Annotated in this window: 51 protein-coding genes (2 of these 51 cut by a window edge); 22 read left to right on the forward strand and 29 right to left on the reverse strand. The window is 43.5% G+C overall.

The features are described from left to right. The 6 genes from GKR61_RS12385 to soxR form a co-directional block, all read right to left on the reverse strand. Window positions 1–639: the start of a phytoene desaturase family protein gene (locus GKR61_RS12385; protein WP_154599652.1), read on the reverse strand. Its footprint begins 975 nt before the window's first position; the window shows 639 of its 1614 coding nt (coding positions 1–639); it begins with the start codon at window positions 637–639; its stop codon lies beyond the left edge, outside the window. A gap of 3 nt (window positions 640–642) precedes the next feature. Further along, entirely contained in the window at window positions 643–1425 is a 783-nt protein-coding gene (locus tag GKR61_RS12390; RefSeq protein WP_036955285.1) for a cyclase family protein, read from the reverse strand. Between the two features lie 14 nt (window positions 1426–1439). Next, entirely contained in the window at window positions 1440–1976 is a 537-nt protein-coding gene (locus tag GKR61_RS12395) for a flavin reductase family protein (protein ID WP_230083160.1), read from the reverse strand. Window positions 1977–1987: 11 nt separating this feature from the next. Beyond that, window positions 1988–3235, reverse strand: a complete 1248-nt coding sequence (locus tag GKR61_RS12400) for a styrene monooxygenase/indole monooxygenase family protein (protein ID WP_036955290.1) — start codon at window positions 3233–3235, stop codon at window positions 1988–1990. Between the two features lie 35 nt (window positions 3236–3270). Further along, complete coding sequence (locus tag GKR61_RS12405) at window positions 3271–4056, reverse strand: SDR family oxidoreductase (protein ID WP_036955294.1); 786 nt, start codon at window positions 4054–4056, stop codon at window positions 3271–3273. Between the two features lie 194 nt (window positions 4057–4250). Beyond that, window positions 4251–4733: a redox-sensitive transcriptional activator SoxR gene (gene soxR, locus GKR61_RS12410; protein WP_187128693.1), complete on the reverse strand. Its 483-nt coding sequence runs from the start codon at window positions 4731–4733 to the stop codon at window positions 4251–4253. A gap of 102 nt (window positions 4734–4835) precedes the next feature. Here soxR and GKR61_RS12415 point away from each other — a divergent pair, with 102 nt between their 5' ends. From GKR61_RS12415 to GKR61_RS12425, 3 genes are read left to right on the forward strand one after another with little or no spacing between them, the layout of a single operon-like run. Then, on the forward strand, window positions 4836–5933 hold the full coding sequence (locus GKR61_RS12415) for an efflux RND transporter periplasmic adaptor subunit (RefSeq protein ID WP_154599653.1): 1098 nt from the start codon (window positions 4836–4838) through the stop codon (window positions 5931–5933). 10 nt (window positions 5934–5943) lie between these two features. Beyond that, complete coding sequence (locus GKR61_RS12420; protein ID WP_132497107.1) at window positions 5944–9048, forward strand: MexW/MexI family multidrug efflux RND transporter permease subunit; 3105 nt, start codon at window positions 5944–5946, stop codon at window positions 9046–9048. Continuing rightward, window positions 9045–9251 carry a hypothetical protein gene (locus GKR61_RS12425; RefSeq protein WP_036955304.1) on the forward strand — a complete coding sequence of 69 codons (207 nt, stop codon included), beginning with the start codon at window positions 9045–9047 and terminating at the stop codon, window positions 9249–9251. The genes GKR61_RS12420 and GKR61_RS12425 overlap by 4 nt, the downstream gene beginning before the upstream one ends. A 100-nt stretch (window positions 9252–9351) precedes the next feature. On the opposite strand, the gene arnT is transcribed toward GKR61_RS12425, so the two are convergent. From arnT to GKR61_RS12455, 6 genes are all read right to left on the reverse strand, one after another. Continuing rightward, entirely contained in the window at window positions 9352–10998 is a 1647-nt protein-coding gene (arnT, locus tag GKR61_RS12430; protein ID WP_154639815.1) for a lipid IV(A) 4-amino-4-deoxy-L-arabinosyltransferase, read from the reverse strand. A gap of 434 nt (window positions 10999–11432) precedes the next feature. Next, entirely contained in the window at window positions 11433–12707 is a 1275-nt protein-coding gene (locus tag GKR61_RS12435) for a bifunctional O-acetylhomoserine aminocarboxypropyltransferase/cysteine synthase (RefSeq protein WP_154599654.1), read from the reverse strand. Window positions 12708–12941: 234 nt separating this feature from the next. Continuing rightward, entirely contained in the window at window positions 12942–14201 is a 1260-nt protein-coding gene (locus GKR61_RS12440; protein WP_036955312.1) for an aromatic amino acid transport family protein, read from the reverse strand. A gap of 315 nt (window positions 14202–14516) precedes the next feature. Beyond that, window positions 14517–15875, reverse strand: coding sequence for an anaerobic C4-dicarboxylate transporter DcuC (gene dcuC, locus GKR61_RS12445; RefSeq protein ID WP_154599655.1), 1359 nt, complete (start codon window positions 15873–15875; stop codon window positions 14517–14519). A gap of 280 nt (window positions 15876–16155) precedes the next feature. Beyond that, the gene (locus GKR61_RS12450; RefSeq protein WP_036955318.1) at window positions 16156–16614 is read right to left on the reverse strand and encodes a regulatory protein RecX; all 459 of its coding nucleotides are present in this window, start codon (window positions 16612–16614) and stop codon (window positions 16156–16158) included. 69 nt (window positions 16615–16683) lie between these two features. Continuing rightward, window positions 16684–18132: a DUF4026 domain-containing protein gene (locus GKR61_RS12455; protein WP_211887887.1), complete on the reverse strand. Its 1449-nt coding sequence runs from the start codon at window positions 18130–18132 to the stop codon at window positions 16684–16686. A 263-nt stretch (window positions 18133–18395) separates the two neighbouring features. Between GKR61_RS12455 and GKR61_RS12460 the strand changes: the two genes are divergently transcribed. From GKR61_RS12460 to GKR61_RS12495, 8 genes are all read left to right on the forward strand, one after another. Further along, window positions 18396–18578 (forward strand): hypothetical protein, encoded by a 183-nt coding sequence (locus tag GKR61_RS12460; RefSeq protein WP_006658236.1) that lies wholly within the window; start codon window positions 18396–18398, stop codon window positions 18576–18578. Between the two features lie 265 nt (window positions 18579–18843). Then, window positions 18844–19845, forward strand: a complete 1002-nt coding sequence (locus GKR61_RS12465; RefSeq protein ID WP_108479295.1) for a hypothetical protein — start codon at window positions 18844–18846, stop codon at window positions 19843–19845. After that, window positions 19845–20990: a BamA/TamA family outer membrane protein gene (locus GKR61_RS12470; RefSeq protein WP_154599656.1), complete on the forward strand. Its 1146-nt coding sequence runs from the start codon at window positions 19845–19847 to the stop codon at window positions 20988–20990. Before GKR61_RS12465 ends, GKR61_RS12470 begins: the two co-directional genes overlap by 1 nt. Continuing rightward, complete coding sequence (locus tag GKR61_RS12475; RefSeq protein ID WP_154639816.1) at window positions 20990–22141, forward strand: DUF4056 domain-containing protein; 1152 nt, start codon at window positions 20990–20992, stop codon at window positions 22139–22141. The genes GKR61_RS12470 and GKR61_RS12475 overlap by 1 nt, the downstream gene beginning before the upstream one ends. A gap of 471 nt (window positions 22142–22612) precedes the next feature. Beyond that, complete coding sequence (locus GKR61_RS12480; RefSeq protein ID WP_036955332.1) at window positions 22613–23419, forward strand: protein bax; 807 nt, start codon at window positions 22613–22615, stop codon at window positions 23417–23419. A 410-nt stretch (window positions 23420–23829) separates the two neighbouring features. Further along, on the forward strand, window positions 23830–25248 hold the full coding sequence (locus GKR61_RS12485; protein ID WP_154599658.1) for an MBOAT family O-acyltransferase: 1419 nt from the start codon (window positions 23830–23832) through the stop codon (window positions 25246–25248). Further along, a complete protein-coding gene (locus GKR61_RS12490; RefSeq protein ID WP_154599659.1) occupies window positions 25235–26419 on the forward strand; it encodes an SGNH/GDSL hydrolase family protein in 1185 nt (394 codons plus the stop codon). The genes GKR61_RS12485 and GKR61_RS12490 overlap by 14 nt, the downstream gene beginning before the upstream one ends. Then, the gene (locus tag GKR61_RS12495; protein WP_036955338.1) at window positions 26370–27596 is read left to right on the forward strand and encodes an SGNH/GDSL hydrolase family protein; all 1227 of its coding nucleotides are present in this window, start codon (window positions 26370–26372) and stop codon (window positions 27594–27596) included. The genes GKR61_RS12490 and GKR61_RS12495 overlap by 50 nt, the downstream gene beginning before the upstream one ends. A 91-nt stretch (window positions 27597–27687) precedes the next feature. Here the strand turns inward: GKR61_RS12495 and gntU are convergent, their stop codons facing one another. The 3 genes from gntU to gntR form a co-directional block, all read right to left on the reverse strand. After that, window positions 27688–29046: a gluconate transporter gene (gene gntU, locus GKR61_RS12500; protein ID WP_036955341.1), complete on the reverse strand. Its 1359-nt coding sequence runs from the start codon at window positions 29044–29046 to the stop codon at window positions 27688–27690. Continuing rightward, window positions 29043–29585, reverse strand: coding sequence for a gluconokinase (gene gntK, locus GKR61_RS12505; protein ID WP_036955343.1), 543 nt, complete (start codon window positions 29583–29585; stop codon window positions 29043–29045). The genes gntU and gntK overlap by 4 nt, the downstream gene beginning before the upstream one ends. A gap of 215 nt (window positions 29586–29800) precedes the next feature. Beyond that, window positions 29801–30796: a gluconate operon transcriptional repressor GntR gene (gene gntR, locus GKR61_RS12510; RefSeq protein ID WP_036955346.1), complete on the reverse strand. Its 996-nt coding sequence runs from the start codon at window positions 30794–30796 to the stop codon at window positions 29801–29803. Between the two features lie 194 nt (window positions 30797–30990). On the opposite strand from gntR, the gene GKR61_RS12515 reads away from it, so the two are divergent. The 8 genes from GKR61_RS12515 to GKR61_RS12550 all read left to right on the forward strand — a co-directional run bounded on the left by GKR61_RS12515 (window position 30991) and on the right by GKR61_RS12550 (window position 39520). Then, a complete protein-coding gene (locus GKR61_RS12515) occupies window positions 30991–32022 on the forward strand; it encodes an ABC transporter substrate-binding protein (RefSeq protein WP_154639817.1) in 1032 nt (343 codons plus the stop codon). Then, window positions 32019–33023: a FecCD family ABC transporter permease gene (locus GKR61_RS12520; RefSeq protein WP_036955349.1), complete on the forward strand. Its 1005-nt coding sequence runs from the start codon at window positions 32019–32021 to the stop codon at window positions 33021–33023. The genes GKR61_RS12515 and GKR61_RS12520 overlap by 4 nt, the downstream gene beginning before the upstream one ends. Continuing rightward, a complete protein-coding gene (locus GKR61_RS12525) occupies window positions 33020–33787 on the forward strand; it encodes an ABC transporter ATP-binding protein (RefSeq protein WP_036955352.1) in 768 nt (255 codons plus the stop codon). Before GKR61_RS12520 ends, GKR61_RS12525 begins: the two co-directional genes overlap by 4 nt. A gap of 11 nt (window positions 33788–33798) precedes the next feature. Beyond that, window positions 33799–34617 (forward strand): class I SAM-dependent methyltransferase, encoded by an 819-nt coding sequence (locus tag GKR61_RS12530; RefSeq protein WP_154599660.1) that lies wholly within the window; start codon window positions 33799–33801, stop codon window positions 34615–34617. Further along, window positions 34614–35459 carry a ModD protein gene (gene modD / locus GKR61_RS12535; protein WP_154599661.1) on the forward strand — a complete coding sequence of 282 codons (846 nt, stop codon included), beginning with the start codon at window positions 34614–34616 and terminating at the stop codon, window positions 35457–35459. Before GKR61_RS12530 ends, modD begins: the two co-directional genes overlap by 4 nt. Window positions 35460–35600: 141 nt before the next feature. Then, window positions 35601–37631 (forward strand): TonB-dependent receptor plug domain-containing protein, encoded by a 2031-nt coding sequence (locus tag GKR61_RS12540; protein ID WP_154599662.1) that lies wholly within the window; start codon window positions 35601–35603, stop codon window positions 37629–37631. A gap of 452 nt (window positions 37632–38083) precedes the next feature. Then, window positions 38084–39043 (forward strand): winged helix-turn-helix domain-containing protein, encoded by a 960-nt coding sequence (locus GKR61_RS12545; RefSeq protein WP_154599663.1) that lies wholly within the window; start codon window positions 38084–38086, stop codon window positions 39041–39043. After that, window positions 39044–39520, forward strand: coding sequence for a FidL-like protein (locus GKR61_RS12550; protein ID WP_036955365.1), 477 nt, complete (start codon window positions 39044–39046; stop codon window positions 39518–39520). 147 nt (window positions 39521–39667) lie between these two features. On the opposite strand, the gene GKR61_RS12555 is transcribed toward GKR61_RS12550, so the two are convergent. From GKR61_RS12555 to GKR61_RS12585, 7 genes are all read right to left on the reverse strand, one after another. Further along, window positions 39668–40522 carry an MrpH family fimbial adhesin gene (locus tag GKR61_RS12555; RefSeq protein ID WP_036955368.1) on the reverse strand — a complete coding sequence of 285 codons (855 nt, stop codon included), beginning with the start codon at window positions 40520–40522 and terminating at the stop codon, window positions 39668–39670. Window positions 40523–40587: 65 nt separating this feature from the next. Next, entirely contained in the window at window positions 40588–41139 is a 552-nt protein-coding gene (locus GKR61_RS12560; protein WP_036955373.1) for a fimbrial protein, read from the reverse strand. Then, entirely contained in the window at window positions 41139–41633 is a 495-nt protein-coding gene (locus GKR61_RS12565; RefSeq protein ID WP_036955377.1) for a fimbrial protein, read from the reverse strand. The genes GKR61_RS12560 and GKR61_RS12565 overlap by 1 nt, the downstream gene beginning before the upstream one ends. Window positions 41634–41644: 11 nt before the next feature. Continuing rightward, on the reverse strand, window positions 41645–42136 hold the full coding sequence (locus tag GKR61_RS12570; protein ID WP_036955381.1) for a fimbrial protein: 492 nt from the start codon (window positions 42134–42136) through the stop codon (window positions 41645–41647). 11 nt (window positions 42137–42147) lie between these two features. Next, a complete protein-coding gene (locus GKR61_RS12575; RefSeq protein WP_108479282.1) occupies window positions 42148–42885 on the reverse strand; it encodes a fimbria/pilus periplasmic chaperone in 738 nt (245 codons plus the stop codon). Between the two features lie 33 nt (window positions 42886–42918). Next, the gene (locus GKR61_RS12580; protein WP_230083161.1) at window positions 42919–45408 is read right to left on the reverse strand and encodes a fimbria/pilus outer membrane usher protein; all 2490 of its coding nucleotides are present in this window, start codon (window positions 45406–45408) and stop codon (window positions 42919–42921) included. A gap of 101 nt (window positions 45409–45509) precedes the next feature. Continuing rightward, the gene (locus GKR61_RS12585; RefSeq protein ID WP_036955392.1) at window positions 45510–46088 is read right to left on the reverse strand and encodes a fimbrial protein; all 579 of its coding nucleotides are present in this window, start codon (window positions 46086–46088) and stop codon (window positions 45510–45512) included. A 965-nt stretch (window positions 46089–47053) separates the two neighbouring features. On the opposite strand from GKR61_RS12585, the gene zur reads away from it, so the two are divergent. After that, the gene (zur, locus tag GKR61_RS12590) at window positions 47054–47569 is read left to right on the forward strand and encodes a zinc uptake transcriptional repressor Zur (RefSeq protein ID WP_036955395.1); all 516 of its coding nucleotides are present in this window, start codon (window positions 47054–47056) and stop codon (window positions 47567–47569) included. Between the two features lie 158 nt (window positions 47570–47727). Here the strand turns inward: zur and lexA are convergent, their stop codons facing one another. Next, the gene (gene lexA / locus GKR61_RS12595) at window positions 47728–48345 is read right to left on the reverse strand and encodes a transcriptional repressor LexA (protein ID WP_036955398.1); all 618 of its coding nucleotides are present in this window, start codon (window positions 48343–48345) and stop codon (window positions 47728–47730) included. 137 nt (window positions 48346–48482) lie between these two features. Then, window positions 48483–48857 carry a diacylglycerol kinase gene (locus tag GKR61_RS12600; protein WP_036955402.1) on the reverse strand — a complete coding sequence of 125 codons (375 nt, stop codon included), beginning with the start codon at window positions 48855–48857 and terminating at the stop codon, window positions 48483–48485. 124 nt (window positions 48858–48981) lie between these two features. On the opposite strand from GKR61_RS12600, the gene plsB reads away from it, so the two are divergent. Continuing rightward, window positions 48982–51486: a glycerol-3-phosphate 1-O-acyltransferase PlsB gene (plsB, locus tag GKR61_RS12605; protein ID WP_154599664.1), complete on the forward strand. Its 2505-nt coding sequence runs from the start codon at window positions 48982–48984 to the stop codon at window positions 51484–51486. A gap of 78 nt (window positions 51487–51564) precedes the next feature. On the opposite strand, the gene ubiA is transcribed toward plsB, so the two are convergent. From ubiA to pgi, 3 genes are all read right to left on the reverse strand, one after another. After that, window positions 51565–52419, reverse strand: coding sequence for a 4-hydroxybenzoate octaprenyltransferase (gene ubiA, locus GKR61_RS12610; RefSeq protein ID WP_036955408.1), 855 nt, complete (start codon window positions 52417–52419; stop codon window positions 51565–51567). A gap of 74 nt (window positions 52420–52493) precedes the next feature. Beyond that, window positions 52494–52997 (reverse strand): chorismate lyase, encoded by a 504-nt coding sequence (gene ubiC, locus GKR61_RS12615; protein WP_036955412.1) that lies wholly within the window; start codon window positions 52995–52997, stop codon window positions 52494–52496. 305 nt (window positions 52998–53302) lie between these two features. Beyond that, entirely contained in the window at window positions 53303–54949 is a 1647-nt protein-coding gene (gene pgi / locus GKR61_RS12620; protein WP_154599665.1) for a glucose-6-phosphate isomerase, read from the reverse strand. A 359-nt stretch (window positions 54950–55308) separates the two neighbouring features. Here pgi and lysC point away from each other — a divergent pair, with 359 nt between their 5' ends. Next, entirely contained in the window at window positions 55309–56676 is a 1368-nt protein-coding gene (gene lysC / locus GKR61_RS12625) for a lysine-sensitive aspartokinase 3 (RefSeq protein ID WP_036955418.1), read from the forward strand. Between the two features lie 90 nt (window positions 56677–56766). Here lysC and GKR61_RS12630 read toward each other — a convergent pair whose 3' ends face one another. Together GKR61_RS12630 and GKR61_RS12635 are read right to left on the reverse strand one after the other, a co-directional pair. Continuing rightward, window positions 56767–57012 (reverse strand): hypothetical protein, encoded by a 246-nt coding sequence (locus GKR61_RS12630; protein ID WP_036955421.1) that lies wholly within the window; start codon window positions 57010–57012, stop codon window positions 56767–56769. A 339-nt stretch (window positions 57013–57351) separates the two neighbouring features. Continuing rightward, window positions 57352–57671 carry the 3' portion of an SEL1-like repeat protein gene (locus GKR61_RS12635; RefSeq protein ID WP_036955425.1) on the reverse strand. 1237 nt of this gene lie beyond the right edge of the window, so 320 of the gene's 1557 nt are visible here — the last part of the coding sequence; its start codon lies beyond the right edge, outside the window — the gene reads right to left on this strand; it ends in the stop codon at window positions 57352–57354.

Below are 57671 nucleotides of genomic sequence, written 5' to 3' on the forward strand. Positions count from 1 at the left end.
GGCTTCATCAGGCCCTAACCCCGTATGCAGCACCCACGGCGCCATCAACGCACGGCTAAAATCATGCTGTAATTCCCGCTCAGACCAGCGACGAAAACTTTCCACGCCAGATTTAGCGAAATCCAGCAAGCCATCAACCCCGCGTTTGCGCCACTCGGAAAACAGCAACTTGAACATGCCGCCGCTGTAGGGATTTTGCCCTAATAGACCAAATGTCAGTGCGGCATCTTCGCTAAACAGTTTTTCTGCCATTTGGCGAAACACTAAGCCATCTCCGGGAGCGATAGCATCTAGCTGCTTAGCAGCCTGCGCAATATCTCGCTTTAATGCCACAGATTTGCCATCAGGCTGCACCAATCCAGTGGAATAGTCGCATTGCGCGAATTCCAACCCCTGTTGTTGAAGCAATGGCGCTAACTCTTGGTAGCCTGGGCTACCAACGAACAGTGAATACCAGCATGAAAGTAAGTCGTGAGTGTAGCCTTCAAATAACGCTTCGGTACGAATACAGCCGCCAAGGCGGTCGTTACGTTCTAGAACCAAAACCGATTTCCCACGCACCGCCAATAAGGCGGCGCACATCAGCGAATTCATCCCGCTGCCGACGACGATCACTTGGGGATTGGATAAGGTCGCCATACCTCACCCCACCAGCGCAAGCACGCGTAATGGGCTACCCGAACCGCCTTCAATTTTCAACGGCGCAGCGACGATCACCACTCCAGTAGCCGGTAGTTGGTCGAGGTTTTTCAAGCATTGCAGACCGTATTTATTGTTGCCGTGCATTAGCGTGTGGCACGGGTATGGCACAGGCCAGCTGTAAGATTGCCCCGCATCCGTATTGATAGTTTCAACCCCAAAACCTTTGACATCACGCTGGTGGATAAGCCATTCAACCGCTTCTTGAGAAGGACCCGGTGTGTGAGCACCATCTTCGCGCATATTCACATACGCTTCTGGGTTATCGGACTTTTTCGACCAATCTGTACGCAGTAAAACCCATGCCGCTTTTGGAATTTTGCCGTGTTTCTCTTCCCATTTTTGTAGAAAATCCACAGTTAAAACCCAATCGGGGTTTTGCGCGACTTCTTTACTTGCATCAACCACTACCGCTGGGGCAATAAAGTGGTGTAGCGGGATGGTATCAACGGTGTTTTTTGGCTGATCTTTACCACTGATCCAATGAATGGGAGCATCAAAGTGGGTGCCGGTGTGTTCACCGCAGCTAAAATTGTTCCAATACCAAGCGGGACCATTCTCATCATAACGGGAAATTTGCTCCATTTTGAATGACCACACTTGCCCAAACTCAGCGGGCAGTTGCAATGCCGGAAATGAAGGCGATAAGGTTTGTGTCAGGTCGATAATCTGAATATTGCCTTTTTGTAACTCGCTGGCAAATGACATCAAAGTTTGCTGTTCCATACTATCTCCTGCGCCTATTGCGCTTCATGTAGAGCGGTAAATGTGCCGCCGTGGAAAACTAAAGGCTTGCCTGTTTCACTGCCGATACGGCGTACATGCCCCACCATCAATAAGTGATCGCCAATATGATCTTGCTTGTGGTTTTCACACACTAAGGTGGCGATCGCGCCGTGTAAGGCGGGGATCCCTTCTGGCGTGATGTGTACGGCTACATCTTCGAATTTGTTTTCGATTCGAGGATTAGCAAAACGCATCGCTAACTCTTGGTGATCTTTGCCTAAGATATTGATCGTGAAATGTTGGCAATCACGAAATACCGCGAGATTGGGCGAATGGTTAACTAAACTCCATAGCACCAAAGGCGGGTCGAGCGACAGTGACGCAAATGAGTTGATGGTCAATCCAACGTCATGTCCATCAGGGGTGCGAGTGGTCACAACCGCTACCCCTGTGGGGTAGCAGCCTAGTAAATTGCGTAAGGTTTTCGATTCAAACTCGGTATGACCCCATTCGCTTTCGCACATAAGCGTGTCCTCTGCAATCATCGACATACTGATTTCTCCTACGAAGCGCGAACTTCTTCTTGCATCAGCGATTGAATATAGGCATCGCAGGCATGGGCATCATGCCACCATGGTGCAAGAACTGGCGGATAGTTAAAGGCGTTCGCGATGGTGTGCGCTAAGGTTGGCAGTTGTTGCGCTGCGCCTAATGCATTAAGAACATGCGGCTGTGGCGGCGCCAATAGAGCATTCGTCCACTCCACCACATGGCGACCGTATTTCCAGAATTGCTCAAACGTGTCGTTCATCCACTCCGCCGTATACGGCTTGTCACCACGGGCTAAAATAGCGTCGTAGTAGACTTTGCTGGCTTTCGTGGCGTTATTCGATCCTTGTCCAGTCAGTGGATCGTTGGTCACTAATGCATCCCCTAAACCAAAGACAATTTTGCCTGATGGCAGCGTGAGAACTGGCTTACGGACTGTTGGGGCAAAGCGCCCTGCCAGAATGCCATTTTCGTCAGTTAACTCCACATGGCGGCAGCGCTCTGCTTCCCACGGTAAATAGGTATCGATGATTTTTTTGCTGTAGGCCAAATGTTCTTGTGGTGTACGTGCTTCTCCCCACTGATCCATCGGCCCACCCGGTACACCTTCAAAAACCATGATGTGGCAGTCGCCGCTATTGGTTAGAGATGGGAACACAAAGTACTCCCCCACACCCGGTATTAGGTTGAAGGAGACTTGTGAAAATTCAGGGGTTGGCAGCATGCCGTGAACGTACGTGAGCGCTAATGCACGCTGAGGTTTATCATACGGAGAACGAATAGGGTCACGTTCTAGCAGCTTAACGATTTCCCCTTTTCCTCCCGCTAAAATCACTAAATCGTGAGTTTCAGCGAGTTTTTCTAACTCTGCTATGCCCACATCTTCAATCATCAAATTGCCACCACGAGCGGCAAATAACTCCAGCCAATAAGGCATTTTGATACGCTGATCAACGGCTTGAGCATAATTATCGATACGTGAGCGCCAGCTAATGGCTTTTTCACCTGCCTTTTCAGGATGCGGGACAGTAAAACCAATACCTTCTACTGGCGGACATTTGTCTTCCCAGAAGTTGATCCCTAAATCGCGCTCAAATTGCAGCGAAATATCGAACATACATTGGCTGGACATCACGCGACCATTTTTCACATCATCTGGAGTACGATTGGTGGCAACCGTCACGTCATAACCTTTGTCCAGCAGCCCTAATGCCAATGGCATACCCGCCTGACCACCACCTACGATTGCAATACGACGCATAGTGAATTCCTCGATAAAATTAAAATCAGGGTGTCTTATTCAGCAAGACGGGGAATGGCGGGTTTCGCCTGTTCAGGTCCCATGGCGGAGTATCCACCATCGACCGCGTAATCTGCGCCAGTGACAAAACTCGCTAGCTCAGACAGTAGGAATGCCACAACTTGAGCCACCTCTTCAGGGTCGCCAACACGTTGTAAAAGATGATAATCCGCCGCGACACGGTCGGTTTTTTGGCGATCGCCACCCGTCAATTCGTCCATCACCCGAGACCATGTCCAACCGGGGGAAACAGAATTGACGCGAATACCGTCGGGGGCATAATCCATCGCTTGGCTACGCGTCACTTCTAGCATGGCGGCTTTCGATGCGGGATAGAGCCAGCGACCTGTTTGCGCCACCGAAGAGGAGATACTGGTGAAGTTTACAATTGCACCTTTGCCCGCTTTGGCTAGATGGGGCTTGGCAAATTGCGCTGCCATCACAGCGCTCACCACATTGATATTTAATGCCGTTAGCCAGTCTTGACGTGAAGAGGCTTGACCGTCATCCAGATAGGTGGCGGCCAGATTAACCAAAAAATCGAGTTGACCATATTTTTGCGCAACGCGGTCAATACCTTGCTTTAACTGTTGGTCATCAGTGATATCTACGGGTAGAAAATCAATGTTGGGCTCCGATTGCGCCACAATTTCCCCATTGGTTTTGTCGATATCAAAAATGGTGACTTTGACCCCATAGGAACATAAGATTTTTGCCACGGTTGCGCCGATTTTGGTTGCACCACCCGTCACGATGGCAATTTTATTATTCAGACCTTTCATCACTGTGCCCTCTTTGCTCTCATTCGTTCACAAAAAATTAACATGACGAATCATTACGTAAAAAAGGCAAAAGCCTGTAGCCCATATGCGCAAAGATTATCCACACAGCGCGGCTATTTATTTAATAACATGATGATAATACAGAACAAATAGCCACATCTTGCCGTGGCTATCCAGATAGTGAAAAGTGTGATTTAAGGACGTTCGAGGATTTGGGCGCCCGAACCCTGATGACCTAAGATATCTTCAGGGTTGCGCAATGGGCAATCTTTGAGAGACAAACAACCACAACCAATACAGTGATCCAACTCATTGCGCAATCGAGTTAACTGTTTGATTCGTCTATCTAATGAACTTTTCCATTCCGTTGACATCCCTTTCCACTCTTCCGCGGTCAACTTGCTGTTTGCCGGAAACTGCCCCAGTGCATCTTGGATCTCTTTAAGGGGAATACCTGTGCTTTGTGCCACTTTGATAATGGCAATGTAGCGTAAAACCACAGGTGGAAAACGCCGTTGATTCCCTTGTGTTCGGGTACTTTGAATCAGCCCTTTCGCCTCATAGAAATGTACGGTAGAAACCGGAACGCCTGCGCGCTTAGCCACTTCTCCTACCGTCAGTGCCCGTGAAAAATCCACCTTTTCAGCGGCAATTTTTCGCGTTTTTATCGTATTCATGGTTTTACCCACCATTTCTTCTTCCCCCCCTATTGACCTCAACTTAACTTAAGGTTTTATAGTGCCAGCCTCTTTAATTGTCAATTTAAGATGCCAATGATAATGAATAAAAAAACGCTAACTTTGCTATGTGCAGGGCTTCTCTCCGTAGGTGGAGGAGCCGCCATTTACTCGACTTACGCCAGCTCAGACGATAAGCCACAAGCGGCTTATCAGCATCCTCCAGTGAAAGTGGCTCTTGCTCCCGTCACCTTGGCTAATGCTCCACGCACTTTTTACGGTGTGGGGGAATTAGAAGCGGGTAGTCAGGTGTTTGTAGCCGCAGAAACCAGTGGGCGCATCACCAAAATTGGTTTTGAATCCGGTCAACAGGTCAAAAAAGGGCAATTATTAGTGCAGCTCAATGATGCGGTGGAACGTGCAGATTTAGCTCGCTATCAAGCACAATACCGCAATGCTGCCCGCCTATATGACAGAACCCGTTCTCTGTCTGCGCAACATTTAGTGGCAGAAGCGCAGGTGGATAGCACCCGTGCCGAGCGCGATATGGCACAAGGGCTGATTCAGCAGACCCAAGCACTGATTGCGCAAAAAGCCATTCATGCCCCATTCGATGGCACGATTGGTATTCGCCAAGTCCATGAAGGGCAATACCTTAGTCCTGGTGAAGCGATAGCCAGCCTTGTGGATACCCAAACGTTGAAGCTGAATTTCTCATTGGATGAGCAAGCCTCCCCGGAATTGCATCAAGGACAAGTGGTGGATATCACCGTCGATGCTTACCCCGAAACCCCATTCCCCGCCAAAGTGACGGCGATTGATCCGTTGATTGGCAAATCCCGAACAATTGCGTTGCAAGCTACGCTCGATAACAGCAATGGCAAGCTAAAAGCGGGTATGTACGCCAATGTCACTGTGGTGCGACAAGCAAACAATGCAGTGCTGACCATTCCTGAAACAGCGGTCACTTACACCGCTTATGGGGATACGGTATTTATCGCTGAAGGTACAGGGGACACCATGACGGTCAAACGCGTTTCCGTGAAAACGGGGCAGCGTTTTGATGGCAATATCGAAATTGAGCACGGACTTGCCGAGGGCGACCAAGTGGTCAGTTCTGGTCAGCTACGTCTGAATAATGGCTCTGCCATTACCCCTATCGCTCAAAATACATTATCTGAAACTCCGCAAGGTTCCTAAGGACGGTGCTATGAAATTTACGGACCTGTTTGTGCGCCGACCGGTATTGGCTTTAGTCGTCAGTGCCTTGATTGTATTGATCGGGCTGTTTGCGCTGAGTAAATTACCCATTCGCCAATATCCTCAATTAGAAAGTTCAACCATCACAATTACCACGCAATATCCGGGCGCATCGGCAAAATTAATGCAGGGGTTTGTGACTCAGCCGATTGCCCAAGCGGTCTCTTCCGTTGAAGGGGTTGATTACCTATCCTCATCATCCGTTCAAGGCAGCAGCCTTGTGACGGTGCGCATGGAGCTAAACCGCGATTCAACCCAAGCTCTCACCCAAGTGATGGCGAAGGTGAACCAAGTACGTTATAAGTTACCGAAAGAGGCCTATGACCCTGTGATTGAGCTCTCTTCAGGAGAGTCCACTGCCGTCGCTTATATTGGTTTTTCCAGTACCGAACTTTCGATTCCCGCACTAACCGATTACCTTTCCCGCGTGGTAGAACCAATGTATTCCGCCATTGATGGCGTAGCGAAAGTGCAGGTATTTGGCGGGCAACAACTGGCGATGCGTTTATGGCTGGATGCGGATAAGCTCGCTGGTCGCGGCATTTCAGCGGCTGAGGTCGCCCAAGCGGTGCGCCAAAATAACTATCAAGCAGCTCCCGGTAAGGTGAAAGGTGAGTTTGTCATTTCTAACGTGTATGTGAACACCGATTTAACCAATGTGGATGAATTTCGCGATTTGGTGATCCGCAATGATGGTAACGGATTGGTGCGCTTAAAGGATGTGGGTACCATTGAGCTGGGGGCTGCATCTACAGAAACCAGTGGCTTAATGAATGGGGAACCTGCCATTTACTTAGGTTTGTTTGCCACGCCAACCGGTAACCCGCTGGTGATTGTAGATGGCATGAATAAGTTAATGCCAGATATCATCAAAACCCTGCCGCCGGGGGTAAAAGTGGAAATGGCCTTTGAAACTTCACGGTTTATTAAAGCCTCCATCGACCAAGTGATCCACACCCTTGTTGAAGCCCTACTGATTGTTATCGCCGTGATTTATCTGTGCCTTGGTTCGATTCGCAGCGTAATTATACCTATTCTTGCCATCCCGCTGTCCATGCTGGGTGCAGCGGCATTGATGATGGCGTTCGGCTTTAGTATTAACTTGCTGACCTTACTGGCGATGGTACTGGCGATTGGGTTGGTGGTGGATGATGCCATTGTGGTGGTGGAAAACGTGCATCGCCATATTGAGGAAGGGAAATCCCCTGTTCTGGCAGCCTTGATCGGCGCTCGTGAGGTCGCAGGTCCCGTTATCGCGATGACCATTACCCTCGCTGCGGTGTATGCACCAATTGGCTTAATGTCTGGATTAACAGGGGCATTATTTAAAGAGTTTGCGCTTACATTGGCGGGTGCGGTGATTGTATCTGGCATCGTGGCATTAACCCTTTCTCCAGTGATGAGTTCGTTTATGTTGAACTCAAAACAGAATGAAGGGCGTATGGCGCGAATGGCAGAAACCTTCTTCGAGACCCTTGCCCATTACTATACGGCGGTGCTGAATTTCTCATTGAAAAACCGCTGGATCACCGGAATTTTAGCTGTCGGTGTCGTGATCAGCCTGCCAATGTTGTATCAATCCGCACCGCGGGAGCTGGCACCTGTTGAAGACCAGTCGAGCGTCTTAACGGCAATTAAATCTCCGCAGCATGCCAACCTTGAGTATGTGGAGCGTTTCTCCCGTAAATTACACGATGTGTTTATGGAGCTACCCGAAACGGAAAGTACGTGGATTATTAACGGTACCGATGGCCCATCAGCCAGTTTCGGAGGCACAAATTTAACGTCTTGGGAGCAACGAGAGCGCCCTGCGTCGGCGATCCAATCAGACTTACAAAATCGTGTTGGTGATGTCGAAGGTAACAGTATCTTTGTGTTCCAGTTACCTGCATTACCCGGCTCTACGGGCGGCTTGCCTATTCAAATGGTGCTAAAAAGCCCCCAAGATTATCCAGTACTGTATCGCACCATGGAAGAGATTAAACAGCAAGCGCGTGAAAGTGGCCTGTTTATGGTGGTAGATAGCGACCTCGACTATAACAACCCTGTGGTTGAGGTTCGCATTAATCGCTCGAAAGCCAACAGTTTAGGCATTCGTATGCAGGATATTGGAGAGTCCCTAACGTTGCTGGTGGGTGAGAATTATATCAACCGCTTTGGCATGGATGGACGCTCTTATGATGTGATACCGCAAAGCCTACGCAGCCAGCGACTGACGCCTGAAGCGTTATCCCGCCATTATGTTAAGTCCGAAGATGGCAGCATGATCCCGCTGTCGACGGTGGTGGATATTTCAACGCAAGTAGAGCCGAATAAATTGTCTCAGTTTAATCAGCAAAATGCCGCCATTTTCCAAGCGATCCCTGCACCGGGCGTTACCATAGGGCAAGCGGTGGCGTATCTCGATGAGATAGCCAGTGAGCTGCCAGCTGGTTTTAGCCATGATTGGCAATCTGATTCGCGCCAATATAAACAAGAAGGAAACACCCTCGCCTTCGCGTTTATGGCGGCGCTGCTCATTATCTATTTAGTGCTCGCGGCTCAGTATGAAAGTTTAGTAGATCCGTTGATTATCTTAATTACCGTTCCGCTTTCTATCTGTGGTGCCTTGATTCCGCTGGCATTGGGTTATGCCACCCTCAATATTTATACCCAAATTGGCTTAGTTACCTTGATCGGGCTAATCAGTAAGCACGGGATCTTGATGGTGGAGTTTGCCAATGAGCTGCAAGCTAACGAAGGGTTAGATAAACGCCATGCCATTTTAAAAGCAGCACAAATCCGTTTACGCCCAATTTTGATGACGACGGCAGCAATGGTTATCGGTTTAGTTCCTCTTCTGTTCGCGACTGGCGCTGGAGCAAATAGCCGCTTTGGGCTGGGTTTGGTGATTGTCACAGGCATGTTGGTGGGGACGCTATTTACCCTGTTTGTGTTGCCAACTATCTATTCCGTGCTTGCACGTAATCACAGCGCAACAGCGTTAACCCCAAGACGTTATGAGCTGGCTGAAGCTAACCGTTTAATTAAACACTCTGAGGAGACGGCACCATGAATTTATCATCGTTAAACCATCTTTCACTTGTTCCCGCTCGCAAGGAAAAGCGAAGCGTTCATGATAAACGGTCAGTTCATGACAGCAAATCAGCAGGTTCAGTGGCTAATCCTATGAGCAACAGTGTGGCAATGATGATGATTTATCATCCTTATCCGGTATGGAAAACGCGCTCCGACGCAACTAACCGATGGCGTAAATAGTGTTTTCAGCGATGTTTGAATTAATACTCTAATCAACAGAAAAAAGAGCCACATACTTTCGTAGTGCGGCTCTTCTTCAAGCTATTATCAGGCTGTTAATTTACTGACCTTCATAGAAAGCCATCACTAACTTACCTTCTTTAATAATGATTGGCGTACCCGGTAAAGCATCAATGACTTCATTTTGCGAAGCATCAACCACCACCGCAACGTTGCGGTTATTTTGGCTCGCCAACAAGCTTGGTAGCTGCTCTAAACGGTAAAAACGATTTTCCGCATCTGGGTAATTCAGCCCGTAGCCTAGCTCACCCGTTTGATACAGCATGGTAATGTCATCGCGTTTGAGTACCCAAGCCAATGCAGTGCCTAATCCCACATTGTTGGTTAAAAGTACCGCGCGGTTTTGTAGCTGATCTTGGTATTTTGTTAACACGCCTTGCGGGGTGTTATTGCTCTCAATATATTTAGGGATCACATGCCCTATACTGAGGCTGAGTACTAACGTACAGGCGGCTGCCCATGACCAGAATTTGCGGTTAAATGACACTACACCCATCACAGCCCAAAACAGAAATGCCCCTGCGGCAATCCACATTTTGTAGCTTTCATCCCCTTGATATAAATTCATTTTAGGGAAATAAGGTGATGCAATAAATGCCCCTGCCGCCGCGATACCCAACGTGATGTTTATCAGTGCATTCAGGCGAATGGTAGCCACTTTATTCTGAGTTAAAACCTGCTGCAAATAGGATGCCATCAAAATCGCGATGGGTGCGATGCACGGCAGAATATAGGTGAGAAGCTTCCCTTTTGTCACACTAAAAAACAGGAAAGGTAGCGCCGCCCACAATAAGAAATAGAGGTTCATGCCTCTCGCGCGAACTGCGTGTGCAATGGATGAGAAGAGGTAACCTAACCACGGAAGCACCGCCGCCAACAAAATCGGCATATAGAACCAGAACGGAGATTTGTTTTGTGCGTTATCCGCCATAAAACGCTGAATATGCTCAACCCAGAAAAAGTAGCTCCAATAATCTGGCTCTAGGCTTGCAATAGTAAGCGCCCACGGTAAGCAAACTAATACGGCAACAAGAATCGAAATTAATGCGTACAGGCAGACGTCTTTGAACTTTTTAAAGTAAATTGCGCTAACGGAACACACTAAAACGGGAAGCACTAAAACTAAAAAGCCTTTTGTCATAACGCCTAAACCGCATGCCACGCCAATCAGAATATAGGCATACAATTTATGAGCGCGTTGTGTCGTGGTTATCCCCCATTGGAAAAAGAAGATAATCATCGTAATAAAGGCGGTCACAATTGGGTCAAGGATGTTATAAGTCCCAATGGTCAAAATCATAAACATGGAAAGATAAATAAGCACCGCATTAAACGCGAGATCTTTATTTTTCCATGCCATCTTTGCACTAAGATAAACAAATAACCCGCTGATAAGGGTGCTAAACACCACACCTAACCGAACCGAGACATTGTTTTCACCAAATAACATTTGGAAGAAAGAACCGACCCAATAACCAAAAATCAGCTTTTCAAAATAGCGGATACCAAGCAGCTCAGGCACGCTCCAATGGCTACTTAATATCAGCTCACGGCTGATTTCTGCATAGCGTAGCTCATCGGGCTGCCATAGCATGCGCCCATTGAGAGGAAGAAAATAGGTTATGAGTACAAAACCGAATAATAGGCACCACTTAAAGTAGGCAACTTTATTATTTGCCATCATCATTTAATCTCAACCATTATTGTCATAAATATTTAATAATTATTATTTGCGCCGAAGCTTCAGGCACTTTTGATTAATAAAATCAGGGTTCTATTATCATTAGTTCGACTAAACCCAGTATAAACCAATAAACATTTTCGTATTTCATACATCCATATGAGATAAACAATCAATAAATGAATCTTTTATTTCAACATTAAGATAACAGGATGAGCTGCTTGTTAAGACTCGATTAAAAAACAATAGTTCAGCGATTTCCATTTATTTTTAACAGAATGAAAAATAAATTAAAAAACGATGCCGCTTGCGAATAGTTATTAATTCTAGAAAGAAGAATAAAACCCAATAGTTAATCACGCAGGTAACAATAAAGGCAGTTATTGCAATATATTCTTCACAATAACCGCCTTTATTTATCGGTAGCTACTTAACAAGATTTACTTGGCTGCATCCAAGGCTTGGATTAAGTCAGCAAGAATGTCATCGATATGTTCAATACCAATGGATAAACGGATCATATCGCGCGATACTCCTGCACGAGCTAGCTCTGCATCATTTAATTGACGATGGGTGGTCGATGCTGGGTGGCAAGCTAATGATTTTGCATCGCCAATATTGACCAAGCGAACAATCAGGTTCAGTGCATCAATAAAACGCGCTCCCGCTTCTTGCCCGCCTTTGATCCCAAAAGACATAATACTAGCAGGTTTACCTTGCATATATTTTTGCGCAAGTGCGTGCTCAGGGTTGCTTGGTAGCCCCGCATATTTTACCCATGCCACTTGCGGATGGTTTTCGAGGAATTGTGCCACTTTCACTGCGTTTTCAGTATGGCGCTCCATTCTTAACGCGAGCGTTTCCAGACCTTGTAAGATCAAGAAGGCGTTAAATGGCGATAATGCTGCTCCCGTTCCACGCAGCGGTGCCACGCGGCAACGCGCAATAAACGCCGCCGCACCGAAGTGCTCTGTATAGCTGACACCGTGATAAGCGATATCCGGCTCAACCAGCAGAGAAAAACGCTCTGCGTGCTCTGCCCATGGGAATTTACCTGAATCAATCACCATTCCGCCGATTGAGGTGCCATGACCACCGATATATTTGGTTAACGAGTGCACCACGATATCCGCACCGTGTTCGAATGGGCGGCATAAATATGGAGTCGCTACGGTATTATCGACAATCAGAGGTACGCCATGGCGATGAGCGACCTCCGCCAGCGCGGCAAGGTCAACAATAAAACCCGCAGGGTTAGAGATAGATTCGCAGAAAACGGCTTTTGTTTTCTCGTCAATTAGGGCTTCTAGTGCGGCTAAATCATCGTGTTCAGCAAACCGGGTTTCGATACCAAGGCGCGGTAGAGTATGCGCCAGTAAGTTGTACGTACCGCCATACAGTTTTGCCACCGAAACAATGTTATCGCCGACTTGGGCAATAGTTTGAATTGCATAGGTGATAGCTGCCATGCCCGAAGCCACCGCCAGCCCAGCAATTCCTCCTTCAAGGGCAGCAACGCGCTTTTCTAGCACATCGTTGGTCGGGTTCATAATGCGGGTATAGATATTACCTGCAACTTTTAAGTCGAACAGATCCGCGCCATGCTGTGTATCGTCAAATGCATAAGAGGTGGTTTGATAAATAGGCACCGCGACAGACTTGGTTGTAGGGTCTGGAGAATAGCCTGCGTGGATTGATAATGTTTCTAATTTCATTGAGTTATCCTTGTTATACCCGCACTGCCAATTGAATGGGTTCTTGTTTTTATTTCACGGTACTTATTATTTCACGGCAGTCCTTTCCAATATCCCCCAAGTAAATTCCTCGCACAACCATCTAGACTTGAAATAATTTCATCTAAAGTTATTCATAAAATAAATAAGGCCGCATTAGAAACAAAAAAACCCATATTGCCGAAGCAATATGGGTTTCGGTACAACTGAATTTAATTACGCGAACGCGCCATAAATCACAGAGGTAATTGATGCTAAGCCGCATAGCAGCGTAAAGATTTGCGCTGGCTTAGAGGTACTAAACGGTTTCATTGCAGGCACGATACGCATCGCCACAACTGGCAGGATAAACAGGATTGCCGCAATCATTGGGGCACCCATGGTTTCAATCATACCTAAGATACTTGGGTTGATAATCGCGACGATCCAAGTGGTGATTACAATGAACAGTAAAGAGATTAACTCAATTTTCTTCACAGAAACTGAAGAGCGCGATTTGACTAATCCAACCAGACCTTCGTGCGCACCTAAGAAGTGACCAAAGTAGCTAGAAACGATAGCTGCGAATGCCACGATAGGACCTAAGTAAGACAGGATTGGTGATGGGTTAATGTTCGCAATGTGGGATAACACGCTGATATTTTCTTTCTTCGCGATTTCTAACTCAGCAGGACTCAGTGACAGAACCACAGAGAATACGAAAAACATCACGAAGCCAGTTAGCATAAATGCTGCGCCGCCAGTGATCATGTCAGTTTTAATCACAGCTTGGTCGCCAAATTGCTGACGTTGGTCTTTTGCAAACTGGCTGATGATTGGGCTGTGATTAAAAGAGAATACGATGATAGGAATCGCCATCCAGACAACAATCGGCATTGCGCTCCAATCTGGTGCGACTTCTAACATCGACGTATTCCACTCAGGGATCAGGTACAGAGACAGCGCTAATAAGATGAAGACTAATGGATAAACCATCATAGAAGTGAGCTTCAGCATTAAGTCACGACCGAATACGACACCTGCGGTCATTGCTGCAATTAACACACCAGACAGCAACCAACGTGGCAGTGGGTCCATACCAATTTGGTTCACTAAGAATGAGTCTACTGTGTTAGTGATACCCACGCCGTAAATTAATACGATTGGGTAAATCGCAAAGAAATAAGCAAAAGTGATAATATTCGCACCTGTTTTACCGAAATGTTCTTCCACAGTATCGGTAATATCAGCATCGTGTTTCTTAGCCGATAAAACAAAACGCGCTAACCCTTTATGAGCTAACCAAATCATTGGCGTTGCAATTAAAGCTAATACAACTAATGGCCAGAAACCACCCGCGCCAGCTTTAATTGGCAGAAAAAGAACACCCGCACCAACGGCGGTACCAAAAAGAGATAATACCCAAGTGAAGTCTTTATAAGTCCACTTACTGGCAGGTTTGTCTGTCGTGTTTACTGCGGTTTTTATTGTGCTCATACCGTCACTTCATCGTTTTAAAATGGATAAAAAAAGATGCGGCGAATTTTGCATTAAATGCGTTAGAGCAACTAGCTTATTTTGATTAATCTTTCTGGCTTTTTGGTGTAGATCTCATATCTGAATTTAAAAAAATGACAATTTGTTAATAATCGCAAATAAATTTTTATCATTTGATTGAAAATACCAAAACACCACGTCAAAAAAGCGTAGAGTTTTTTTCTTTTGAACCTAAGTTTTAACCGAAATAAATATCGATAAAAAAAATGGCTAGAATAATTTCTAGCCATTTTTGTTTGGTAAATACCTATTTTGTTACAAATAGACTGGCACTAAAATCTCAGTGGCAATCACAACAACGATAAGCCCAACTAATACGGGAATCGAGGTTCTTTTCACCACTTCAAATGGTGAAATCTTCGCCATCCCCGATACCGCAACCACCACCCCAGAAACCGGTGATAATGTACGACCTAAGTTAGATGCCTGTAGCATTGGAATGACAAGGTAAGCTGGGTTGACGCCCATTTGCTTCGCTAAGTGAGGGATCAATTCAACGAATGCGTAGAATGGCGCGTTACCAGAACCAGTGGTCATCGCCGCTAACATAGTGATCACCACCAGCGCAATCATCATCACAATCGCGCCAGAACCAAAGGATTGCGCTAAGTCGATCAAGCCTTTAATAAAGCCGATGGTGCTTAGACCCTGAGCAAATACGCCAGCTGCCACTAACAGCATCACGACGGTTGCAAACGCATCAGCCATACCTCTATAGCAAACTTCTAAGCCACCATAGACATGTTTTGCACTGAAGCTACGAATAAACTCAATGATTGCAGCCATAATAATACAGCCAACAATAATGGTGACAATATGTAGCTCAGGCGCCCATTTACCATCAAACACTAATACGCCGATGATTGGAGTAAATGGTAGAATCGCGTAGAAACCTGGTGCGTGGGTTTTAATTTCATTCACATCCAGCATTTCGGTTTTAACGTGCTCTTTTCTATCCAGAAAACGCTGCCAGAAGAAGTGAGCCACTGACATCGCAACAATGGCAGCGATGGAGATAGGCAGTGTGGTTTTGAATGCGAAATCAATCAGAGGCATTTCTGCTGCTTTCGCCGCTAAGATAACGTCTCCAGACGTTGGTGCCAGAATGATAGCGGCCGGTGATGCACAGATAGCCGCCGCTGCGCCACGGCTGATCCCGACGTTAACCATCACAGGGAACAAGGTTGCCATCAATAACACCCCTAAACCTGTTGCCGATGAAACTGCCAGTGACATCAAGCAAGCAACAATATACGCCGCAACCATCAATAAGTATGGGGAGTTGATCATTTTTAATGGCTTGGAGGCAATTTTAACCACCACGTCATTCGCACCGATGTGAGTCATATAAGACGCAAACCCACACAGCACCATGATCATCATACCGAGGTCACCACCTCGGCTCATTAATAAGAACTTGATGTATTCCAGAATATCAGTAACGCGCCATCCCGTTGCTTTCACTGATTCTGGTAAAATGCTTTTACCCATTAACGCAGTAATAATTAGGAGTAAAATACCCCCCGTCATTAATACCCCAGTTGCAGAGTAACCCTTTATTATATAGCGCCCAACTCCAACGGCGACCAATACGCCTATTAAGAGCTCAATCATGTGTTTCTCCTGCCCGTCTCATTTTGTAATTATTGGTGGTACTCTGCCTAAAAAAAAAGCGAAATACACTGATAATGATCATAGTGGACAATATTTTTAATCTAGAAATAGATAAAAACACAAGTCAAAAAAATATTATTTTTTGACTAAGCAAAAGAAATGAAATTCAGGGGCATTAAACATTTAAACTAAAGCCAAATAATAGTAATTTAAGCGATATTAAATGGCGTGATTATCTACATAATGACCATCATAAATAATGTAAGATTAACTGCAAAAATTAGCGCGAGAATAACTCAAATATCATGTCACCAAAAAAACCTCGGTATTGCAGATAACGAATTTGTTTACCTTTCTCTTTAAAGTCAGTTGGGATTTCATCCCCAAATTTTTTACTGCGTACTTCTGCTGCCTTTTCAAACCAGTCGACATCAAGCTCAGCAAAATGGTGTTCGACTAATGTCTCGGCAAATCCTTTTTGCCGCATTTCTTGTTTGATCCGCAAAGGTCCATATCCTTTACGCGAATACCCTTGCAATAGCAGTGATACCACACGGTCATCATCCAAAAAGTGCTGCTCACTCAGTTTATCCAACACCCCTTCAATCAACTGCTCATCGATAATCCCCTCATTTTTTTCATACATACGGCGCTTCATACGGGCAAATAACTCCGCTTTGCCATAATCGCGTCTGGAAAGTAAAAATAGGGCATATTGGTACAGTTCAGGTTGGGTCATTGTCATATTTAACTCATTAAAAAGGGCACTGAATTCAGTGCCCTATTCGCATTAGTCAATCAAGATAGATTAATGCACTTGAGCACCACTAAGAAGTTTATAGATTGTATCAGGAGTATAGCTACCGTCCTGATAATAAATAGTCCAATCCGTGATATGGTCACGCGTTAGCGGATAAACACCGCCCTCTTCCATGGTTTCCACATAGAATGGGTGATTAATTAAACGGCCTTCAAACTGGTCGCCGTTCCATGTCAACGGCTCAAACCACATATGTTCGTGCCCTTCATCACCCTCTTCATCTTGATAACTAATGCCGCATTTAATTAAGAAGCGCCACTCTGATTCTTCCTCTTCTTCCGATTTTCCGAGCAGCTTCGCAAATAGCCCTTTTTTCGGTGCGACTGGCTTTGGACCATAGTTATCGAGCATGTGAGTGAAGTATTCCCAACGTAGTCTGGCTTTGCTGGACATATCCGCCGTTTCTTCATCAGTGCGCATAAACATCATTGCATTTTGGTCTTCAAACCCTTCAAAGAAGCTTTCCAATGTTGGGTTTTCTTGCGTGACACGGAATAACATTACGGATGGATGCTGGTGAGATTCGTCACGGTCGTGCCAATCCCCCATAAAACGCTCAGAGCTCATATCGCCAAACTCGAAGTTCATCTCTTCCAGCGGTTTTAAGTTATCGATCGGTGTGGAAGTTCCTACATGAAGGAGACCTTCTTCAAAAGGTACCGCCACTAAATATTCATAGCCGGTTTGTGTTTGCCCAATGAAAATCGGCTCATTAAAGTCGATTTTTCCGTTGGTAATGCTGTTGTTCACAAAGCTCCAGAACAACTCAGGGATCCCATAATAAGACGCAATCGGGTGTGGAATGATAATTTCCGCTTCCGATAAACCACAACGGGCTAACCCATGAGTATGGAACCAATATTTGGTCGGCGCTGAATCTTCGGAGTTTTCATCGTGATCGTAAATGGCATGCACCACATACAGGGAATCAATGCTTGGCATTAAATCGTCGATCAGCTGGAAGTTAAGCCATTCACGGGTAAAGACTTTACCTGCGGCAGAAATATCCAAGCCCAGTAATAAATCAGGTACTAAAATTTGGATAATTTTAAGCTGCTGTAAGTAGCTCACTAGAGGCTTTTCTTGGAATAGGCATTCAACCACCACGGCCTGTGGCGCATTGCTTGCCTGCGTGTAAAGTTCTTGGCTAATAGGATCTGTCGCGAAATACGGGTTGATGGTGTATTCCGGGTCGCTCTCCACAAGCGAAACGTAAAAACGTAACTCTTCTTCGCCACGTTTACAGCTAAAGAAGAAACCGCCGCCTTCTTCATCAGGCAGGTAATCAATTTCCCCTTCAGTAAAGTAGGTTTGCTCTTCCAGACGCTGTTCAAGTTGTAGGGAGGTCAGCTCTGATGCAGGGATTGCCACCATCATCGAGGCTTCTTTCTCCCCGTTTCCAGCAGCAATATCAAGGTATTGTTGTTTATTGTTCACTATTTTGCCCTGTTATTTATTATCTTACTGGAGGATATCAGCTTATATTCGATAAGAATATTGTGATAATTCTTAACCCAATCAGATAGGCGTTTAATCTCTCATATTTAAACTAGGAGCATTAATCATCATTATTTGATGCAACGTAATTCCACTTTTCATCCCGTATTCACTAGGGCACAATGAGAACCAGCATCACCAAGGCTTTTGGTTGGTGAAATAATCCTTTCTTATATAGGTTTTGAAAATAGAGGCTTTACAACATGGCTGATTTATCTGAGAAACAAAAAGAATATATTGATGACCTCGCAATGAAGCGCGTTTTTGATATGAATAATGATGATGTCTTAATTAATGCGCTGGAACAAAAAATTCACAGCATGGAAGCGCATTTAAAAGATTACTTCCATGAGCGTGTTCAGTTTCATCAGAAAAACAGCAAATAATACCGCTCTTACTCCTCTAATGCATTTCAGTGCTGAAATACCCAGAGTTTCAGCACGTTTTTTAGTACCTCAATAGCATCTTCTTAATATCTTAATCACATCCATCATATTGATAATAATATGCGTTCATAGGTAGCGAAATATCATTAAAATAGCACCATGAGCCATACTATCAATTGCCATATATGCTAAACTTTTGTGGATAACTGTAAGTTAATTAATTTATTGTTTCCTTCATTCTATTCTACTAATCATTGAGTCCATTATGACACGCATTCAATACAGCGCAGCGCTGCTACTTTCCTCTTGTCTGGCTATCCCTGCCAGTTTTGCCGATAGTGACACACCACTATTTTCATTAAGCATGAGCGAATCTGGAGTCCCTAAAAATAATAGCGAAGGCGGCGTCACGCGTTCATCCACGACTGAATCCCGTGTATTGCCTATTTGGGGAGATGAAGCACGCGCTCGAGGTTATGACTTACCAGAACCTTTTGGTGTCAGTTATGGCTATATGAATCTGCGTCAGGATATTGTCGTTGATAGCATTGGATTTAAATTCACCTCCCCTGATTGGCAAGGGGTACAAGATGCTATAAAAATAGATCCAGGGTACACTCGCGAAAAAAATGAAACCCATACATTGAAATTAGATGCATGGGTTTTGCCATTTATGAATATGTATGGTGTCTATGGAAAAACTAAAGGAAAATCAAAAACCAACTTAAATAGTGTTAGTATTGCTTTTGATCCTAATAATCCATTAGTTCTCGGAAAAGACATTCCTTTTGAATTAGATTTTGAAGGTAAAACCTATGGTGGAGGTGTCACATTTGCAGGTGCATATAATCAGTTCTTCGGTACGTTAGATATGAACTATACCCGTACCAACCTCGATATCCTTGATGGTGATATTAGTGCCTTTGTTGTCACACCGCGTATCGGTTATGAATTCGTTTTTGAACCTTTAATTGCCGGTCAAGGGAATACCAAAGTTCAAGTTTGGACAGGCGCTATGTACCAAGATATTACCCAGCGCTTTAAAGGTAACGTTAGCAAACTTGACATGCCTCCTGAATTATCAGATATCGTTAATGGAATGTCTAAATATACGGATATAAAATTCGATGTTAAACAACACCTTGCCCATAAATGGAATAATACCGTCGGTGCTCGCGTTGAGTTAACTCGTAACTTTAACGTTCTGACCGAAGTGGGCTTTAATAACCGTAACAGCTTCTTTATTTCAGGCGAGTTCCGTTTTTAATGTTACAACAGAAACACCTGCGTAGGCTGACACTGCTCAGCCTTATCATTGCCTTCTCCTCGCAAGCGAAAATCCTTCCTGAACGTGAGCAAATTGATGGTTGGCTCAGCGAGCTTGGGGGCGAAAACAGCTTTGATGAATCCAAAACTATCGACTGGGGCGTCTTACCGGGGCCTTTCTATACTCCTGAAATGGGGTTAGGTGTCGGAACCGCTTTAGTGGGTTTATATCGTCTCGACAAACAAGACACCAAAACCCAGCCCTCTTCGATTGGATTAAGTGGTTTTGCATCATCCACAGGGGCTTTTGGACTCAACTTCACTAACTACAACTTTGTAGATAACGACCAATGGCGATTGTTTGTATCTGGCACCATCAATAATGTACCGACTTATTATTGGGGTAAAGGATACGCAGCGGGTAAAAAAGAGAGCAATAAAGAAAAATACCATTCCCAAGAGTTCAAAATTACCCCAAGGGCTTTATATAAGCTAACCGATGCCACCTATGTGGGACTAGGTTGGAATTTTTCGTCGATCAATGCCAGCGATCCCGATGAAGGCGCAAAAGCTTACTTTTCGCAATCAGTTGGCGGGCGTTCGGTTATCAGTTCAGGCGTCAGCGCCTACTATAGCTATGACACCCGAGACTTTTTACCCAACGCACACCATGGGCAAACACTTGAGGTTATTTATACTTATTTTTCACCGAACCTCGGTAGTGATACCCGTTTTCAAGCGACCCAGTTGCAGTATGCCTATTACCATGAGCTCACAGAGAAAACCGTCGTAGCCGTTGATAACTATGCCCGCTTTACCACGGGAGATGTGCCGTGGAATCAGCTTTCTTTATTAGGTAACAGTAACCGCATGCGGGGTTACTATGAAGGGCGCTATCGGGACAACAATATTTTTACTAGTCAAATCGAGTTACGGCATAAATTAGACTGGCGGCACGGGGTTGTTGGCTGGTTAGGCACGGGGACCATGAGCGACTCTCCCTCAGAATTAGGTGCTGGACACTGGCTACCAAGTGCCGGTGTAGGCTATCGTTTTGAATTTAAGCCTCGGATGAATGTGAGACTGGATTTTGGTGTTGGTCGCAACAGTACGGGCGTCTATTTCCAAGTTGGTGAGTCTTTTTAATGTTTAAGCTGCTAATAACTTCATGTTTTTTACTTATGCTCGTCGCCTGCCAAACTCGCGAGGAGCTGAACTTACCTGCGGCGAACCTTAATCTAGATACGATTTCCAACGAGGAAGCATCTAAAGCGTGGTCTGTTCTACAAGATCTCAAAGCCCCTCAAGGACTTCGAGCCTGCTGTGCTTTTGGCTATAACCTGCAAGCGGAAGTGGCAGGTATCCCCGTACCTTTCTATACCATCGACAACATAGTGGAAGCCGATAATCTTGGTGAGCACCATTATAATGATAGTTACTTGGGCGCCACCGCAGGTCTAATGGGGATCAGTAACGAAAAAGTGGGGCTTATCTATACCACAGATGGCGGGTTTATTGATATTGCACATGTTCGAGATACCGCCGACTATACGTTATATCTCTTTAGCCAGATTTACCCAAAACTTGGTGAAGAGTGGACACTAACCCTCAGCGATGAACTCGCGAGCAGACAAATCCATTTTTCAGCCTTTACACCACCTGCGTCCCTCGCAGAGCGCTATACGTTAAGTACTTATCTGGCAGCTAAACTTGCATTTCAGTTAGCTGCTTGGCATGAAATTGCACAATGGTATGGCTATCAATCAGTTCCTGGCTTTTCGGAGGGGATATCTGCCTTCTCTCCCGAAGACTTATATTCCAACTTAGTGGGAGCAAGACTAGCAAGTTCGCTAATTTTACAAGGTCGTGCTGAGTCACTTGCGATATTCTCGCAATCTCTCGAAGCACTGCTTCCCATTGCACTACATCAACTTGGGGCTCAAGAAAAACCCTTAACTCGCGATGCATTTAACAAAATTGATGGGCTTTGGTGGAATAGTGCGAAGCGTGTTCCAGATAAATTTTTAGTGCTCACACGCGATTATGACACCACCGATAGCCGCTATCCGTTTTTACCAACCCAAGCTGTAGCGACTTTGGGGCTGAAACTCAGTTTGCCGTCGGAATATGCAGGATTTGCATTATCCTCTCTCGCACAGTTTCGCTTAGTACCCACCGATCATATGGCACAACTTCCTATCCCAGAGACATATTGGACAGTTGATGATTTCAAACGGCTCGCGGAGAATGCAAAAATTGAAGATCAGAAACAGCAAACCGTGCCATTCTACGACTAAAAAAGTCGTCGACTAATAGTAATATTTGGCTGAGGCAAAAGGTCAAAAAACGGCATTTTTTTTGTCCTTTTCACACATTGAAAGTCGATTTTGATTCTGTATTTTTAACAACCAATACCACTCATAAAATGCGAAACACCCCATTTTGTTTAAAATTTAGACCACTGATCGGTTATTTTTTAAGCACAATAACCCTACAATACACCTGTTAATTGTTTGAAAATCAATCTAATTTAGCTTAAATCAGATGATTGCAAGATGAAATCAAAAACAAAAATTGATAAATAAAGCATTGAAAATATAAATAACGCAATTATTTTTAATATAAAATCATTAAGTTAAAATAAATCAACACTTAATGACATACTAATACAGAAATTTACCTAATGTGAGTCGGATAAAGGTAGCTCGTGAAAAATTATTCTGCTACCATTCGCTCGATTTTTGTTCAGAGAAACATAGGAGAAGCAAATGCCCTCTCGAACGATGGGGACAAACGCCGTCTTCGCTTTCTTATTTTTACTTTTGTTTTCGGGCCTCAGTTTTGGCTCCACCAGTACCAGTACGATGCTTAAAAAAGACTTCACACTGAAGTCGGCACAAAACTCAAATCAAGCAGAAACACCACTGCCTGATATGCGTAAATACCCGTCTGGTACTCCACGTAAGAAAGCGTTTTTGAAAACGATTGTCCCAGTGATTGAAAAAGTCAATCAACAGATTATGGAAGAGCGTAACTGGCTGCTTTCCGTGCGCACGAACACCAAATGGAGCGCCCAAGAGCTACGTCGCCTAACCCAGATCTGCGATAGTTATGGCATCAGTTGCAGCAACCCAAAACGTATTAATTGGGATAAGCTGTTAAGTCGTGTAGACATCATGCCAACGCATTTAGTTGCGACACAAGCGGCTACAGAGTCTGGTTGGGGTACTTCTCAGCTTGCTCTACAAAACGGAAATTTATTTGGTATGCGCTGTGGTAGCGGTTGCCAAGTTAGCAAAGGAAAGATCAAAGGCTACTCAGCTTACGCTTCTGTTGAAGCAACAGTGACTGCCTATATGAAGAATATGAATACCCATAACGCGTATGAGTCTTTACGTCACTCGCGTGCTAAACAGCGTCAATCACAAGATGAGTTAGACTCCGTCAAGCTGATTAACGATATGAAAGGGTACTCAGAGTTAGGTTCATCATATAACCGCTATTTGAAAGAGATGTACGCGAGCAACGAAGAATTGATTACACAAGCTCAACAAAGAGCAGCGACTCGCAGCTAATTTTAGTATCTACACACCAGGTACACAGTATAAAAATCCACTTTTTCGAAAGTGGATTTTTTTTGCACGTTTTCCCATCCACTCGAAATATGACAACCCACCCCGCCCCAGCTATACTTCTTAAACTTTGAGTCTTGAGTCTTGTATAACTTATTTTCCCTATCACCGATTTACTCTAAATCATTAGGTTTTTTGGGTAAGAAAAATTCATCTACGGTTGAATTTCTAAATAGTTCGTGTTGTCGCTAGGCGTCGAGGATTGATATCCCTAGGAGCATACACAAGTATGTGACTAGGGTGGCAATACGATGACAACACCGCGACGGCGCGAAATATGACGAAATTCTGATTGCAAGCCGAGGAAGAATAAATATCATGGTCACCCATAACAAATAACACCTGAGTCTAATATGAATTTCTTCTCATTTGAGTTTCTTGGCTCTTTTTTAGTTTTTTTTCTTATTTATTGGGGCTGCCAACCCAGCTCTAAATTGCAGAATGGGTTGCTCATCACAGCAAGTTATTTCTTTGTCTACTCGTTTAGCCCTGACTTTGCCTATATTCTGTTTGGCTACACGTTATTTATCTATTTGCTCACCAACTGGGCAACGGTTTGGTTATCTAATCGATGGGTATATTCGTTATTAGCTATCGGGATCATTGGCTGCTTTACTGCGTTTAAATATTATTCTTTTTTCCAGGAAACTATTCAGCAAACCCTCGATAAGTTTGGATTTAGCGTTGGACTGCCTGTACTGGAACTGTTGGCACCATTGGGGCTCTCTTTCTACGCCTTCCATTCCGTCAGCTATACCGTTTCTGTATGCCGCAAAGAAATTGAAAAAGCCGACTTTTTTGACGTCGTATTATATTTGGCTTTTTTCCCAAGTATCGTTGCGGGTCCAATTAACCGTGCAAAAAACTTTTTACCGCAAATCCAAGCTGAAAGCCGCGTTATTCTCGACTCTCGCCGTGCCATTTTGTTAATTAGCTTAGCACTGGTAAAACTGTTTCTATTCAGCTCATACCTCGCTGAAAACTACGTTAATCCAGTATTTGATGCTCCCGCAGGCTTTAGTGCAGGGGAAATATTAATTGCCACCTACGCTTACGCGTGGAATATCTATTTTAACTTCTCCGGTTATACCAATTTAGTGACGGGGATTGCGTTACTATTAGGCTTTAGAGTGCCACTTAACTTTAATGCCCCATATTTAGCCACTAACTTGCAAGATTTCTGGAAACGTTGGCATATCAGTTTATCGACCTTCATCATGGATTATATCTATATTCCATTAGGTGGCAGTCGCAAAGGATTTGTACGCAAAAATATCAACGTATTAACCGCAATGTTAATTTCGGGTCTGTGGCATGGTGCTGCAATGACATTTGTTATTTGGGGCGCAATTCATGGCTTAGGGACGGTAATTTTTAATATCAAAACTGAGCTAATGAAAAAACTGGGGAGAACCCACTTAATTCCCAACTCCCATGTTTCAAAATTACTTGCACGAATTCTGACTTTCCATTTTGTCTGCTTTGCATGGATTTTTTTCCGTAGCCCATCGTTTGATGATGCTCTGGTGATGCTCAATCAATTTATTGAGCCTGGATTTATCGCCTCAATTAGCGCGAACCTCGGCTTGCTGATTGCATTCTGGTTACTGTTCTTCGCCTACCCTTATTTCGTTCAAGGCTACCAGTATGTTGCCAAGAAATATCAAGATATCGCTTGGTACTATTACCCAATCCCATTAGCCATCGTGTTGACGATTATGTTTATGCTTTCACCTTCGGGAATGCCAGGATTTATCTATGCTAACTTCTGAGTTTAAAAATAACCTGAAAAAAACCGGACAAGTGGTGCTGATTGTCATCATCACTGGCTTGCTACTGATTTGGTTAAACCAAAGCTCCTTAGAGCGATTCTGGCAGCAAAAGTATCACCAAGATACCCCATGGGCGAAAATCAGTGGAAACCCTGTCTGGGATTACGGGAGCGCGTTACATGATGGTGTCCAAGAAGCAGGGGCAACTTTTGCCTATCACGCATCTGGACAAAAAGCCGCTGAAGATAAACTTGCCGCCCAAATGGCTGCTAACCACGAAACGTTAGTTTTCCCACAAGATTTCCGTGTCGGGCTACACTTTGTTAATGGTTATATTCATCCCGCAGAGAGCTTATCGGTCACATTCCCTGAGTTATTAAAACGCCCTCAAGCTCGCGCTAAAATTTCAGGTCGAACCTTTGCAGGAGTGACTATTGCGCAGCCTGAAGAACCTGTTGTTCAAAAACAGATAGCCAATATTGCTGCAGGGGATCAAGTCTTGTTTGCTGGGGACTCCATGATGCAGGGCGTCGCTCCCCATGTTAAAAACATGCTGTTGAAAAAGTATAATATTGAGAGTATTAACTTAAGTAAGCAGAGTACCGGTCTCGCGTACCCTAAATTCTTTAACTGGCCAGATACCATTGCCAAAGCATTGAACGATAACCCGAAAATTAAAGTCTTAGTGGTATTTTTAGGTCCTAATGACCCGTGGGATATGCCACCACAATCGGGCTATAAGTATGTGAAATTCAAGAGTGAAGAGTGGGAGCAAACCTATCGTTCGCGTATCAGTGAAATTCTTTCCACCGCACGCCAACATCATGTCGATGTGATTTGGGTGGGTCCACCGAATATGCGTAAAAACACTCTCTCCGATGGAATGAAGTTCCTACGCGGTCTCTACCAAACCGAAGTTGCGAAGTATGGCGAAATGTACATTTCTGCTAATGACGTCTTTAAATATAAAAATGACGACTATTCCGACTATATTGGGGATGGTAGCAATGCTATAAAATTGCGCAGTGGTGATGGGATCCATTTCAGTGGTAAAGGGCAACAAATGATTGCCGAAAGCGTATTTTCACTGATCCATTTCGAAGAGGAAGACAAGGAACCTCATGAAACTGAACAACCAGAATCAGGTCAAGAGCAAGCTACTCACAGCTAGTGTTATTACCCTGCTGTCATTAGGCTTAGTCTCTTGTCAAACCCCTGATACTAAACGCGGCAAAACGTCGCAAACTCAGTGGCAAGCGCCTACAGAGCAAGGGCAGTTAGTCAATAACGGTGAACCCAATTTAAGTCAATTGGCGTCTAAACTGCGCCAAGGTGGTCAACAAGTCCATATCGTTCAGATAGGGGATTCACACACGGCCGCAGATTTTTTCACTGGTGAATTAAGAGCATTGTTCCAACAACGTTATGGAGATGCAGGTCCTGGTTTTGTACCGCCAATTTCGGTACCGGGTCAACGCACCGCCACCATTAATCGCGTCAGTGATAAGTCAGATTGGTCACTTTCCAGTAGCCGCAAAGACGAGCGTTTTGACTACCCGTTAGGTGGATTGATAGCGGAGCCACAAGGTAGCAAGAGCAATGTGTTATTAAAACCGTTGCAGCCTGTCCAAAATAGTTATCGCTTACAAGCACTGTACCAAAGCTCGAATGGTGCCCAGATGCAGGTTTCGCCATCCTCATCTTCGACAGTTGCCTTACCTGCCACGGGAAATAGCTGGCAATTCTCTGCGCCAGTGAGCACGCAATTGCCATCAACTGTGTCAGTTGGAACAACAAGTAATCTCAAAGTGGGTGGATGGTTAGTCCGTTCGAATAAACCCGGTGTGATGTTATCTGCTATCGGTTTAAACGGTGCGACCATCAACATGCTGGATAAGTGGCAACCACAGTGGAGCGCCACGCTGGCTCAAATGTCGCCAGATATGGTGATTTTAGCCTTCGGCACCAATGAAGCGTTTAATGACACACTGAACTTAGTGGCTTACGAACAAAATCTACGGGATAAAATTCGTCAGATCCGCCAGCAATCACCTAATGCCGTGATTATGCTAGTGGGGCCTAGCGACTCAATTAAATTCAGTAATGCGGCGGGTTGTAGCGCACAGATGCCGGTGAATTTGATGGATGTGATCCGTATTCAGAAAAACATTGCCGCTCAGGAACATACGCTGTTTTGGGATTGGCAAGCGAACATGGGCGGGCCTTGCTCTATCCGCGCATGGGCATCACAAGGTTTAGCCCGTCCTGATAATGTGCATTTCTCTGCGGATGGTTATAAGAAAAGCGCACAGGCTTTATATAGCCAGTTTAATCAGATGTTGAAATAAACCTATTTCGTTATCTTCACATACAAAAAAGTCAGCCTACCTAAGTAAGCTGACTTTTGTTTTTTACAGAAGAGATAGAGAGAAATCAGTTTTAGAGGAAGGTAAAGAAAATCATCCCAACAATCGCACCCGTCGTGCCTAAAATCGTTTCCATGATAGTCCACGTTTTTAAGGTTTGAGCTTCAGTTGCACCTGTAAATTTACCGAATAACCAGAAACCGGAGTCATTCACATGGCTCAGAATTAATGAACCACCAGAGATACAAATCGCTAATGCAGCCAGTTGTGCGCCAGAGTAACCTAGCTCACCGATAACAGGCAGGACTAAACCAACAGTCGTTAGACAAGCAACAGTCGCAGAACCTTGGATAACACGCACCGCACCCGCTAAGACGAAACACGCGACAGCAATCGGTAAACCTGCACCAATCAGCGAATCACCTAATGCCGGACCTACACCTGAGTCCACCAGCACTTGTTTGAATACACCACCCGCACCAGTCACTAACAGGATGATACCCGCAGGTTGAATTGCTGCGGAACAGACCGCCATCACGCGCTCTTTATCCATGCCGTAGCGGAAGCCTAAGCCGTAGATTGCCAGCAAACATGCCAGTAATAATGCAGTAAATGGATGACCAATAAACTCTAACCAGTTTTCTAGATTCGAGCCTTTTTCCACAAAGTGAGTCCCGATGGTTTTTAAACCAACCAGCAGTAATGGGAACAACACGAGGCTTAAGCTGAAGCCAAAGCTTGGCATTTTGCCGTTAGTGCTTTGTGGTGCTTGGTAGTCAGCAGGAATTTCAATACTAACAAACTTGCTGATAAAGCTACCAAACAGTGGACCCGCTAAAATCATGCTCGGGATAGCCGCACACAGACCAATTAAGATCATCCAGCCATAATCTGCACCCATTTGCGACGCCACCAGCATTGGTGTTGGTCCCGGTAACAGGAAGGCTGCCGCTGCTGCCACACCAGCAAACAGAGGAATTGCTAAGCGAACTACGTTGTGGCCAGTACGGTTTGCGACCGCAAATACCACGCCGATTAATAGCACGATAGCCACGTCAAAGAACAATGGCAGTGCGCAGATTAAACCGGCGATCCCCACCGCATAATGCGCGCGCTTTTCACCGAAAAGGTCTAATAGCTTATGAGCAACCTGATCCAAAGCGCCCGTTTCATGCAAGATTTTACCGAACATGGCACCTAAGGCGACGACGATAGCAAGGAATCCCAGGGTTCCCGCCATCCCTTTTTGCATGGTTGCAGTGATATCTTGGACTGGCATACCAGAAAATAGACCCGCGCCAATCGACACAATCATTAACGCTACAAAAGCGTGTAAACGCGCGTACATCACTAAAAATAGCAATAATACCACCGAGCCAACGGCGGTCAGTACCAATGTTAAGGTACTTAATGTTTCTACTGGTGCGTTCATGCTTTATCTCCCGTCATGATTTGACGAATGGTTGCACAGGTATTGTCGATAACCTCATTGAGCGCAGGACGGATATCAACCGCATAAGCGTCGGCTTCTTGGGTATCTGGTTCTTGCAGTGTATCGAACTGTGATTTCAACATTTCTGGTTTAAAGAAATGACCACGACGCGCTCTTAAACGCTCTTCAATCACTGCTGCATCGCCTTTCAGATAGATAAAATAGAGATTTTTATTATCTTCACGAAGAATATCGCGATAACTCTTTTTCAATGCAGAGCACACAACCAGAGAAACCTGATTGGTTCTTTGCATTGCAAAAATGGCACCGTTCAGCGCTTCTAACCACGGACGACGGTCATCATCATTCAGTGCATGTCCAGATGCCATTTTCATAATATTGGATTTCGGGTGCAAAAAGTCCCCGTCTAAAAAGGCAGCTTGTAACTGCTGAGCAACGCCACTCGCCACTGCGGATTTGCCGCTACCCGATACCCCCATTAAGACAAATGTGTAGTTTTGATTTTGGGTATCACTCATAGGAAACTCCTCGGGTGTTGAAAAGAGGTTATTTAATTCTAGATTTGAAATTTAATTTAGGTTGTTATTCCGGTGCCCTGGCTGGATGTTACCGGTAACAGGTTACGGGTAACATTATTGCTAGTGGATATTTATTTAGCAATTAGATAGGTGAAGAAAACAGCGGAATTGTGATGGTAATCGCAATAATGTTTTGCTGACTCGATGCAACCTTACTAGATACTTTCACCAGTTAGTAACTTAAAACCAACATCGAATTTTTTCTGTGCTAATTTTTCACCGCGCATCCTTGCCAGCAGCACTTCTGCCGCCTTGCGCCCCATAAGGTCACGAGGGGTTAAGATACTGGCTAATTTCGGTGTCATCACCTGTCCCACATCGTGTCCATGGAAGCCCGAAATAGCCAAATCATTGGGGACATTAATCCCTAAACGCTGGCATTCAAAAATCGCGCCGATGGCTAAGTCATCGTTAGTACAAAATAGCCCATCCGTATCGGGGTATTTTACGCGGCATTCTTGAAGTAATTGTGCGCCAAGAGAATAAGAGGAGCTCTCTTGAGTCATTAAATTACGCGGAGTTAGTTTGGCATCGAGCATGGCTTTTTCATAACCTTCCAAACGGATGATTGTCCGCTCATCCTGCCTCGCCCCTAAATAGACTACTTTTCGGCAGCCACGGTCGATCATCGCCTGCGTCATTTGGCGAGACGCTTCAAAGTTATCAATACCTACCGCGGCATCAAAACAAGGCGAAATACTGTCCATAATTTCAACGACAGGGATCCCCGCCGTTTTTAACATGCGCAGGGTGCGCTCGGTATGGGTACGCTCCGCTAAAATCACGCCATCAATATTGTAAGAAAGTAACGAAGTTAAGCGCTCTTCCTCTTTTTCTGCACGATAACCATAGTGCGCCAACATGGTTTGATAACCATGTTTGTCGGTGACGGCTTCAATACCGCGGATCACTTCGGCAAAAACTTGGTTAGTTAATGATGGCAATAAAACGCCGATGGCGTGGCTTGTGGCATTCGACAAAATATCAGGCGCTTTGTTTGGGATATAGCCTAATTCCTCCACTGCACTGGCAATTTTCCCGCGCAAGGATTCTGAAACTTGCTCAGGATTTCGCAGGAAACGGCTCACCGTCATTTTTGTGATACCGACTCGGTCGGCTACATCTTGCAAAGAAGGTCGTTTATTCTTCATATATCCCAGATTATCTATAATACGCCGTTATATTTCGCTATGTTCTGCGATCTGCCAGTGGATATCAATCCTTGATATTGCTTTAAATCACAGAAACATCGACTTTTCAGTGCTATCTCATTTTTACTGTTGACTCTGTTGCCTGACTTCGCTAATTTTCGCGCTATATAAATATAAGTATAACGATGTTAATTATGGCAATGAACAGAAGACATTTTATCCAATCCTGCGCTGTCCTTGCGGCATACTACAGTTTACCTGCATTTAGTCGCAGCCCTGTCGCAGAGGCATTATTCGGTACTTTACCTGCAAATGGTAACATTCAAAAGGTGATCACGGCGGGTCCGCCCGCAGACTTACTGATGTTTGCCCTCACCCCAGAAAAAATGGTGGGTTTTGCCTCGATTAACTTGAAAAAAGGGAATAGTGAACTATTTGCGCCACAATGGATGAATTTGCCTGTTTATGGTCGTCTTGCGGGACGAGGTAGCACGTTATCCCTTGAACAATTATTGGCTTATCACCCTGATTTGATCCTCGATACTGGCAATATCGATGAAACCTACCGTTCCCAAGCGGAAAAAGTCGCCAAACAAACGGGGATCCCGTATTTGCTGATGGATGGTAAGCTGATTGATGCTCCGCAACAGCTGTGTCAACTTGGTCGTCTATTGAATGTTAATCAGCAAGCTGAAAAACTGAGTATGGTAGCAGAACGCTATCTTAGCAATGCGCAGCAATTTGCACTGACTCAACAACAAAAACCCCTCAGTTTTTACCTCGCCAGAGGTGCAAAAGGACTACAAACCGGCACAAAAGGTTCTATTCATACTGAAGCCATCGAAATGCTCGGTTTTCGTAATGTGGTGGACATCGATGGATTCCACGGTTTGACCGATGTTTCCATGGAACAGCTGTACCAGTGGGAGCCAGATATTATCATCACCCAATATGATGAATCTGTTGAATTAATTACTCGCTCGCCATTATGGGCAGGACTCAAAGCCATCTCATCGAATAACCTGTTCGTATTCAGTGGGATGCCATTCGGTTGGTTAGATGGTCCACCAGGGATCAACCGTTTACTGGGCATGAGACGCTTACAAAGTCACTTTGATAAAGCGGTTGAAGAGACGATGACTCACGATCTAAGACAATTTTTTGAGCTGTTCTACCATTCATCGCTCACTCAAGAGCAGGTCGACTTGCTAATGGAAAGGTCATGACGGCGAGCTGGCTCAATACCAAAACTAAGCCATTATTATTGATGGCTATTTTGCTACTCTGTTTTCTGATGGCATTAACCAGTGGTAAATACTCACTAACCTTGGAAGAGCTCTATCACTTGTTTACTCAAGCGCCCGTCGATGATCCTCGTAGCAATACGGTATTTTGGCAAATTCGCTTTCCACGCGTCTTAGCCGCCATCTTGATTGGAGGCGGGCTAGCGATTGCTGGCGCGGCTTATCAAGGTATGTTTCGTAACCCTCTCGTTTCCCCTGATATTTTAGGCGTTTCCGCAGGGGCGGGCGTCGGAGCTGTTTTAGGGATATTTCTCGGACAATCTCTGGTATCTATCCAACTGTTTGCTTTTGTGGGTGGGCTTATCACGGTGGCGGTGGTGTATCTGATTGCTCGCCTAGCCCGCCAGCACGATCCTATTCTATCCCTTGTGCTAGTTGGGGTTGCCGTCAGTGCAATTTGCGGCTCCGCCATCTCATTAATGAAAATTTTAGCCGACCCCTACACGCAGCTTCCTTCTATCACGTTCTGGCTACTCGGTGGATTATCTTCCATTACTCAGCAAGATTTATGGTCAGTGCTGCCCATTATGATCGTGGGTTTCGTGCCATTATTGATGCTGCGTTGGCGCATGAATTTGCTAAGTTTATCCGATGAAGAAGCCAAAAGTTTAGGCGTAAATGTCACACTCAATCGCACCATTTTGATTGTTAGCGCAACCCTGATTACCGCCAGCACCGTGTCGATAGCTGGCATTATTGGCTGGGTAGGATTGATTGTTCCCCATATTACGCGAATGATAGTGGGTGCTAACTTCCGCTATCAGCTCCCTGCAGCAATGGCTATCGGCGCTATTTTACTGCTGATCACCGATACGCTAGCTCGCACCATTGCAGCCATTGAGTTACCGCTCGGAATCTTAACCTCCGCCGTGGGCGCACCCTTTTTCTTAGCCATTTTGCTACAAACAAGGCGGGTTAAATGAGTATTTTAACCCTAGACAATGTGGCGATTGGCTACCACCACCAAGCCATTATTGAAGGCATTAACCTGCATTTACCTGAAGGTGAGATGACCTGCTTGCTGGGCGCGAATGGGTGCGGAAAAACCACCTTAATGAAAACCTTATTAGGGTTACTTCCTGCCATTGATGGAGATATACGCTTGCAAGGACAATCCATCAGCCGGCTGAAACAGCGAGATATCGCGAAAGTGATTGCTTACGTACCCCAAGCTCACGATACGCCCTTTACGTTTTCGGTGGTCGATATGGTGATGATGGGGCTCACCCCCTATCTCTCAGCGTTCAGCGTACCCGGTGAAAAAGAGAAAGTCAGTGCCATCGCGCAATTGACCCAATTTGGCATTGCTCACCTTGCAGAGCGCTTGTATAGCACCCTCAGCGGAGGGGAAAAGCAGCTGGTTTTAATTGCCAGAGCCTTGGTACAAAAACCCAAGTTATTGATTATGGATGAACCCGCCGCCAGTCTCGATTTTGGCAATCAAATTCGGTTGTTACAGCATATCGAAACACTAAAGCAGCATGGGATCACGGTGTTAATGTCCACCCATCACCCCCAACATGCCGCTGCCATTGCCGACCATGTGATTTTATTAAACAAACAACAGCAGGCACGGCAAGGCTCGACTCAAAGTATGTTAACGCTCACTAACTTGGCAGAACTCTATAATATCGATGCACCGAGTATTACGGCGCATTTTCAGCTTCCACTCAATTTTACTTGTTAAGGTCAGGGATCATGCTTATTCACCAACTCGATTTTGCCGCGATGTATCAGCAGCATATGCAACAAGCCCAACGCACACGCAAAGAACCAGAACATTGGGATAAAAAAGCCCACCAAATGGCGCAAAACTGTGCCAATCCGAACGACCCATACTTAATTCGCTTTCGCCAATTAATGGATTTTACGGGTGCAAAAACCTTGCTGGATGTGGGATGTGGACCTGGCTCTATTAGCCTTTATCTCGCTAACCAATTTCAATCTGTCACCGGCATTGACTACAGTGCAGGTATGCTCGAAATGGCCAATATTCGCGCCAAAGAGATGAATGTCACCAATGCGCAATTTAAAACCCTTGCGTGGGAAGATAGCTGGGACGATTTACCAAAAGCCGATATTTCGGTGGCCTCCCGTTCTACCCTCGTGGATGACCTAAAAGCCGCAATGTTAAAGCTCAACCGCCAAACTAACCTACGCGTGTATACCACCCATACCGTTAACCCGACATTTATTGATGAGAAAATTATCCGCGAAATTGGGCGCGAAGTGGTTAGTCTGCCAACCTATATCTATGCCGTGAATGTCTTGCATCAAATGGGGATCCATGCCCGTGTCGACTTTATTAAAAGTCCAAATCGGGGTGGATTCGATAACGTGGATGCATTTATCGACAGCGTAAACTGGTCGCTCAAAGATCTCACCGAAGAAGAAACTGAAAAGCTGCGCGCTTACTACGAGAAACAAACCGCCGATGGTAAAGCCCTGCCGTTCCCATCCCGCGATTGGGCGATGGTCTCATGGGATGTGGTGGATGAAGTGGAACTAACATTATGATTTACTTGCCTGACACCCTAATTGACCAGCTGCTTCTCGATGATATCCAGTATGGGGATCTCACCAGCCGCGCGCTTGGCTTACACACCCAGCAAGGCACCATGACCTTTACCTCGAAACTTGGCGGCTGTGTAAGCGGGTTGGATATCGCCCAACGTATACTCACAAAGCTGGGCATACGCAGCGAATGCCTATTTCGTGACGGAGATATTGTGGAGCCACAAAGCCGCTTGATTAACGCGTCTGGCTCGGTTGAAGCACTGCATCAAGGGTGGAAGGCAGTCCAGAATGTCCTTGAATGGTGTGGTGGCGTCAGTCACTACACCCATCAAATGGTCACGATATTAAAAAAATATCACCCTAATGGGCAGCTCGCTTGCACACGGAAAACCATTCCCGCGACCAAGCCCCTTGCGTTAACCGCGATCCTCGCTGGTGGCGGCATTGTCCATCGTGCTGGCAGCGCAGAAACTATCTTGCTCTTTACCAATCATCGCAACTGCCTTACAAATCCCGATGATTGGCAATCTCATGTCGATACGTTACGAGCGGCCGCGCCTGAGAAGCAGATCATCGTTGAAGCCGATGATTATCAGCAAGCTCTGCTTGCCATTGATACCAACGCCGATATTGTCCAGCTGGATAAACTTCCTGTGGAGCAGATTCAGCAATTACAACGCTTGGTGAATGAGAAAAAATCCCGCTGCCGATTATCCATTGCCGGTGGCGTTAACTTGCAAACTATCGAAAGTTTCGCCCAAGCGGGTGTTCCTCTGTTGATCACTTCAGCTCCCTATTACGCAAACCCGAGAGACATCAAAGTACAGATATTTAAATCTTAACGACCCAAATACATAGATTTAAAACCTTATCCTGCGGCTCACCGCGGGATAGTGTTTTATGGCAAAAGCGACGCCTATCGTTATATAAAAATAAATATATCGATATAAGTCGCAGGAAAAACTAACTGGAAATTATTAATAATGAAAATAAAACAAATTACCTATTTGATAGGAATGGCGTTATTCGCAACACAGGGGCAAGCAGCAACGACCTCTCCAGAGAATAATCAGGCACAAGCTGACGCGAGCCGCGATGTGATGTCAGTCTGGAGTACCCCACTCGCCGCTGATGCTAACGTGATCACTGAGTCGCAAATGAAGCAACTCAATAAAACCAACGTGGCTCAAGCTCTCAGCACCCTACCCGGCGTGGCGATCCAAAAATCCGGTAACCGTAATGAGACTCAAGTGAATGTACGTGGTTTTGATAGCCGCCAAGTGCCTGTTTTCTTTGACGGTATCCCGACCTATGTTCCTTATGACGGTACCCTTGACCTTGGGCGTTTTATGACCAGTGAACTGGCAAGTGTTGAGCTTTCTACGGGGTATACGTCCCTGTTACAAGGTCCGAACTTAATGGGCGGCGCCATCAACTTAACCACCGCGACCCCAAAAAAACCGTTCGAAGCGAATATCAGCCTGAACCAAGGCTTTGCGCGTGGTGCAGATAATGCCCATAACGTTAGCGCCCGCCTTGGTGGTCGCAATGATTTAGGTTTTATTCAAGTCAGTGGTAGCCAATATAAGCAGCGCTTTATGGGTCTACCTAGCTCTGATGATAATAACCCGTATGCGGGAACGCATGGACGCCGCACTAACTCCGCCACCGATGATAAGCGTTTGATGCTGAAAATGGGCTGGACGCCACGAGAAGCCGATGAGTATGTGGTGACTTATATTAAGCAAGATGGTGACAAAAACAGCGCGCCGAATGCCAACTCTGATAAGCAGCAGATCTGGCAGTGGCCAGCTTATGATAAAGAGAGCATCTACTTTAATGGCACCACCCAAGTCACTGATGGTATTGCACTGCAAAGCCGCGTTTATCACGATTCATTCAAAAACACGCTGCACCAGTACAAATCCGTCAAGGATTATCAAAAAGGTAATTATAACTACAGCCGCTATGATGACTACAGCAACGGTGCAGACTTGCGTGCAGACTTTACTGTACGTGAATTAGATATGCTGTCATTTGCCGCACACTGGAAAGAAGACGTTCACCGCTCTCGCAGTAATAAAACCAACCCATTTGACCGTTATAAAGATCAAACCTGGTCTGTCTCTACCGAATACCAATGGGTTGCGACAGATAAGCTCGATATCATCGGCGGAATTGGCTATGACTGGCGTGATAGTGATGATGGAAAACGCTATATATACAATAAAAAAACCGGTGCAATGGAAGGCGTTCAACATTATGACAATAACAACCAACATACCTTCAACTGGGAGATGATGGCCCGTTACCATTTAGAAAATGAAGATACCGTTCAATTCTCTGTATCCGAAAGAACACGTTTCCCGACACAAAAAGAGCGCTACACCGAAAATAAAATGAAGAATGATGATTCATTCCTCATTAACCCACATTTAGATGCTGAGCGTGCACTGACCTTTGATTTAACTTATAAAGGGCATTTCACTCCAGTGTGGAGCTATACAGCAAGTACCTACTATAACCACGTTTCTGATGCCATCATGGCGCACCATGTAGGCGAAAATAAAAAAGGTGGCGCATTACTGCAAAACCGTAATAGCGGCAAAGTGGATTATATCGGCGCGGATTTAGGCACTACAGGGCAAATCACCGATTGGATGGAAGCAGGTATGAACTACAGCTATATCCACGCGGATCCGAAACACTATAGCGTACGCCATGTTGCAGAGCTGCCAACCCACAAAGCGTTTGCTTGGGTGAAATTTACCCCATATCAGCCAATGAGCATTACGATTACAGAAGAAGCCAGAAGCTGGGCATTTAACTATGTGGACAGTGAAGATAAGGTACGCGGCTTCGCCAAAACTGATCTCCGCGTGGATTATGACTTAGGGCATGGGCTATCTGTGAACAGCTCAGTCAACAACCTGTTCGACAAGTCTTATGAATATACTGATGGCTATATAGAAGAAGGTCGCAACTATTGGCTAGGAATTGAATATAAATACTAATACTTAATTTTATAAGGCAAGATATTACTTTCTTGCCTTATAAATTGAGAAATAAATTGTCTTATCAGTTAATTTCACCTATAAATAGAATTAAGCGAAATCCCTTAGGATAATTCTTATAAATAACTCTACTTATCGCGCTAGAAATTTAGTTTTATCTACCGATATAACAACGAAAACGAATATATTTATAATAATAAACTAGCAATAATATTTTATTTAGTTTATTACTCCAATATGATATTCAAATCAATATTTTTGCTAATTTACAGCAAAAAAGCTCATCTCCGAATACTTGAAGTTATTCCAATCCCTATTTAGACTATACCTATAATTAAATTAATAAAAATATATAAATCCCTAGAATAAATTTAACTTAAATTACATTAAGCCACTAATTAATAGTGGCTTAGCTATTGAATTATTTGAATTTCAGAGAGCAGAAGATAACTATGATTGAAAAACATGATTATACAATCGATAACAAGTTTATTTTTGAACACAGGACAAGTCGTATTTTTCTAAAAGATGATCCAGATCAACATATTGAATTATCTAAACCTGCCGCTCGATTATTTGGTGAAATTCTTTTATTAAATTTAAAGAAAGGTATTGCTACTCGAGACGAACTTCTTACAAATGTTTGGGAAGAATATGGTCTGGTTGGATCAAATAATAATTTAAACACCTATATCAGCGAAATAAGGAAAAAGCTTGAGCTGGTTGGTATTGATCCAAAAACAATTGTTACGGTTCCCAAAAAAGGATTTAGAATTGATAGTCATCTATCCAGTATTGCAATGGATAATGACAACAAGCAAACTGTATCCAATGAAATTATCACTTCAGATAATTATGGAATAACAGAAACACTTGTCACCCCATCTAAGAATTTGCTAATACCCCAAAATACTGAACTGACAAAAGTCGCTATTTCAGAGGGTGAAAATGAAATTTTAGAACTTAATACTTCAATAAGTAATAGCACCGATAATTCAAAGACGAAACCCATTGCAACTTCAGAAATCATTGCCACTAAAAATAGTAATCTAAAAGGTAGGATGCTTTTATTCGCTATCATTTCATTCATCTTTATTGGATCATTTTACTTATTTATCAATACACTAAAACCAAATAATGATAAAAGGAATAGCTATACAACATTTGGAAGCCGAGATAATTGCGTATTTCAATCTCCCATCAAAATAAATGAACAGGCAAAAAAAACCAATCTCGATTTTATTAATAAAAAGCTAGATAAATATAATATTGCCTGCGAAGAACCAAAACGAATTATTGTTCTTTCAGATGTCAATGCCTCTTACTCATTCGATAAAAATGCTGCAATTAGCGTTTGTAAAGAAAAAAATAATAAGTTTGACTGTGTTTCTATTAACGATCAGAGAATTTAAATGAAAAAGTATCTTATTACTGCGGCTCTAGCTGCGGTTATTATCCCCATTACTTATGTTACCTTTGCAAAAGATAAAGATGATGTAAAACTTTGTCATTCTGAAATTGTTTGGATAAAAGAAAATGGCACACCGGATGGTATTATCCTTAAATCTAAAATGTCATTACAGGTTTCAGACAATCATAATGGCAGAATGAATTTTTATGGTTATATAAAAAACCAAGAAACCATTTATCGATTAGATCGTGCTATTTATTTTTCCTATACACCGGTAGATAAAAAAGGTAATTATTTAATCGTGATGAATTCCTCATCAGTGACAAACTCTGATAGCACCCCTAATGACGTATTTGCCAATTTCATTCAATTGGAAAAAGACAAAATAAAATATTATGTAAATGTGACTAGAATGGAAGATAATGTTTATATTTTGAAGGATGAGGCCTATTCTGCCTTCACCTGTTATGTTGAATAAGCATAAAGCTTAATAAGTTCTATATTAGAAATGCGTATTTTAGAATAAATAAAAAAGATTAAAAAAAAGCCTACCAACATTTACGTTTAAGTAGGCAAAACCGTCAACATGGGAAAATGACGAATACAAAATTCTTAACGCTTTACATTATGGAATGGTCATTACCAGTGTAATTACACCACTAAAGTTACCCGCTGCAACCGTACCATTCGTTTTCAATACAGATTCTACTGTCACAAGCTCATTCGTATTTGCTCTTGCATTGATAATCGTGCCAAACCAAGCCGGTTGACCGTTCAATGTCACTCGTGACATCAATTCACCATTCGGACGTAAATTCACATACTCTTGCAACATATTTGAAGAAACTTTTACTCGCATGTTTTGGTTACAAACAATCGAGAAGAATCCACGCTGCGTATTTCCATTCAGATCCCCAGTGTTCAATGTACCGTGATCTAATTCCATTCGGTTATTTGCAACATAATTGAAATAGCACTTACCGGCAGGTGGTGGCGCAATACCACAGATCCCACCGGGTAGCATTTTCGCAGAACTACTAGTGCGGTTTGTATCTAAAAAGATACCGACACACTCATCTGCTGTAATCGCTCCGGAGTGACGACTATCCCCTCTTTTAGGAAAACTTAAACCACATTGATTTTGCGCTGCATCAATAATTGATTGCATCGTCGGGTAAGTCGCGAAATTTATGGAACACTCCCAGTCTTTACGAGACCCTGCTCCCCCAATATTTGGCGCTGTATGTAAATGGTTAATCGTAAAATAACAGTTCCTAGCGCCACCAGAACCTAGAACAGAAACACATGGATTTGGTTCCGTAGGAGAGTTAGCTCTCCAATAATCAAATTGGTAATAATAGGTATGGCTACTCCCTGAAGAGACAATGTCTTCAACATACGAAAAATATGTCGACCCATAACCAAGAGAGCTTATAAAAAGCAACGGTATTAAAAATAACCTTTGAATTCGTTTTCCCATTTCAGTTCTCTTTATTTACTTAATAAAGCTTAATTAAATCAAAGCCATAAACTTTGATAATAAAATTACTCGTACTCAAATATAAATGTTGCAGTGGCTGATATTTTACCGACTTTCACTTGTTTATTATTCACAACATCCGATGTCGCTTTGATAAATGAATTAAACTGTAATTCATTCTTACCTGCTTTACTGATTGGCATTAGCGATGAAAATTGGTTAATTTTCATCGGAGTTCCATCCGCCAACTCAATAAAAACACCTAATCCAGGGTTTAAATCACTGCCCGTCAACGCGAGGGAACCTGGCAACAGTAAGTTTTCAGTTCCTGAGAATTTTACTTTCACCTTTTGCGCAATGGTCAAATCGCAATCTGACAACACTAACGTGAAGGATTCATTCGGAAATTGAAATCCCGGCTCATAGATATCCAACAGTCGGATATCACCAAAATCGACTTCAACCTTTGAATTTTCTGGTAACACCACACAAGGTGCGTTCACCAGCGTCCCTTTGATTTTCATATTATTCTGCGCAGCTTGTGCAGGCATCGTTGCTACCGCAGCGAGGTTTCCCAGTAATGCAAATAAAATTCCAAAACGTATTTTCTTATTCATTATTGGTACTCCACTAGCATGGTTCCGTTTGCAATAAAGTCGCCCGTTTTCAGCTCTTTATTACCATCACGAACCAATACAGCCCAAAGTACCCCAGGGTTACTTGGGTTAATTAAATATTTTTTGCCTAAATCTAAAGTTTGATCGCCCAGTTGAAATTTAACCGCAAGATTGGTAATTCCTGTATTCAACCCATTAGTATCAAATGCACTTTTTGCGCCATTTAATGTTAAATACATGGCCCAATTGTTCTTGTTTTCTTCACACTGGATTTGGTAATTGACTTGTCTCTTTTGAGCATTACCTTGAATGGATTTAATGGAAACGTTACCAAACTCCACTTCAATATCTTTACCATTATCAATATGGCACGGTGGCGGCGTGATTAAATTACCTTTAATCAGAATGTCTGTTTCGTTATCTCTCGCCGTTGAAGAGAAAGGAAATAAGATAAACAGTAAAAACACCCCAATAAGCTTATAAATGTCCCGCATGTTTATCACCCTTATTGATACTCAACTTTGAGTGTCGCATTAGCCGTGAAGGCTTTCGCTGGCAAATCAGTACCGCTTTTCTTCACCAACACCGCAAATAATTTAGTCGGTGATGCAAAGTTAAAGGCACGCCTAGTTTTTAATGGGAAATCGCTGGTATCCGCCTTAAAAAGGACACCGAGATTATCGACACTCGTTTTAAGCACCCGCTGGTCAAATGCAGCGGGCGTGCCGTCAATATACATATTCAATTTTGGCTGAACGCCGTCTTTACAGGTAATGGTGTAGTCCATTGGCTGTTTATACACTTCACCTTCAATACGCGTTGTCATGACATCGCCAAAATCGACTTCTATGGCTTGTCCATTATTAATCTGGCAGGGTTTGGATAAGACGACACCTTTAATTTCTACATACAGGTAGCCTGAAAATCCAAGGGCACCTGACGTAAAAAGAGTCGATGATATCAATAATACCTTGGCTAAATTTTTAATAGACATCATAGCGGTAGACCTTATTTTCTAGGTACGACAGAACACTCAACCGCGCTGCAGTTAAATTTCAAGTCAATCGTACCGCCAAAATCGTTGAGATATACTAAGGTTGGTGATGCCCCGATATCCCCTGTATTTTTTCCTAAGCTAGTTTCACCACGAGGTGGAACCATAATAGGTTCAAAATCGGCAACTTCTGTCTTACCTTTGCTGAGTTTAGTGACTGATAGGAAGTAAGGGGTTGGGTTTTTAACGACATATCCACTACCCTGTTTCACCAGTTTAATATCGTTTTCTTGAGGAATAGTTTCCATTCTATCTTTCGTTGCAATCGCAGCGGGACGATAGAACAGTTTAATTTTTGTTTGTAACGCAATTTGTAATACATTGGCTTTCTCACTGCGCGGTGGTATTTCTCGCACGTTTAGGTAATAAACGCTTTCCTGATCTTTCGGTAATTTAGCGATAGCAGGTACAGACTGAATTTTAATTTGGCTTTTTGAATCCGCCTCAAGTCGGTGTACTGGCGGAGTCACAATAAAAGGTGAATTTACTTTTTCATCTTTATCATTTTCTATCCATGCTTGCGCCAAATAAGGGCTGGTTTTGTGTTCATTACTTAAACCTACGCTCACTGATTTATCGCCCTCGTTGTAAATCACACGAGTTCTATCAATAGCAATGGCTGCATAAGCTGATTGAGCCAATAATGAGGCACTTAAAATAGCGACCGCATTGCGTTTAGTTAATAAATTCATATATTCACCGTTGACGTTAAAAATTTTTTTTAATTATTTACATGGCAGTAAAACATCATGCTCCATGTTGCTATCTAATTTTTCAGGCAGTTGAATATGGCATGAAGTATCATCACCCCATGTCACATCAAGCGACTCTGATGGGTTAACACCCGCTAAGTAAACAAAACCTTTATCTGAAATAATTCCGACTTCTATTTTTTTCGCATTTTTCACTGAAGCCCCAAATGGTGGATAGCTTCCATCAGCTAAGCTGATAATTCCCATTAATTTTTCACCCGTGATGACATTGAATTTACGGTAACCAATGGCACCTTCTGTCAGAGTTGCATACTGTGTGGATTGCAGCGCTTCTGCATTATCCGGCACATTTTTCAGATCAATATTTAAGTTATTACGGTTATAGTCCATCACACTGGTGACCACCGCTTTACCGTAACGGTTAGTTTTTATTGGTGTTACTCCATTTAAGATGGGTACATCTGCGACACCATTAGTATCGACTAATATTCTGGATCCGCCACGAACTGAGTTATTACGGTGTATCGCGCCACCTTCAGGTGTCATCGTCATACCGCCTTTTAACTGCATAGAAACGGCGGTTTGGTTATCCTGAATATAGGTACCACTCAAATTCAGCTGGCTTCTATCGCCATCGTAACTATATGTACCCGCGGTCGTGACTTTATCTTTATCCCAGTTACCTGCAGATACAGAGTAAGAAGAGCGATTATCAATTCGGCTATAATAGTTAACGTTATTAGAGTTATTCCCCCCAGAAAAGGAACTGGAATAACTTATGCTCGACTCATTTTTATTTAATGGGATCATGAGGTTTAAATAAACGCCATCATCATCACGGTCACGTGATTTCGTTTTATAAGCTGTTAAACTCAGGCTGATATTTTTTACTTTGCCAATATCAAAATAGTTTGAAAGCGTAAAGTTATACTGGTTGGTTGATGCTCTATTCCAATAGGTTTGGTGCGAATAGTTCAAATACATATTGGCGTTATAATCCGGGAACGCCGTACCAAAAATAATGGTATAAAGTTCTTTACCGCTATCGACCTTATCGCCTTTATCGCCTTTATAGCGACGGTCAATAAACTGACTCATTGACATATAATTTCGTTCAGAGAATCGATAACCCGCAAACGTAATCTGGCTGTTAATTTCATCAAACTGCTTAGAATACGTCAGGTTATAAGAGTTACCGGTTAACGTTTCATTGTCATCCAGTCGCCCCATTTGCGCACGAGAAATGTTGATGTTTCCCGATAAAACACCAAATGGCGCAAAGTCACGACCTAAACCAAATGCAACGTTTTGATATTCAGATGATGCCTGTAAACCACCATAAACCGTGATATTGTTTGTCGCCCCCCAAGAGAGCGATCCCATGCTAAATCCAGGGCCTTGAGTATCATGGTCATCTTTTGTCGGTTTACCCATCACAAATTGATAAATCAGCTGACCAGGGCGTGTCAACGTACCCAGTCGAGAGGTTTCCACTCGATAGCTGCTTGTTGTGCCATCTTGCTCTTGAATCACTACATCCAGCGTACCGCCACCGAATGAGTTCACATCCTGAATACGGAATGGACCAGGGCTAACTTCTGTTTGATAAATAATACGACCATCTTGTTTTACCATGACTGTCGCATTCGTTTTTGCAACACCTGCAATTTCAGGCGCATAGCCTTGTAAGCGAGGTGGCAGCATGGATTCGTTGGTTTCTAAACTCGCACCAAGATAACGAATACTGTCAAACAGGTTTGACGCTAAATATTGCTCCCCGATCGTCAAACGCGCACTCAGTGAACGAATCGCTCTATAGGCGTATAATTGGTTCCAAGACCATGATTTACTACCTTTATTCAGCTCACCGTTTTGAGTTTGCCAATCGGCACGCAAACGCCATGCACCGAAGTTTGCACCCATTGTCCCTGTGGCCGTCAGACCTGATTTCGTTCCTTTATCGCCGGTTTGTCTATTAACAACGCGTCCTGTCGCGTTATAGTCAATAAATGCACCCATAATCCCGTCATCCCAACGAGATGGTGGGTCCCAATCAGGGTCTGAGTACTCCATGTAGGCCTGAGGAATATTGAACTGTACAACGTTCTTTGCCAAATCCCCTTGAATGGTCATATCCGGAACTGAGCGAATATCCAAACATTTTCCATCATCTAGCCATTTGACTTGGCTATTCCACTCCTTTTTTAATCCCAATAATGCATAAATTTCAGGCGTGATACATGCCAACGAAACTTTGTCGTCGTAATTAGGATTAAAAAAGGTGATAGGTTGTTCCATAGAAACTTTAGCGCGGTTAACTTCAATCGCTAAAGAGTAATCCCCAGGAGGGACATAGTTGGCATGAGAGAACTTACTGAAGTCGACGTTTTCTTTACCTTCAGAATCAATGAAGTCGGTGTTAAAATCAACGGCCTCTTCAGAGAATGCAACCATTGGCGTTAACATTAAAAGCATTAATTTTGTAATTAGATTTAGCTTCATGCTTTTCATTAACTATGCGCCTATACAAACAAATACAGTGAAGACGATATAAGAAATATGGCGTATGACTACGCCATATTGTTCTCTATAGGAACTGACTATTATTGGTAAACAATTTTGAAGTTAGCTACAGTGTCAAAACGACCTGTAGTAGCTTTTTGAGTTGGATCTTCGTTACCTTTAACGTACGCTGCGAAGTGCAGAGTAGTTTGTGAACCGTCACCATTGTTTAACGCGTAGCCGTCACCAGTACCTGGGAATGCTTTACCGAATTCAACGATTTTGTCAGCGCCGTTAGTGATTACGATACCAGCGTTTTTAACTTTACCGCCTAAGCCCAGTAAGTCACCAGTGAAGCCTTGGAAACCGTTTACTGTAGAACCAGTAAATGTGATTTTTGCGTTTTTGTAAGTTTCAGTAGAGCAGTTTTTCAGAACGATATCGAACGCTTTACTGTCTGAACGGAATTGGTTAGAAGTCAGTTCGTGTAACGCGATTTCGCCGAATTCAACTAATTGCTTCAGGTTGTCAGCATCGATTGAACATGGAACGTCGTTAATGAAACCAGTAAAACGGATTTCACCTTGTGAGCTTTCTACTGGATCAGCAGCTAAAGCAACACCTGAAACGCCAACACCTAAACCTAAAGCTAGAGTTAATGCTAATTTATTCAGTTTCATAAAAGTTTTCCTTTAAATGAGTAGGAACTGCTATTTCTCTTTTTCTCTTTCCTGTTTCCACTGATGCAAAATTAAGTCTATTTACTTAATCAGTGCACCCTTGAAAATTCCTCTAGCTTTCCTACTTGATGAATTTCATTCAGGTTAGAGATTTTTTTGTATAAACGAGCTCCATCTCATTTATGTGATTTAAAAAACAGAAATCATTAAGCCAACATTCTCACTTCTAAATTAATTACTGAGTCATTCAGTAATTAATTAAAATTGATATAGAACACTAAATGAATTCTGATAACTACCTTGTGATATTTTCTGATGTCAATTCTACATACGTGACATATGTTGTCAAAAACCACCCAAATAAAGCGTTGACTTGGTTTTTTATATCGGAAAAATGAGCAAAGACAACTTTTACCCACTGAATGAGTACTTAAATCTAAAGAAATGATGAATTACTTAGAAAGATTTATATGAAGACTTCATTTTGCATTTATAAAAATGTCTAAATATTGCAAAAAACCTATAAATATAAAAATCTATATTTATATTTAAATACAACTTAATAAACCGAACAGATGTAAATTTATTAGATTTAACATCTACCCGGTGTCTTTTTCGCGTCAGTAATCGCTACACAAGAAACAAGGGGTAAGATAAGTCTTAATTAAAATCAACGCTAAATAGTAACAATGAATTTCAATAATTGTTTTTATTTGGTTAAATTTAACACCCAATTATTAACTAAAATGTAGCAATTAATGATTTATTTAAAATAGAAAAAACCATCTCTTAAATAAGGAGTTCATTTTTTATTAATGTTGCCTTTATTAAAGTTAAAATTGCGTATTCAATTTAGTAAAAAATTGTTTATTTCATCACCACCATTTCAAACACAACAGAAATGGAAGTTATGGTAAACTAAACAGTAATAAAAACTTGAAGCTATCTAGGTGGGGCCAAACAAGATGAAAACAATCAGTGAAGACATGCTGCTTACGACGGCCGAACGTATTTGTCAGTCTCGAGGCGTGCGTTTGACCCCACAAAGAGAGACTGTTCTGCGATTAATAGCGCAGCAACACGGTGCGATCAGTGCTTATGATCTACTAGATTTACTGCGTGAAATAGAGCCTCAGGCTAAACCCCCTACCGTTTATCGCGGTTTAGAGTTCCTCATGGAACAAGGATTTATTCATAAAATTGAATCCACAAACAGCTATGTGGTTTGTCACCATGTGGATAATCCAAGCCATATTTCAGTGATGTTGATTTGCGATAATTGTGGCAATGTGACCGAAAGTGACTGCACGACTATCGAACAAGCGATTAGCACACTAGCGGAAGAAAATCATTTTCATCTCAGGCATACGGTGGTAGAAAACCATGGTTTATGTCAAAAATGTTTTGAGATTTCCAATTGCCAAGATCATGAACACTGTGAACATAACCATCACGCCACGGTCAGTTCAAAAAAGAAGTGATATAGAATAAGTGGTCTACAGGAAGTAAAATAAAGGAAGCTATATAGCAACATGGAAGATGGCTATATAAAGAAAAACAGTATGAAAATAGCTATATAAAGAAAGGCTATTCAAAAAATAGAGATATTGAGTCTGCTGCCAGACTCAATCACTCATCATCAATGCCAGTCACTGTTACGGATAACCCCAACAGCTAGACCTTCGATAGTAAAATTCTGTTCGCGTAAATCAACCACAATTGGTGCAAAATCAGAGTTTTCAGCAATAAGCTCAACGCGATTGCCTTGTTGCTTAAAGCGTTTAACAGTAACTTCATCTTCGATACGTGCCACAACAATTTGCCCATTATGGACATTCTGTGTTTTATGTACCGCAAGTAAATCACCATCCATGATACCGATATCTTTCATCGACATACCATTTACGCGTAATAAAAAGTCTGCGTGTGGTTTAAATAATTCTGGGTCGACTTGGTAATGGCTTTCAATATGTTCTTGTGCAAGCAATGGTTCGCCAGCAGCAACACGTCCAATCAGAGGAAGTCCTAAATCTTCGGATTCTTCTTCTAACAACAGACGAATGCCTCTGGAAGCTCCAGAAACAATCTCAATTACCCCTTTACGAGCTAAGGCTTTTAAATGTTCTTCTGCCGCATTAGGCGAACGAAAACCCAAACTTGCTGCTATCTCAGCGCGTGTTGGTGGCATGCCCGTTTGCGAAATGTGGTCACGCACCAGATCGTAAACTTGCTGTTGTCGAGCTGTCAGTGCTTTCATCCCGTTCCCCTGTTTGTTTATACAGTCAGACTGTGAGTATATACAGGTAAATGGGTATTGGGAACTGTTAAATTAGCCAAAACCTGCTTTTGTTGATGAATTTCTGGCTTTTTATCTCTTTTACTGTTTTTAGCCCACTAAGCCGTAAAATAACGTGCCCATAATACGGTTCCCCAGATAAACAGAGCTAATCCTATCGTGACGAACACGGCTGCGGAGCCGATATCTTTCGCTCGCCCAGATAATTCATGGTATTCACTGCCAATACGATCAACAACCGCCTCAATTGCACTGTTAATTAACTCAACGATTGCGACTAATACAACTGAACCAATCAACAAAATTCTGTCAATTTGGCTAATATCCAAGTAAAAAGCTATAATTATCGCAATGATAGCAGCAATCGCTTCTTGACGAAATGCAGCTTCATTTACCCATGCTGCTTTTAAACCTTTAAGGGAGTATCCAGCCGCTTTGATGACTCGAGTGAGTCCCTTAGTTTGACTTGCCATATTTTTTCCTTAATTTTTAAACAATAATCAACTTTTGCAGTCAAAGTGAATTATCGATAACAGATCTAAACGTTGCTTTCTGCTATGATTGCGCAGCATTACTAACAAGAGGCTATAATCATTTATGTCACTATGGCGTAAAATATATTACAACACGTTGAATTTACCACTGAAATTATTGGTAAAAAGTAAACTAATCCCAACGGATCCGATAACAGAGTTACAGCTTGACCCAAGCAAGCCAACGCTGTACGTCTTGCCATATCACTCAAAGTCCGACCTGCTCACGCTTCGCCAACAATGCTTAGCGATTGGTTTACCTGATCCGCTAGTGGATAACGACATCAATGGCACCAAGCTTCCAGCCTATGTGTTTATTGATGATGGTCCGCGCGTGTTCCGTTACTACTCCCCAGATCCACGTAAAGAGTCAGTAAAAATATTCCATGCGTATCTGGATTTGCATAAAAACAATCCAAATCTTGATATTCAAATGCTACCTGCATCCGTCATGTTTGGACGTGCGCCGGGTCGCGAAGGGCATAAGCCTGCCCCGCTAAAACTCCTAAACGGTGTGCAAAAATTCTTTGCGGTCCTGTGGTTAGGGCGCGATAGCTTTGTACGTTTCTCTCCGAGTATTTCTCTTGGTCAGATGGCGCAAGAACATGGCACCGACACCATCATTGCCAATAAACTTGCTCGCGTAGCACGTATTCACTACTCTCGTCAGCGTTTAGCTGCGGTCGGGCCAAAACTGCCTGCCCGTTATGAGCTATTTAATAAGCTGCTATCCTCTAAAGCGATTGAAAAAGCCGTTGAAGACGAAGCGCGCAGTAAAAAAATCCCATTACAAAAAGCTCAGCAAAATGCCGTGGCGATGATGGAAGAGATTGCAGCTAACTTCTCTTATGAAGCAGTGCGACTGACTGACCGTGTACTCGGTTGGACATGGAACCGCTTATACCAAGGGATCAATGTTCAACATGCTGAGCGCGTTCGCCAGCTGGCGCAAGATGGTCACGAAATTGTGTATGTGCCCTCTCACCGTAGCCATATGGACTACCTGCTGCTTTCTTATGTGCTTTATCACCAAGGCTTGGTGCCACCACACATTGCGGCGGGTATTAACCTTAACTTTTGGCCAGCCGGTCCTATTTTCCGCCGTTTAGGTGCGTTCTTTATTCGCCGTACGTTCAAAGGTAATAAACTCTATTCCACCGTATTCCGCGAATACCTCAGTGAGCTATTTGCTCGCGGCTATTCGATTGAATACTTTGTGGAAGGCGGTCGTTCACGTACAGGTCGCTTACTGGAACCGAAAACCGGTACCTTGTCGATGACCCTACAAGCGATGCTACGCGGAGACTCCCGCCCTATCACCATCGTTCCTATCTATATTGGTTATGAGCATGTGATGGAAGTAGGAACTTACGCAAAAGAGCTGCGTGGCGCTGAGAAAGAGAAAGAAGGCTTCTTCTCCATGGTACGTGGTCTGCGTAAACTACGTAATTTGGGTCAAGGTTATGTGAACTTTGGGCAACCAATTTCACTGACCCAGTACTTAAATAACCGCGTACCAAATTGGCGTGAATCTATCGACCCGATTGAACCACAGCGCCCGAGCTGGTTAAACCCAACCGTCAGCAGCTTAGCCGATAACATTATGGTGAATATCAATAATGCGGCAGCTGCCAACGCGATTAACCTATGTTCAACGGCATTGTTGGCTTCACGTCAGCGCTCGCTCACCCGTGAACAGCTGCTTGAACAAATCGAGTGCTATCTACAGCTACTGCGCAATGTGCCTTACACAGCCGATGCAACTACGCCGAACAAAACGGCTGAAGAGCTGCTTGAACACGCTTTGCAGATGAACAAGTTTGAAGTCGAAAAAGACAGCATGGGGGATATTATTATTCTGCCACGCGAAAATGCCGTCTTAATGACCTATTACCGTAACAATATTCATCACTTACTGGTTCTGCCTTCGCTTATCGCCAGCATTGTGCTGCACCATGAGCGCATTAGCCGTGATGCAATCCACCAGCAAGTTGCGCTGATTTATCCATTCCTGAAAGCTGAGCTGTTTATGCGTTATGACGCAAACGCGCTTACGGAAACAGTGGATACATTGATTGATGAGCTGAATAACCAACAACTGATCTGCTTGAAAGATGAGAATATGGTGGTGTTAAATCCTCGCCGTATCCGTCCGTTACAGCTACTGGCAGCTGGTGTTCGTGAAACACTGCAACGCTACGCCATTACACTGTCATTGCTCAATGCAAGCCCAGAAGTCAGCCGCAATACGTTAGAGAAAGAGAGTCGTATGCTCGCGCAGCGTCTGTCCGTTCTGCACGGTATTAACGCCCCTGAATTCTTTGATAAAGCCGTGTTCTCAACACTGGTCGATACCCTCAAAGAAGAAGGCTATATCGACAATAACGAGAATGATATTTTCTCGACGAATGCGAAGAACTTGTACGCCGTGCTTGCACGCTTGATGTCACCGGAAATCCGTCTGACCATTGAGAGCGTTAGCCAAACTGAAGAACTTTCCGCACCAAAACCAGCGCCGAAAAATACGCCGGAAAGTGCTGATGAAGACTCAGAAACCTCGCAAGAGTAATATCGCAACTCAATGATATTCAGCAATAAAAAAGGGTAATGCATCTGCATTACCCTTTTTCTTATCCCGTTTTAGCGGTTAAAAATAACTAATCACCATACCGATAAACAGAATAAAGCCAACATAGTTATTATTCATAAACGCTTTGAAACACGGCGCTCGTTCTCGGTTCACCATCAATTGCTGTTGATAAACAAACAGCGCAGCGGCTAGCACTAACGAACCATAATAAACCATGCCTAAGTTAGCCAATGAGCCAATCACCACCAGCAAGCCAACCATCACAATTTGCAGCAAACCAATAATCAGCTTGTCATATTGACCGAACAGAATCGCCGTTGATTTCACGCCAATTTTTAAATCATCGTTACGATCGACCATGGCATACTGCGTGTCATAAATCACTGACCAGATGATATTCACTAAAAACAGTAACCAACAAACTAGTGGTAAGGACTCACTAACTGCTGAGAATCCCATCGGGATTGACCAGCCAAATGCAGCGCCCAAGACTACTTGAGGCAAATGGCTCACACGTTTCACAAACGGGTAGATCCACGCTAGCGCTAAGCCTGCGACCGATAACCAGATGGTCATGGTATTCAGACTCAATACCAATAAGAAAGAGAGCCCTACCAACGCAGCAAATAGAATTTTTGCTTCTTTTTCCGTAACATCACCGCTAGGCAGTGGTCGGTGTTTAGTTCTTTCTACATGCCCATCGAAATTACGATCAGCAAAGTCATTGATAACACAGCCTGCGGCACGCATTAAAAATACACCGGCCGTAAAGACAATCAGAATATGCAAACTTGGCGTGCCTTGGGCGGCAATCCACAGCGCCCAATAGGTTGGCCACAGTAATAACAGTGAGCCAATAGGTCTATCAATACGCATTAAACGGCTGTATGCATGCCATTTACTTAGCGCCATACTTCCCTCCACGTTATCGTGCTCCTTTATGCTTCTATTTTACCCATAAACGTTATTTGAATTATGTTAGATAGTTATCTATATGCAGGTGATTCAGGTAAAAATATTTCGGTTAATAATAATGGTTTTTGGGACAATCTAAGTAGGGAGCGGCGTACCCATCGGTCAGCGCTGGATCCCATTTCAATATAATCTCGGGTTAGGTTTTCATGACTAAAGAGGTAGCGCCCTAATGGGACACGCCCAATATCCACTAATTTTTTGTCATTATCAGTGAGCGTCTCTTCTGGGATCAGCGTTCTGCCAATCAACCAAGGGATATTATCCCCATACATAATCACTTCCCGTAGCCAATAACGCTCACTAATTGGTAAGCATTTTTGTTCGTCGGCGGTGAGCATATCCAGTGAGATATAGCGTTCTAAATAAGGTATTACCGTCACTTTCTGACTATGCTGCTCAAACCGCTTGGTCATCGACCCTTGCTCTTGCAACCAATCTAATACACTTTCAGGAACACTCTCGTCGCCCTCTTCTAACCAGTTTATCGGGTGAGAGGTAAAAATCGTTTCAGGCATTCAATCAAATTCCACCATAGTAATTATGGTTATCCCCTGATTGCTACTCAAGCTTGTTAACGTCTAGCGTATTAAAGCCACAACCAGCATCGTTCATCTAAATTATTGGGCGATAGAATAGCACGTTGTTATTGTGCAAGGTTAAAGATAGATAACAATTTATATAAAAAGTCGCTAATTCAACACAAATTGTAAAAATTTTGTGAAAAATATTTGATTTATAATGAGTTAGCTTAAAAATCGTATTTTATTAGGATACTAATAGCCTGCCAATTACAGGCTATTAGTCGCTTAAAAAAACGCCATTAACGCCAGTTTTTATAGCAATTAATCAGCCCATTGGTAGAGCTATCATGGCTCTCTACCGCTTGGCTATTTTCCAATTCAGGCAGAATACGGCTCGCCAGTTGCTTACCTAACTCAACCCCCCATTGGTCAAAGGTGAAAATATTCAAAATTGCACCTTGGGTAAAGATTTTATGCTCATACATAGCGATCAGCGCCCCTAATGAATACGGAGTGATCTCTTTAAGTAAAATAGAGTTAGTTGGGCGGTTGCCTTCAAACACTTTGTAAGGCGCCACATATTCCATCTCTTTGACAGTTTTACCTTGCGCAGCAAATTCAGCATCCACCACTTCACGGGTTTTACCGAAGGCTAATGCTTCCGTTTGTGCAAAGAAGTTAGACAGCAACTTAGCGTGGTGATCCCCCAGCGGGTTATGTGTCACTGCCGGCGCAATAAAGTCACATGGGATCATTTTTGTCCCTTGGTGAATTAACTGGTAAAACGCATGTTGCCCGTTAGTTCCCGGTTCACCCCAAATAATCGGACCTGTTTGGTAAGTGACTGCATTGCCATTACGGTCAATATATTTCCCGTTTGATTCCATATTGCCTTGTTGGAAATAGGCGGCAAAGCGATGCATGTATTGGTCGTATGGGAGAATCGCTTCAGTTTCTGAACCAAAAAAGTTGTTGTACCAGATGCCGATCAGCGCTAATAAAACAGGGATATTGCTTTCTAGAGGCGTTTGCGTGAAGTGCTTATCCATTGCATGAGCACCGCTCAGTAATTGAACGAAATTCTCACAACCGACGGATAAAATGATAGACAAACCAATCGCTGACCACAGAGAGTAACGACCACCAACCCAATCCCAGAATTCAAACATGTTATTGGTATCAATACCAAATTTTGCGACTTGTTCGCTGTTCGTTGAAAGCGCCACAAAATGCTTCGCAATATGTTTTTCATCTTTGGCAAACGTCAATAACCACTCACGCGCTGAATGCGCATTGGTCATGGTTTCTTGCGTCGTAAATGTTTTCGATGCAATCAGGAATAACGTAGTTTCAGGATTGAGATCCTTCAATGTTTCTGCAATTTGAGTACCATCAACGTTAGAAACAAAATGCATATTTAAATGGTTCTTATAAGGACGTAGCGCCTCAGTCACCATAAATGGTCCCAGATCTGAACCACCAATCCCAATGTTCACCACATCAGTAATGGCTTTACCGGTGTATCCTTTCCACTCACCACTGATAATGCGTGCGCTGAATTGCTGCATTTTTTCCAGTACAGCGTTCACTTCTGGCATCACATCTTTGCCATCCACCAGCACTGGGGTATTGTCGCGGTTACGTAATGCGGTATGCAGCACAGCACGATCTTCAGTGCGGTTGATTTTCTCACCACCGAACAGACTTTTGATTGCATCTTCCAGTTGCGTTTCTTTGGCTAATGCCAAAAGTTTGTCCAATGTCTCTTGTGTAATACGGTTTTTGGAGAAATCCACTAAGATTTGGTCATCAAAAGTGGCTGAAAACTTCGTAAAGCGCTGTTTATCTTGTGCAAATAAGTCACGCATATGCACATTTTTCATGTCTGCATAATGCTGCTCTAGCGCTCGCCATGCCGCCGTCTGGCTTGGATTGATACTTTTCATGGATAACACCTCCAAAACAATTTCAAATAATAATAGATTGTAACTCGCCGAGGACACGAAGCTTATCGGTTTTCTGCGTTCTCATAATCTGCTGTTGTTAGGTCTATTCTCCCAAACCTAACGGCCACTGTCATCTCATCCCAAAAATGATATTGAGAAAACCGATAATCATTTGCCCATCATTAGAATTACTGATTTACCTCGATTCATTATTGACGATACGTGCCAAAGTCGATAAATCTATTACTCCAACGTATTTCAAGCTGTTGATGTCGTGCCGTATTCGGCCTGCGCCGCAGGAATTATTTTGGGTTCATGCATTATTTAAAGATAGGCGGTTTAATTAAAGGGATTGGAAAATGAATACAGTAGCTGGCAGTAATCAGTTTGTTATCGCAAAATTCGGCGGCACAAGCGTCGCTAACTTCGACGCCATGAATAAAAGTGCGGATATCGTACTGGCAAATGATCAAGTTCGTGTGGTTGTGCTTTCTGCAAGTGCAGGGATCACCAACTTACTCATTGAACTCGCTGAAGGCTGCGACACTGATAAACGCAATGAGCTACTGCAAAGAGTCAAACAGACTCAGTATGACATTATCGAACACCTGCAAACTGCGAACGTTATTCGCGAAGAAATCGACCGTCTACTTGAGAACATCGCTCATTTAGCTGATTCCGCCTCTCTTGCCACTTCTGATGCCTTAACGGACGAAATGGTCAGCCACGGTGAGATTATGTCCACATTACTGTTTGTGGAAGTATTGCGCCAGCGCGGGGCATCCTCACAATGGTTTGATGTCCGTAAAGTGATGAGAACCAATGAAAGCTTTGGTCGTGCTGAGCCGGATCTTGAACAGCTACAAGTGCTCGCACAGCAGCAATTACTTCCACGCTTAGCCGAATCGATTGTTATCACTCAAGGGTTTATTGGGCGTGATGCCAAAGGGCGCACTACCACACTAGGGCGCGGAGGAAGTGACTATACCGCTGCCTTACTGGCTGAAGTATTGAACCTATCCCGCGTAGATATTTGGACGGATGTACCCGGCATTTACACCACCGACCCTCGTGTGGTGCCGAATGCCCAAAAAATCGATGAAATCGCCTTTGATGAAGCCGCTGAAATGGCAACTTTCGGAGCAAAAATTCTGCATCCAGCCACGTTATTACCCGCAGTGCGTGCGGGGATCCCTGTATTCGTCGGCTCGAGTAAAGCCCCAGAAGCAGGCGGGACGATTGTCAGCGACCAAACGGAAAACCCTCCGCAATTTAGAGCGCTCGCATTACGCCGCAAACAAACGTTACTGACCTTGCACAGTTTGAAAATGCTGCATGCACGTGGTTTCCTGGCAGAGATTTTTACTATCTTGCTGCGCCATAATATTTCCGTGGATTTGATCACCACGTCGGAAGTGAGTGTCGCACTGACATTAGATACAACGGGCTCAACAGGCACTAATGGTAGCTTGCTGACTAATGCCTTAATGACCGAATTATCCGCGCTGTGCCGTGTAGAAGTGGAAGAAAACCTGGCTCTGGTGGCGATTATTGGTAACCAACTTTCACAAGTGAACGGGCTCGGCAAACAGATTTTCGGCGCGTTGGAATCCTTTAATATCCGTATGATCAGCTACGGTGCTAGCAGCCATAATATTTGTCTGCTTGTGCCAGGTAACGACGCGGAAGAGATTGTTCGCACACTGCACAATAATCTTTTTGAGTGATAGCGGATAGCTAACCATAAATAATAGCAATCCATAAACGATAACGGGCAATCTTTTGATTGCCCGTTTGACTTGCTAATAAAAATAAATTTAACGACTTAGGAAAGAGGTAATCAGCCCACTAAACGTCGACTCACCTGCAAAAGCATAAGTGCTTTTTAGCTCTTCTCCGCGAATATCTGCAAAGCGCGCTAACGCTAATTCTTTGCTATTCGCCTCAATCTCTTCAAACTGCTTTTGGTAACCCATATTCACTAACTCGGTAGCATTTTGGGTTTCAGTCATCTCTAACGCAACAACTTCGTCAGATTTAATAAAAAAACAATAAGTGCTCATTTAACACCTCATTTTTTCATGCTCAAAAAACAACTAAACTCGTTCTAATCTAATGGAGAGATTTACAACAAAGACTCAACAAAGAACCAGTTAATAAAACTATACTTCATTATTTAGCTAAATAAAAATAGCTTCCTAATTCACAAAGATTGATAAATTTTATGGTGTAGAAATACGTAATTATCTTAAAAGAAAGAGTAAGAAAGTAATTTTTAAGAATATCAAAATGATATTTGTCATTACGATGAAAACAGCAAAATAGATAGAGATGATTAAAAGCCAACAGTATTAATAAGGTTATTGGCTTTTAAATGAAATGGAATGGATTCTTTCAGTGATTCATTTTTTAGAAGGCAATGAATTTTTTACACTTTCTGTATATTGCAGCATATTCGCTTTTGCATTATGGTCTTTTTGCAATAATGCTAAGTTATTTTTTGCGGTCACATTACCCAGTTTATCCGCACGCTCAAACCACATAATAGCGCGGAAAATATTTTTACTGCCACCTTCTCCTCGGGCATACATTACGCCGAGGTTATTTTGCGCATCACTGTTTTCTTTGAATGCCGCAGACTCCAAAAGCTCCCGTGCTTTTTGGCTATCTTGCTGAACCCCAGTTCCAGTCAGATAAAAAATCGCTAACTGGTTTTTTGCTT

It is taken from the genome of Providencia sp. wls1916 (genome assembly GCF_009706585.1).
GTDB lineage: Bacteria > Pseudomonadota > Gammaproteobacteria > Enterobacterales > Enterobacteriaceae > Providencia > Providencia lanzhouensis.

Excerpts from the sequence above, each read along its gene's own strand:
- GKR61_RS12390 (WP_036955285.1), bottom strand. The coding sequence starts at position 1,425 with ATGGAACAGCAAACTTTGATGTCATTTGCCAGCGAGTTACAAAAAGGC.
- GKR61_RS12395 (WP_230083160.1), bottom strand. The coding sequence starts at position 1,976 with ATGTCGATGATTGCAGAGGACACGCTTATGTGCGAAAGCGAATGGGGT.
- GKR61_RS12400 (WP_036955290.1), bottom strand. The coding sequence starts at position 3,235 with ATGCGTCGTATTGCAATCGTAGGTGGTGGTCAGGCGGGTATGCCATTG.
- GKR61_RS12405 (WP_036955294.1), bottom strand. The coding sequence starts at position 4,056 with ATGAAAGGTCTGAATAATAAAATTGCCATCGTGACGGGTGGTGCAACC.
- soxR (WP_187128693.1), bottom strand. The coding sequence starts at position 4,733 with ATGAATACGATAAAAACGCGAAAAATTGCCGCTGAAAAGGTGGATTTT.
- GKR61_RS12415 (WP_154599653.1), top strand. The coding sequence starts at position 4,836 with ATGAATAAAAAAACGCTAACTTTGCTATGTGCAGGGCTTCTCTCCGTA.
- GKR61_RS12420 (WP_132497107.1), top strand. The coding sequence starts at position 5,944 with ATGAAATTTACGGACCTGTTTGTGCGCCGACCGGTATTGGCTTTAGTC.
- GKR61_RS12425 (WP_036955304.1), top strand. The coding sequence starts at position 9,045 with ATGAATTTATCATCGTTAAACCATCTTTCACTTGTTCCCGCTCGCAAG.
- arnT (WP_154639815.1), bottom strand. The coding sequence starts at position 10,998 with ATGATGATGGCAAATAATAAAGTTGCCTACTTTAAGTGGTGCCTATTA.
- GKR61_RS12435 (WP_154599654.1), bottom strand. The coding sequence starts at position 12,707 with ATGAAATTAGAAACATTATCAATCCACGCAGGCTATTCTCCAGACCCT.
- GKR61_RS12440 (WP_036955312.1), bottom strand. The coding sequence starts at position 14,201 with ATGAGCACAATAAAAACCGCAGTAAACACGACAGACAAACCTGCCAGT.
- dcuC (WP_154599655.1), bottom strand. The coding sequence starts at position 15,875 with ATGATTGAGCTCTTAATAGGCGTATTGGTCGCCGTTGGAGTTGGGCGC.
- GKR61_RS12450 (WP_036955318.1), bottom strand. The coding sequence starts at position 16,614 with ATGACCCAACCTGAACTGTACCAATATGCCCTATTTTTACTTTCCAGA.
- GKR61_RS12460 (WP_006658236.1), top strand. The coding sequence starts at position 18,396 with ATGGCTGATTTATCTGAGAAACAAAAAGAATATATTGATGACCTCGCA.
- GKR61_RS12465 (WP_108479295.1), top strand. The coding sequence starts at position 18,844 with ATGACACGCATTCAATACAGCGCAGCGCTGCTACTTTCCTCTTGTCTG.
- GKR61_RS12470 (WP_154599656.1), top strand. The coding sequence starts at position 19,845 with ATGTTACAACAGAAACACCTGCGTAGGCTGACACTGCTCAGCCTTATC.
- GKR61_RS12475 (WP_154639816.1), top strand. The coding sequence starts at position 20,990 with ATGTTTAAGCTGCTAATAACTTCATGTTTTTTACTTATGCTCGTCGCC.
- GKR61_RS12480 (WP_036955332.1), top strand. The coding sequence starts at position 22,613 with ATGCCCTCTCGAACGATGGGGACAAACGCCGTCTTCGCTTTCTTATTT.
- GKR61_RS12485 (WP_154599658.1), top strand. The coding sequence starts at position 23,830 with ATGAATTTCTTCTCATTTGAGTTTCTTGGCTCTTTTTTAGTTTTTTTT.
- GKR61_RS12490 (WP_154599659.1), top strand. The coding sequence starts at position 25,235 with ATGCTAACTTCTGAGTTTAAAAATAACCTGAAAAAAACCGGACAAGTG.
- GKR61_RS12495 (WP_036955338.1), top strand. The coding sequence starts at position 26,370 with ATGAAACTGAACAACCAGAATCAGGTCAAGAGCAAGCTACTCACAGCT.
- gntU (WP_036955341.1), bottom strand. The coding sequence starts at position 29,046 with ATGAACGCACCAGTAGAAACATTAAGTACCTTAACATTGGTACTGACC.
- gntK (WP_036955343.1), bottom strand. The coding sequence starts at position 29,585 with ATGAGTGATACCCAAAATCAAAACTACACATTTGTCTTAATGGGGGTA.
- gntR (WP_036955346.1), bottom strand. The coding sequence starts at position 30,796 with ATGAAGAATAAACGACCTTCTTTGCAAGATGTAGCCGACCGAGTCGGT.
- GKR61_RS12515 (WP_154639817.1), top strand. The coding sequence starts at position 30,991 with ATGGCAATGAACAGAAGACATTTTATCCAATCCTGCGCTGTCCTTGCG.
- GKR61_RS12520 (WP_036955349.1), top strand. The coding sequence starts at position 32,019 with ATGACGGCGAGCTGGCTCAATACCAAAACTAAGCCATTATTATTGATG.
- GKR61_RS12525 (WP_036955352.1), top strand. The coding sequence starts at position 33,020 with ATGAGTATTTTAACCCTAGACAATGTGGCGATTGGCTACCACCACCAA.
- GKR61_RS12530 (WP_154599660.1), top strand. The coding sequence starts at position 33,799 with ATGCTTATTCACCAACTCGATTTTGCCGCGATGTATCAGCAGCATATG.
- modD (WP_154599661.1), top strand. The coding sequence starts at position 34,614 with ATGATTTACTTGCCTGACACCCTAATTGACCAGCTGCTTCTCGATGAT.
- GKR61_RS12540 (WP_154599662.1), top strand. The coding sequence starts at position 35,601 with ATGAAAATAAAACAAATTACCTATTTGATAGGAATGGCGTTATTCGCA.
- GKR61_RS12545 (WP_154599663.1), top strand. The coding sequence starts at position 38,084 with ATGATTGAAAAACATGATTATACAATCGATAACAAGTTTATTTTTGAA.
- GKR61_RS12550 (WP_036955365.1), top strand. The coding sequence starts at position 39,044 with ATGAAAAAGTATCTTATTACTGCGGCTCTAGCTGCGGTTATTATCCCC.
- GKR61_RS12555 (WP_036955368.1), bottom strand. The coding sequence starts at position 40,522 with ATGGGAAAACGAATTCAAAGGTTATTTTTAATACCGTTGCTTTTTATA.
- GKR61_RS12560 (WP_036955373.1), bottom strand. The coding sequence starts at position 41,139 with ATGAATAAGAAAATACGTTTTGGAATTTTATTTGCATTACTGGGAAAC.
- GKR61_RS12565 (WP_036955377.1), bottom strand. The coding sequence starts at position 41,633 with ATGCGGGACATTTATAAGCTTATTGGGGTGTTTTTACTGTTTATCTTA.
- GKR61_RS12570 (WP_036955381.1), bottom strand. The coding sequence starts at position 42,136 with ATGATGTCTATTAAAAATTTAGCCAAGGTATTATTGATATCATCGACT.
- GKR61_RS12575 (WP_108479282.1), bottom strand. The coding sequence starts at position 42,885 with ATGAATTTATTAACTAAACGCAATGCGGTCGCTATTTTAAGTGCCTCA.
- GKR61_RS12580 (WP_230083161.1), bottom strand. The coding sequence starts at position 45,408 with ATGAAGCTAAATCTAATTACAAAATTAATGCTTTTAATGTTAACGCCA.
- GKR61_RS12585 (WP_036955392.1), bottom strand. The coding sequence starts at position 46,088 with ATGAAACTGAATAAATTAGCATTAACTCTAGCTTTAGGTTTAGGTGTT.
- zur (WP_036955395.1), top strand. The coding sequence starts at position 47,054 with ATGAAAACAATCAGTGAAGACATGCTGCTTACGACGGCCGAACGTATT.
- lexA (WP_036955398.1), bottom strand. The coding sequence starts at position 48,345 with ATGAAAGCACTGACAGCTCGACAACAGCAAGTTTACGATCTGGTGCGT.
- GKR61_RS12600 (WP_036955402.1), bottom strand. The coding sequence starts at position 48,857 with ATGGCAAGTCAAACTAAGGGACTCACTCGAGTCATCAAAGCGGCTGGA.
- plsB (WP_154599664.1), top strand. The coding sequence starts at position 48,982 with ATGTCACTATGGCGTAAAATATATTACAACACGTTGAATTTACCACTG.
- ubiA (WP_036955408.1), bottom strand. The coding sequence starts at position 52,419 with ATGGCGCTAAGTAAATGGCATGCATACAGCCGTTTAATGCGTATTGAT.
- ubiC (WP_036955412.1), bottom strand. The coding sequence starts at position 52,997 with ATGCCTGAAACGATTTTTACCTCTCACCCGATAAACTGGTTAGAAGAG.
- pgi (WP_154599665.1), bottom strand. The coding sequence starts at position 54,949 with ATGAAAAGTATCAATCCAAGCCAGACGGCGGCATGGCGAGCGCTAGAG.
- lysC (WP_036955418.1), top strand. The coding sequence starts at position 55,309 with ATGAATACAGTAGCTGGCAGTAATCAGTTTGTTATCGCAAAATTCGGC.
- GKR61_RS12630 (WP_036955421.1), bottom strand. The coding sequence starts at position 57,012 with ATGAGCACTTATTGTTTTTTTATTAAATCTGACGAAGTTGTTGCGTTA.